Annotated in this window: 38 protein-coding genes; 13 read left to right on the top strand and 25 right to left on the bottom strand. The window is 72.2% G+C overall.

The window, feature by feature from the left end:
- Positions 1–176: 176 nt before the first annotated feature.
- The 22 genes from ACGFMK_RS14015 to ACGFMK_RS13910 form a co-directional block, all read right to left on the bottom strand.
- The gene (locus tag ACGFMK_RS14015; RefSeq protein ID WP_392761967.1) at positions 177–1,421 is read right to left on the bottom strand and encodes a nucleotide disphospho-sugar-binding domain-containing protein; all 1,245 of its coding nucleotides are present in this window, start codon (positions 1,419–1,421) and stop codon (positions 177–179) included.
- Positions 1,418–2,635, bottom strand: coding sequence for a nucleotide disphospho-sugar-binding domain-containing protein (locus tag ACGFMK_RS14010; protein ID WP_392761964.1), 1,218 nt, complete (start codon positions 2,633–2,635; stop codon positions 1,418–1,420). The genes ACGFMK_RS14015 and ACGFMK_RS14010 overlap by 4 nt, the downstream gene beginning before the upstream one ends.
- Positions 2,632–3,894 carry an activator-dependent family glycosyltransferase gene (locus tag ACGFMK_RS14005; RefSeq protein ID WP_392761962.1) on the bottom strand — a complete coding sequence of 421 codons (1,263 nt, stop codon included), beginning with the start codon at positions 3,892–3,894 and terminating at the stop codon, positions 2,632–2,634. The genes ACGFMK_RS14010 and ACGFMK_RS14005 overlap by 4 nt, the downstream gene beginning before the upstream one ends.
- Before the next feature lie 8 nt (positions 3,895–3,902).
- The gene (locus tag ACGFMK_RS14000) at positions 3,903–5,111 is read right to left on the bottom strand and encodes a nucleotide disphospho-sugar-binding domain-containing protein (protein WP_392761959.1); all 1,209 of its coding nucleotides are present in this window, start codon (positions 5,109–5,111) and stop codon (positions 3,903–3,905) included.
- A gap of 5 nt (positions 5,112–5,116) precedes the next feature.
- Entirely contained in the window at positions 5,117–6,352 is a 1,236-nt protein-coding gene (locus tag ACGFMK_RS13995) for a nucleotide disphospho-sugar-binding domain-containing protein (RefSeq protein ID WP_392761956.1), read from the bottom strand.
- Entirely contained in the window at positions 6,352–7,686 is a 1,335-nt protein-coding gene (locus tag ACGFMK_RS13990) for an activator-dependent family glycosyltransferase (protein WP_392761953.1), read from the bottom strand. Before ACGFMK_RS13990 ends, ACGFMK_RS13995 begins: the two co-directional genes overlap by 1 nt.
- Positions 7,687–7,707: 21 nt before the next feature.
- Complete coding sequence (locus ACGFMK_RS13985) at positions 7,708–8,943, bottom strand: activator-dependent family glycosyltransferase (RefSeq protein ID WP_392761950.1); 1,236 nt, start codon at positions 8,941–8,943, stop codon at positions 7,708–7,710.
- Between the two features lie 9 nt (positions 8,944–8,952).
- Positions 8,953–10,212 (bottom strand): activator-dependent family glycosyltransferase, encoded by a 1,260-nt coding sequence (locus ACGFMK_RS13980; RefSeq protein WP_392761948.1) that lies wholly within the window; start codon positions 10,210–10,212, stop codon positions 8,953–8,955.
- The gene (locus ACGFMK_RS13975; protein ID WP_392761945.1) at positions 10,212–11,453 is read right to left on the bottom strand and encodes a nucleotide disphospho-sugar-binding domain-containing protein; all 1,242 of its coding nucleotides are present in this window, start codon (positions 11,451–11,453) and stop codon (positions 10,212–10,214) included. Before ACGFMK_RS13975 ends, ACGFMK_RS13980 begins: the two co-directional genes overlap by 1 nt.
- Complete coding sequence (locus ACGFMK_RS13970) at positions 11,450–12,709, bottom strand: activator-dependent family glycosyltransferase (RefSeq protein WP_392761943.1); 1,260 nt, start codon at positions 12,707–12,709, stop codon at positions 11,450–11,452. The genes ACGFMK_RS13975 and ACGFMK_RS13970 overlap by 4 nt, the downstream gene beginning before the upstream one ends.
- Before the next feature lie 4 nt (positions 12,710–12,713).
- Positions 12,714–13,943, bottom strand: coding sequence for an activator-dependent family glycosyltransferase (locus tag ACGFMK_RS13965; RefSeq protein ID WP_392761941.1), 1,230 nt, complete (start codon positions 13,941–13,943; stop codon positions 12,714–12,716).
- A 1-nt stretch (position 13,944) separates the two neighbouring features.
- A complete protein-coding gene (locus ACGFMK_RS13960; RefSeq protein WP_326958670.1) occupies positions 13,945–15,210 on the bottom strand; it encodes an activator-dependent family glycosyltransferase in 1,266 nt (421 codons plus the stop codon).
- Positions 15,211–15,223: 13 nt separating this feature from the next.
- Complete coding sequence (locus tag ACGFMK_RS13955; RefSeq protein WP_392761939.1) at positions 15,224–15,382, bottom strand: hypothetical protein; 159 nt, start codon at positions 15,380–15,382, stop codon at positions 15,224–15,226.
- A complete protein-coding gene (locus ACGFMK_RS13950) occupies positions 15,379–16,629 on the bottom strand; it encodes an activator-dependent family glycosyltransferase (RefSeq protein WP_392761938.1) in 1,251 nt (416 codons plus the stop codon). Before ACGFMK_RS13950 ends, ACGFMK_RS13955 begins: the two co-directional genes overlap by 4 nt.
- A 14-nt stretch (positions 16,630–16,643) precedes the next feature.
- On the bottom strand, positions 16,644–17,876 hold the full coding sequence (locus tag ACGFMK_RS13945) for an activator-dependent family glycosyltransferase (protein WP_392761936.1): 1,233 nt from the start codon (positions 17,874–17,876) through the stop codon (positions 16,644–16,646).
- Positions 17,873–19,111 (bottom strand): activator-dependent family glycosyltransferase, encoded by a 1,239-nt coding sequence (locus ACGFMK_RS13940; protein ID WP_392761935.1) that lies wholly within the window; start codon positions 19,109–19,111, stop codon positions 17,873–17,875. The genes ACGFMK_RS13945 and ACGFMK_RS13940 overlap by 4 nt, the downstream gene beginning before the upstream one ends.
- Before the next feature lie 19 nt (positions 19,112–19,130).
- Complete coding sequence (locus ACGFMK_RS13935) at positions 19,131–20,399, bottom strand: activator-dependent family glycosyltransferase (protein ID WP_392761934.1); 1,269 nt, start codon at positions 20,397–20,399, stop codon at positions 19,131–19,133.
- Between the two features lie 10 nt (positions 20,400–20,409).
- Positions 20,410–21,414, bottom strand: a complete 1,005-nt coding sequence (locus ACGFMK_RS13930) for an NAD-dependent epimerase/dehydratase family protein (protein ID WP_392761932.1) — start codon at positions 21,412–21,414, stop codon at positions 20,410–20,412.
- A 130-nt stretch (positions 21,415–21,544) separates the two neighbouring features.
- Positions 21,545–22,528, bottom strand: coding sequence for an aldo/keto reductase (locus tag ACGFMK_RS13925; protein WP_392761930.1), 984 nt, complete (start codon positions 22,526–22,528; stop codon positions 21,545–21,547).
- A gap of 28 nt (positions 22,529–22,556) precedes the next feature.
- Complete coding sequence (locus tag ACGFMK_RS13920) at positions 22,557–24,113, bottom strand: PH domain-containing protein (RefSeq protein WP_392761929.1); 1,557 nt, start codon at positions 24,111–24,113, stop codon at positions 22,557–22,559.
- Positions 24,110–24,649, bottom strand: coding sequence for a PH domain-containing protein (locus ACGFMK_RS13915; protein ID WP_392761927.1), 540 nt, complete (start codon positions 24,647–24,649; stop codon positions 24,110–24,112). The genes ACGFMK_RS13920 and ACGFMK_RS13915 overlap by 4 nt, the downstream gene beginning before the upstream one ends.
- 88 nt (positions 24,650–24,737) lie before the next feature.
- A complete protein-coding gene (locus ACGFMK_RS13910) occupies positions 24,738–25,106 on the bottom strand; it encodes a hypothetical protein (RefSeq protein ID WP_392761925.1) in 369 nt (122 codons plus the stop codon).
- Between the two features lie 398 nt (positions 25,107–25,504).
- Here ACGFMK_RS13910 and ACGFMK_RS13905 point away from each other — a divergent pair, with 398 nt between their 5' ends.
- The 10 genes from ACGFMK_RS13905 (at position 25,505) to ACGFMK_RS13860 (ending at position 36,658) form a co-directional block, all read left to right on the top strand.
- Entirely contained in the window at positions 25,505–26,614 is a 1,110-nt protein-coding gene (locus tag ACGFMK_RS13905; RefSeq protein ID WP_392761924.1) for a DegT/DnrJ/EryC1/StrS family aminotransferase, read from the top strand.
- Positions 26,615–26,660: 46 nt separating this feature from the next.
- Positions 26,661–28,067 (top strand): NDP-hexose 2,3-dehydratase family protein, encoded by a 1,407-nt coding sequence (locus tag ACGFMK_RS13900; RefSeq protein WP_392761921.1) that lies wholly within the window; start codon positions 26,661–26,663, stop codon positions 28,065–28,067.
- Between the two features lie 55 nt (positions 28,068–28,122).
- Positions 28,123–29,235: a nucleotide disphospho-sugar-binding domain-containing protein gene (locus ACGFMK_RS13895; RefSeq protein ID WP_392761919.1), complete on the top strand. Its 1,113-nt coding sequence runs from the start codon at positions 28,123–28,125 to the stop codon at positions 29,233–29,235.
- Between the two features lie 49 nt (positions 29,236–29,284).
- Positions 29,285–29,908 carry a dTDP-4-dehydrorhamnose 3,5-epimerase family protein gene (locus ACGFMK_RS13890; RefSeq protein WP_392761916.1) on the top strand — a complete coding sequence of 208 codons (624 nt, stop codon included), beginning with the start codon at positions 29,285–29,287 and terminating at the stop codon, positions 29,906–29,908.
- Positions 29,909–29,956: 48 nt separating this feature from the next.
- Positions 29,957–30,952 (top strand): Gfo/Idh/MocA family protein, encoded by a 996-nt coding sequence (locus ACGFMK_RS13885; RefSeq protein WP_392761914.1) that lies wholly within the window; start codon positions 29,957–29,959, stop codon positions 30,950–30,952.
- A 33-nt stretch (positions 30,953–30,985) separates the two neighbouring features.
- Complete coding sequence (locus ACGFMK_RS13880) at positions 30,986–32,215, top strand: methyltransferase domain-containing protein (RefSeq protein WP_392761911.1); 1,230 nt, start codon at positions 30,986–30,988, stop codon at positions 32,213–32,215.
- Positions 32,215–33,243, top strand: a complete 1,029-nt coding sequence (locus tag ACGFMK_RS13875) for a class I SAM-dependent methyltransferase (RefSeq protein WP_392761909.1) — start codon at positions 32,215–32,217, stop codon at positions 33,241–33,243. Before ACGFMK_RS13880 ends, ACGFMK_RS13875 begins: the two co-directional genes overlap by 1 nt.
- A 12-nt stretch (positions 33,244–33,255) precedes the next feature.
- Positions 33,256–34,242: a dTDP-glucose 4,6-dehydratase gene (gene rfbB, locus ACGFMK_RS13870; RefSeq protein ID WP_392761907.1), complete on the top strand. Its 987-nt coding sequence runs from the start codon at positions 33,256–33,258 to the stop codon at positions 34,240–34,242.
- 65 nt (positions 34,243–34,307) lie between these two features.
- A complete protein-coding gene (locus tag ACGFMK_RS13865) occupies positions 34,308–35,597 on the top strand; it encodes a protein kinase (RefSeq protein WP_392761904.1) in 1,290 nt (429 codons plus the stop codon).
- A 101-nt stretch (positions 35,598–35,698) separates the two neighbouring features.
- The gene (locus tag ACGFMK_RS13860; protein WP_392761901.1) at positions 35,699–36,658 is read left to right on the top strand and encodes a hypothetical protein; all 960 of its coding nucleotides are present in this window, start codon (positions 35,699–35,701) and stop codon (positions 36,656–36,658) included.
- Positions 36,659–36,703: 45 nt separating this feature from the next.
- Here the strand turns inward: ACGFMK_RS13860 and ACGFMK_RS13855 are convergent, their stop codons facing one another.
- Positions 36,704–37,156 carry a YybH family protein gene (locus ACGFMK_RS13855; protein WP_392761899.1) on the bottom strand — a complete coding sequence of 151 codons (453 nt, stop codon included), beginning with the start codon at positions 37,154–37,156 and terminating at the stop codon, positions 36,704–36,706.
- Between the two features lie 110 nt (positions 37,157–37,266).
- Between ACGFMK_RS13855 and ACGFMK_RS13850 the strand changes: the two genes are divergently transcribed.
- Entirely contained in the window at positions 37,267–37,917 is a 651-nt protein-coding gene (locus ACGFMK_RS13850) for a TetR/AcrR family transcriptional regulator (protein ID WP_392761993.1), read from the top strand.
- A gap of 36 nt (positions 37,918–37,953) precedes the next feature.
- A complete protein-coding gene (locus ACGFMK_RS13845) occupies positions 37,954–38,247 on the top strand; it encodes a DUF1330 domain-containing protein (RefSeq protein WP_392761897.1) in 294 nt (97 codons plus the stop codon).
- 205 nt (positions 38,248–38,452) lie between these two features.
- Here the strand turns inward: ACGFMK_RS13845 and ACGFMK_RS13840 are convergent, their stop codons facing one another.
- On the bottom strand, positions 38,453–39,436 hold the full coding sequence (locus ACGFMK_RS13840) for a DUF5937 family protein (RefSeq protein WP_392761894.1): 984 nt from the start codon (positions 39,434–39,436) through the stop codon (positions 38,453–38,455).
- A gap of 263 nt (positions 39,437–39,699) precedes the next feature.
- Between ACGFMK_RS13840 and ACGFMK_RS13835 the strand changes: the two genes are divergently transcribed.
- Positions 39,700–43,311, top strand: coding sequence for a helix-turn-helix domain-containing protein (locus ACGFMK_RS13835; RefSeq protein WP_392761892.1), 3,612 nt, complete (start codon positions 39,700–39,702; stop codon positions 43,309–43,311).
- 20 nt (positions 43,312–43,331) lie between these two features.
- Here the strand turns inward: ACGFMK_RS13835 and ACGFMK_RS13830 are convergent, their stop codons facing one another.
- Positions 43,332–43,805: a hypothetical protein gene (locus ACGFMK_RS13830; protein WP_392761889.1), complete on the bottom strand. Its 474-nt coding sequence runs from the start codon at positions 43,803–43,805 to the stop codon at positions 43,332–43,334.
- Positions 43,806–43,982: the final 177 nt, after the last annotated feature.

The raw sequence follows: 43,982 nt of genomic DNA, 5'->3' as shown, positions 1-43,982 counted from the left end.
ACGCCTTGGGTGCACCGGAAGCAGCGGTTCCAGCCGCTCCCACAGCTGATCGGTCAGGACCTCCTCACGCATACCAACATTCTGGAAAGCTCTGCTTGTCAGGCAAGACGACACGCCGACTCATTCTGAACTGCCCCCTTAGAGTCCCTCAATGCGACATTCACGGCTTTCCGGGGTCAGGTGAGCTGGTGTTTGCGGGTGAGCTGCTTCAGCTGGGCGACGAGGTCGTTCGGGCCCGGCTGGGCTTCGATTTCGGCGCGTAGCGCCTGAGCTCGGGTGCGGAAGGTCGGTTCGGTGAGGAGCCGTCGGAGTGCGTCGTGGACGGCTGGGCCGGTGGCGTCGTCCGAGTGGACCGTGAGGCCCGCGCCCTGCTCCTCCAGCTTGCGGGCCAGCAGGGGTGCGTCGAAGTCGTACGGGAGGGTCAGCTGGGGGACGCCGTGGCGGGAGAACGTCGCCAGGGTGCCGAAACCGCCGTGGTGGATGGCCGCCGTACACGTCGCCGCCAGGGCGTCCAAGGGGACGTACGGGACCACTCGCGCGTTCGACGGGATCGGGCCCAGCGACTCGGGGTCGGCGATCGTCGCCACCACCTCGACGTCCATTGTGGACAGAGTGGCCAGGATGTCGCGGACGTTCACCGTGTAGCCCGAGTACTCCGTCGCCGAGGTGCCCAGCGTCAGGGCCACTCGCGGCCGGTCGAGCGGCTGGGTCACCCAGGGCGGGACCACCGCCGCGCCGCCGTACGGCGTGTAGCGGACCGGGAGCGCGTCCAAGGAGACGGCGAGGCTCGGCGGGAGCGGGTCGAGGGTGAAGTGCCCGGCACGCAAGTGATCCTCGTACGGGAGGCCGTGGCGGGACGCGGTTTCGGTGAGCCATTCGGTGAGGCGGTCGGTGGCGGTGAAACGACGGATCCAGTCGTGCGTGACGCCCAGGAAGTCCGTGCCGAACAGCACCCGGCCGTGCGCGGCGCCGCACGCGTGGGCCGCGAGGGCGCCGCTGTAGGTGAACGGCTCCCACAGCACCAGGTCCGGCCGCCACGCGCGGGCGAACTCGACCGCGCCGTCCAGCAGTGGCTCGTTGTCCTCGCCGAACGCGTACGTCACCATCATCTCGAACGCCTCGGCGCGCTCCTCGGTCCAATCGGCCGGCGACGGCGTGAACTCCGCGAGGTCGTACGGCTTCGGCAAGCCGCGCCGCAGCGCGTCGCGCGCCTCCTGCGCCTCCGGCGTGTCGTCCTCGGGGTCGGGTTCCGGGTCGTGGCCGAGCGGGACGGCGGTGAGGCCGGCGCGGGTGATCGCGTCGGTGAACCCCGGCGTGCTCGCCACCCGGACCTCGTGCCCGGCGGTGCGCAGCGCCCACGCGAGCGGCGCCAGCGCGTAGAAGTGCGTCAGCTGGGGCAGGACGCAGCACAGGACCTTCACGGCCGGCCTCCGCGGTGTTTCGTGGTCAGTTCCTCGAGCCGCGCGACGACGGCGTTGGGGCTCGGCATCGCGGCGATCTCCCCGGCCAGCCCGGCCGCGGCGGCCTGGATACCGTCGTTGCGCAGCAGCTGTTCGACGCTCCACCGGATCCGCCGGCCGCTGGCCTGCGCCGGGGTTACCGTCAGGCCGGCGCCTCGGGCGGCGAGCTTGCGGCCGAGCAGCGGCGCGTCGAAGTCGTGCGGCAGGGTCAGCTGGGGGACGCCGTGGCGGGCGAACGTCAGCATCGTGCCGAACCCGCCGTGGTGGATCGCCGCCGCGCACGTCGGGGCCAGGGCGTCGAGCGGCACGTACGGCACCGCCCGCACGTTGTCCGGCACCGGCCCGTCGACCGTCGCCACCACCTCGACGTCCATTGTGGACAATGCGGCGAGCAGGTCGGGCACCTGCACGCTGTAGCCGCCGTACTCGAGCGTCGCCGAGGTGCCCAAGGTGAGCGCGATCCGGGGCCGTGACGGCGTTTCCCGCAGCCAGGCCGGGACTTCCGCCGGGCCACCGTAGGCGACGTACCGCGCCGGGACGTATTCCAGCTCCGGCGAAGCCAGCCGCAGCGGCGACGGCAGCTGGTCGACGGTGAAGTGCCCGGACCGCAGGTCATCGGTGTAGGGGATACCCAGCGAAGCGGCAGTGGTGCGGAGCCACGCGGTGAGCCGGTCGTCCGGCACGTGCGTGTGGATCCACTCGTGCGTGACGCCCAGGAAGTCCGTGCCGAACAGCACCCGGCCGTGCGCCGCGCCGCAGGCCGCCGCGGCGAACGCGCCCGCGTAGGTGAACGGCTCCCACAGCACCAGGTCCGGCTGCCAGGACCGGGCGAACGCGACGACGTCGTCGAGGATCGGCGCGTTGAACTCGCCGAAGGCGTAGGTGACCATCGCGTCGAACGCCTCGGCGTGCCCGTCGGTCCAGTCCGCCGGCGTTTCCGCCAGGTCGTACGGCGCGGGCAGCCCGGCGGGGGCCTCCTCGGCGATCTCCTCGTCGTCCTCGGCGTCAAGGGGTCCGACCGGGACGGCGGTGAGCCCGGCGTCGGTGACGGCTTCGGCGAAGCCGGGCGAGGTCGCGTACCGGACCTCGTGCCCGGCCGTGCGCAGTGCCCAGGCGAGCGGGACCGTCGCGTAGAAGTGTGTCAGCTGCGGCAACGCGCAGACCAGGACCTTCACGAGGCACCGCCGCGGTGCTTGACGGTCAATGCTTCCAGCTCGCCGACCAGCTGGTTCGGCGTCGGCAGCGCGTGCATCTCGTCGCGCAGCCGCGCCGCCCCCTCGGTGAACGACGGCTCTTCCAGCAGCCGCAGCACGTTCGTGCGGATCGTGTCCGCGTCGATCGGGATGCCGTGCATGTTCAGCCCGGCGCCGGTCGCGGCGAACCGGCGGCCGATCAGCGGCTCGTCGAAGTGGTACGGCAGGGTCAGCTGCGGGACGCCGTGCAGCGCGAACGTCGAGAGCGTGCCGACGCCGGCGTGGTTGATCGCCACCGAGCACGTCGACGCGAGCGCGTGCAGCGGGATGTACGGCATCAGCAGCGCGTTCTCCGGGATGCTGCGCAGCTTCTCCTGCTCGTCCTCCGGCACCGTCGCGTACAGCTCGACGTCGAGGTCGGCGAGCGCGTCGAGGACGTCCTGGATGTCGATCGTGTACCCGGCGAAGTGCCCGGTCGCGGTGAGGCCCATGGTGAGCGCGACGCGCGGCTTCTCGGGCTTGATCTCCAGCCACCACGGCGCGATCGCGACGCCGCCGTACGGGACGTTGCGCATGTGCAGGTAGTTGAGGTCGGCTTCGCACTGCAGGCTCGCCGGCATCGGGTCGATCGTGAAGTCGCCGGTGATCAGGTCTTCGGTGAAGTCGAAGCCGTACTTGCGGCCGTAGGAGGCGAACCACTTCGCGAGGGGGTCCTCGGTCTGGCCGAAGCCGCGGAAGATCTCGCGGGCGCGGCCGTAGACGTCGGCGCCGAACAGGAGCCGCGCGTGCGCCGCGCCACACGCCTTGGCCGCGATCGCGCCCGCGTAGGTGAACGGCTCCCAGATCACCAGGTCCGGCTGCCAGGACCGGGCGAACTCGACCAGGCCGCCGATCATCGAGAAGATCTCGTAGCGGCAGCGCTCGACGTCGTCGACGTACCCGGTGAGCATGCTCTCCCAGTCGGCGCTCGACGGGTCTTCGACGGCGTCGTACGGCGGGTGCAGGCCCTCGCGGGCCTCTTCGAGCATGTCCTCGGTGACCTGCATGGCCACGAGCAGCCGGCGCGGGTCGACCTGGCGGCCGGCCGGGACGGCGGTCAGCCCGGCTTGTGTCACCTCCTCGACGAAGTCGGGCTGCGTGGCGACGACGACCTCGTGCCCGGCCGTGCGCAGGGCCCAGGCCAGCGGCACCATCGGCTGGAACATGCTGCCCTGGTTGGCGGTGGTGAACAGGATGCGCATGGTGCTCCTCAGCGGGCGAGTTCGTGGGCGAGTTCGTTGGGCGTGGGCAGAGCCCGGATCTCCTTGCGCAGCGCGGCGGCGCGCTCGCGGAACTCCGGTTCGGACAGCAGCCGCACGACGTGCTCCCGGACGGCCGCGGGGGTGGCCTGGTCGCCGGGCAAGGTGAGCGAGCCGCCCTGGTCGGCCGCGCGGCCGGCGAGCGCGGGCTCGTCGAACGTCCAGGGCACGGTCAGCTGCGGGACGCCGTGCCGGGCGACGGTCAGGAAGGTCCCCGGTCCGGCGTGGTTGATGACGACGTCGCAGGTCGGGGTGAGGACGTCGAGTGGCACGAAGGGGACCACCCGGGCGTCGACCGGGCCCAGGTCTTCGCCGACGGTGGCGACCACCTCGGCGTCCACAGTGGACAACTCGGCCAGGATGTCCTTGACGCTCACGGTGTAACCCGCGAACTGCTCGGTGGCCGACGTCCCGAGCGTGAGGCCGATGCGCGGGCGGTCGCGGGGGCGTTGCAGCCAGTCCGGGACCGTCGACGGGCCGTTGTAGGGGACGTACTGCATCGAGCGGTAGTCGAGGTCGGCGTCGAGGCGCAGGGACGCGGGCAGCGCGTCGATCGTGAACTCGCCGGTGATCAGGTCTTCGTCGAAGTCGAAGCCGTACTTGCGGGCGTACCCGCCGAGCCAGTCCTTGAGAGGATCGGACTCCGGGGCGAGGGCGAGGAACCGTTCGCGCGTCACGCCGAAGACGTCGAGGCTCCACAGGAACCGCGCGTGGGCCGCGCCGCACGCCTTCGCCGCGATCGCGCCCGCGTACGTCGTGGCCTCCCAGATCACCAGGTCCGGCTGCCAGGCGCGGGCGAACTCGACGAGCCCGGGGACGAGCGCGAAGTTGTTCAGCTTGTGGCCGTGCTCGATCATCCGCGCGTACCCGGCCCGCATCTCCTCGGCGCCCACCGGCCGCAAAGCGGCGTCGTACGGCGACGGCAGGCCCGCCCGGTCCGCCTCGGCTTCGGCGGGATCCAGGGACAGCAGCCGCCGCCAGGTGTTCGTGCGCTCCCGCCCGACGGGCACCGCGGTGAGCCCGGCCGCGGTGATCGTGTCGGCGAAAACCGGGGGCGCGGCGACGCGGACCTCGTGCCCGGCCGTGCGCAACGCCCAGGCCAAGGGCACCATCGGCTGGAAGACCGTGGACTCGGGGTAGGTGGCGAACAGGACGCGCATCGGCCTCACCGGTTCTTCTCGACGAGGGCTTCGATCTCCTCGGCGACGTCGTTGGGGGACGGCAGGCCGCGCAGCTCGTCCCGCAGGTCTGCGGCGCGGGCCTTGAACGAGGGTTCGGCCAGCAGCCGTTCGACGCCCTCGCGGATCCGGACGCCGGTCGCCCGGTCGCCGCGGATGGTCAGCGACCCGCCCTGCGCGGCCGCGCGGCGGGCCAGCTCGGGCTCGTCGAAGTCCCAGGGGACCGTCAGCTGCGGGACGCCGTGGCGGGCCACGGTCAGGAACGTGCCCGGCCCGGCGTGGTCGATGACGACGTCGCAGGTCGGGGCCAGCGCGTCCAGGGGGACGAAGGGCACCACGCGCGCGTTGTCCGGGATCGGGAACGCGGGATCCTTGACCGTCGCCACCACCTCGACGTCCAAAGTGGACAGCTCGGTCAGGGTGTCCGCGACATCGACGACGTAGCCGCCGAACTGCTCGGTCGCGGTGGTGCCCAGGGTGAGGCCGATGCGCGGGCGCTGGGTGGGCAGCCAGTCCGGGGTGGCGGCCGGGCCGCCGTAGGGGACGTACTGCATCGGCCGGTAGTCGAGGTTGCTCGCACGCAGGCCGATCGACGGCGGCACCTGGTCGATGCTGAACTGCCCGGTCGTCATGTCCTCGGTGAACTCGAAGCCGTACTTGCGGCCGTAACCGCCGAGCCAGTCCGCGAGCGGGTCCTCGGGGGCGCCGTTCGCCGTCCGCCGGTAGATCTCGCGGGTCGCACCGAAGACGTCGAGGCTCCAGAGCAGCCGGGCGTGCGCCGCGCCGCACGCCTTCGCGGCGATCGGGCCCGCGTAGGTCAGCGGCTCCCAGATCACCAGGTCGGGCTCCCACGCCCGGGCGAACTCGGCGAGGCCGCCGATCAGCGGGAAGTTCTCCAGCTTGTGGCCCTCGTCGACGGCGATGCGGTGGCCCTCGCGCAGGTCTTCCCAGTCCGCGTTGGCCGGGTCCTCGACCACCCGCCACGGGCTCGGCAGGCCGGCTCGTGCCTGCTCCAGCAGGGCCGGGTCGAGGCTCTCCATCCGCCAGATCGTCGCGTCGCGCCCGACCGGGACGGCGGTGAGCCCGGCCTGCGTCACCACGTCGGCGAACGCCGGCTGGCAGGCGACGCGCACCTCGTGGCCGGCCGTCCGCAGCGCCCAGGCCAGCGGGACCATCGAGCAGAAGATGGTCCGCTCGGCGATGACGGTGAACAGGATCTTCATCAGCGCGTCCGGAACTTCACGGTCAGCTCTTCCAGCTGCCCGGCGACGTCGTTGGGCGAGGGCAGCGCGAGCATCTCCTGCTGCAGGTCGACGGCCCGCGCGCGGAACCGCGGCTCGGCGAGCAGCCGGGCGACGCCGTCGGCGACGTCCTTGCCGGTCGCGTGGTCGCCGCGGATCATCAGCGCCGAGCCGTGCGCGGTGGCGCGGCGGGCCAGCTCCGGCTCGTCGAGGTCCCACGGCAGGGTCAGCTGCGGGACGCCGTGCAGCGCGACGGCCAGGTAGGTGCCCGCGCCGGCGTGGTTGATCACGACGTCGCAGGTCGGCGCGAGGGCGTGCAGCGGGGCGTACGGCACGATCCGGGTGTTGCGCGGCACGGCGGTGAGCCGGCCGCGGACGTTGTCGGCGACCGTGGCGATCACCTCGATGTCGAGATCACCGAGCGCGGTGAGGACGTCCTGGACGTCCACGGTGTAACCGTCGAAGCGGATGGCGGCCGTGCTGCCCAGGGTGAGCGCGACGCGCGGGCGCGTCGGGGCCGCCCACAGCCAGTGCGGCACCGACGCCGGGCCGCCGTAGGGAACGTGCTGCATCGGCACGTAGTCGACGTCGTCGGCGGCCATCCGCAGCGAACCGGGGAACTGGTCGACGGAGAACTGGCCGGTGACCATGTCCTCGCCGAACTCGAAGCCGTAGCGCTCGCAGTAACCCTCGTACCAGTCGGCGAACGGGTCGTAGCGCTGGTCTTCCGGCTGCTGCGCCAGGAGTTTCACATAGTGCGAGCGGGTGACGCCGAACGCGTCGAGCCGGCCCAGGAGCCGGCCGTGCGCCGCGCCGCAGGCCTTCGCCGCGATCGCGCCCGCGTAGGTCGACGGCTCCCACAGCACGAGGTCCGGCTCCCAGGCGCGGGCGAACTCGACGAGCCCGGCGATCAGCGGGAAGTTCTCGGGTTTGTGGTCGGTCCACACTGCGCCCGCGTAGGCCGGCAGCATCTTCTCCCAGTCGGCGCGCTCGGGGTACTCGGCGACGTCGTAGGGCGCGGGCATGCCGGACTCGAGCTTCAGCAGTTCCAGGGCGTCTTCGTCGGAGACGCCCTCGAATTCGGCCTTCAGCTCCGCGTTGTGCTCGAGGGCGCCCATCACGGCGTCGAGACGGCGGTACAGGTCGACGTCCCGGCCGACCGGGACGGCCGTCAGCCCGGCCTGGGTGATCGTCTCGGCGAAGTGGGGCGCCGCGGCGAAGCGGACCTCGTGCCCGGCCGTGCGCAACGCCCAGGCCAGCGGGGCCATCGGCATGAACGTCGTCGGCTCGGGGGTGTCGGTGAACAGAACGCGCATGGTCGTCGTCTCCTGTGCTTTCTACAAGCGGGTGCGGTGCCGGGCAGTCAGCTCTTCGAGCCGCGGCACCAGGTCGTTCGGGCTGGGGGCGGAGAGGACTTCGCCGCGCAACGCGACGGCCCGGCGGCGGAACTCCGGCTCGGTGAGCAGCCGCTGCACGGCGGCGCGGACGGTCTCGCCGGTCGCCTCGGTGGTGTGCATGGCCAGCCCGGCGCCGTGTTCGGCGAGCTTGCGGCCGAGGATCGGCTGGTCGAAGTGGTAGTGCACGGCCAGCTGCGGCACCGGGTAGCGCGACGTCGTGAGCAGCGTCGCCGCGCCCGCGTGGTGCACGATCGCCGCGCAGGTCGGCACCAGCGCGTGCCACGGGACGTAGGACACGACGCGGACGTTGTCCGGCAGCGTCCCGAGCTTCTCCTGCTCGGCCTCGGCGACGGTCGCGACCACCTCGACGTCCAAAGTGGACAGTTCGGTGAGGACGTCCCGCAGCGGGACGGTGTAGCCGGTGAAGATCTCCGTCGCGGTCAGGCCGAGGGTGAGGCCGACGCGTGGGCGTTCCGGCGGCCGCTTGAGCCAGTCGGGGATCACCGCCGGGCCGCCGTAGGGGACGTACTGCGTGCGCACGTAGTCGAGGTCGGCGTGCTCCTGCAGGCTCGCCGGGAACTGGTCGATCGTGAAGTGCCCGGTGGTCATGTCCTCGGTGAAGGCGAAGCCGTACTTGCGGCCGTACGCGCCGAGCCAGTCGGCCAGCGGGTCTTCGTCCTGCTTCGCGCGCAGGAAGTGTTCGCGGGTCAGACCGAAGACGTCGACGCTGAACAGCATCCGCGCGTGCGCCGCGCCGCACGCCTTGGCCGCGATCGGCCCGGCGAGGCAGAACGGCTCCCAGATCACCAGGTCCGGTTGCCAGGCCTGCGCGAACTTGACGAGCCCGGCCAGCATCGGCACGTTGTCCGGCCGGTGGATCGACGCGACCGCGTGCTCCTGCTTCTCGACGAGGTCGTCCTCGTTTCCGTCGAGGACGTCCCAGGGCGACGGCAGCCCGGCGCGTGACTGCTCCAGCAGCTCGGGCCGGGTGCCGCGCCACTTGTCGACGTCCCGCCCGACCGGCACGGCGGTGAGCCCGGCCTGGGTGATGACGTCGGCGAACCCGGGCTGGCTCGCCACCCGCACCTCGTGCCCGGCGGTGCGCAGCGCCCACGCCATCGGCACCAGGTACAGGAACGTGCTCTTCTCCGGGTTGACCGCGAACAGAACGCGCATGGTCGGCTCCTAGCGGGTTCGGTGCTTGCGGGTGAGGGCTTCGATTTCGGGGACCAGGTCGTTGGGGCTGGGGAGCGCGCGGATCTCGGTCTGGAGGCGGCGGGCCGCGGTGGTGAAGCTCGGCTCGTTGAGCAACCGCAGCACGCCTTCGCGGACGTTCGCGCCCGTGACCTGCGTCGGGTCGAGGTTGAGGCCGGCGCCCTGGGCGGCGAGGCGGTGGCCGAGCGTCGGCTCGTCGAAGTGGAACGGCAACGTCAGCTGCGGGACGCCGTAGGGCGCGAACGCCGTCAGCGTGCCGAACCCGGCGTGCGTGATCGCCGCGGTGCACGTCGGGGCGAGGGCGTGCAGGGCCACGTACGGGACGAGCCGCGCGTTGTCCGGGATCCGCGCCAGTTTCGCCTGCTCGGCCTCGGCGACCGTCGCCACCAGCTCGATGTCCAGGTCGGCGAGGGAGTCGAGGATGTCCTGGACGTTCACCGTGTACCCGGAGAAGTAGCCGGTGGCGCTCAAACCCATGGTGAGGGCGACGCGCGGGCGTTCCGGTGGGAGCTGCAGCCAGCGCGGGACGACCGCCGCGCCGCCGTACGGGATGTAGGGCGTGCGCAGGTAGTGCAGGTCGGACTCGGTCTGCAGGCTCGCCGGGATCTGGTCGATGGTGAACTGCCCGACCGTCATGTCCTCGGTGAACTCCGCGCCGTACTTGCGCGCGTACCCGCCGAGCCAATCGGCGAGCGGGTCGTTCCGGCCGTCGCGGATGCTCAGGAAGTGCTGTCGGGCAAAGGCGTAGACGTCGACGCCGTAGAGCAGCCGGGCGTGGGCGGCGCCGCACGCCTTGGCCGCGATCGCGCCGGCCGGGGTGAACGGCTCCCACACGACGAGGTCCGGTTCCCAGTCGCGGACGAAGCCGACGAGCGCGGACATGATGGCGAACGTCTCGAACCGCGCGCCCTCGGCGACCTCGGTGAACGCGCGGTGGGCGCGGTCCCAGTCGGTCGAGTCCGGCTCGTCCAGCACGGCGTACGGGTCCGGCAGCCCGCGGCGGGCCTCCTCCAGAGCCGCGCTGTCCATGCCCATCGCGAGCAGCAGCCGCGGGATGCCGAGGTCACGCCCGAGCGGCACGGCGGTGAGCCCGGCCTGGGTGATCTCGTCGGCGAAGGCGGGCTGGCTCGCGACGCGCACGTCGTGCCCGGCGGTGCGCAGCGCCCAGGCCAGCGGCACCATGCTGTTGAACACGGTCGTCCCCGGGCTGACGGTGAACAGGACGCGCATCACGACCTCCTGCGGTATTTCGCGGCCAGCTGGTCGGCGACCTCGTTGGGTGTGGGCATGGCTCGGATCTCTTCGCTCAGCGCTGCCGCCCGTGCGCGGAACGCGGCTTCGGAAAGCAGCCGGGCCACGGCGTCCGCCACCACTGCACCGGTGGCCTGGTCGGCGCGGACCGTGAGTGAACCGCCTTGTGCGGCGGCGCGGGCGGCGAAGACCGGGCCGTCGAAGTCCCAGGGCGTGCACAGCTGCGGAACGGCGTGGCGCGCGGTCGTCAGGAAAGTCCCGAAGCCGCCGTGGGAGACGACGGCCGAGCACGACGCCGCGAGGGCTTCGAGCGGGGCGTACGGCACGATCCGGACGCCGTCGGGGATGCTCGCCAGCTTCGCCTTCTCGACGTCCGGCAGGGTGGCGACGACCTCGACGTCCAGCTTGACCAGGTGGTCCAGCACGTCCTGCACGGCCACCGAGTAACCGGCTTCGTGGTCGGTGAGGCTGATCCCCATGCTCAACGCGACGCGCGGCTTCTCCGGCGGCTCGCGCAACCAGTCCGGAATGGACGCCGCGCCGCCGTACGGAAAGTATTGCAGCGGCACGGTTTCCAGTGACGTCGGCAGCCGCAGCGACGCCGGGAGCTGGTCGATCGTGAACTGCCCGGTGACCATCTCCTCGGTGAACTCGCCGCCGTGCTTGCGGGCGTACGCGCCGAGCCAGTCACCCAGCGGATCGCCGGCGGCGGGAAACGACCGCGTGACGCCGAAGACGTCGGTGCTCCACAGGATGCGGCCGTGCGCGGCGCCGGACGCCAGCGCGGCGATCGGGCCGGCGAAGCAGAGCGGCTCCCACAGCACCAGGTCCGGCTCCCAGGCGCGCGCGAACTCGACCAGGCCGCCGATCATCGGGAAGGACGCGGGTTTGTGCCAGTAGTGCAGGATCGCCGCGTATGACTCCTCGAGGTACTTCGGTGTCGCCTTCTCCGGGAACTCCGCGACCTCGTACGGCACCGGCAGCCCGTAGGCCGGCCGCCACTGGGTGCCGCGGTAGTCGGGGTGGCGTGGCATGAGGTCCCACAGGTCGCCGTCGCGGCCGACCGGCACCGCCGTCAGCCCGGCCTGGGTGACGACTGGCGCGAACTTCGGCTGGCACGCGACCCGCACCTCGTGCCCGGCGGTGCGCAGCGCCCAGGCCAGCGGCACCATCGGCAGGAGGTGCGCCTTCTCGGGGTTGGCGGCGAAGAGGACTTTCATGCGATGGCTGCTTTCGCGACCCGGTGGGCGAGCTGGTCGGCGACGTCGTTGGGCGTCGGCATGGCGAGGATCTCGTCGCGCAGCCGGTGGGCGCCCTCGGTGAACTTCGGTTCGGTGAGCACGCGCAGCAGCCGGTTGCGCAGCACCCCGCGCGCCGACGCCTGGTGGACGTGCAGCGCCAGCCCGGCCCCCTGCGCGGCGACGCGCTTGGCGAGCGCGGGCCCGTCGGCGTTCCACGGCACGATGACCTGCGGTTTGCCGTGCAACGCCGTCGTCGCGAGGGTGCCGTAGCCGGCGTGGTGGATCACGGCGGTACAGGTCGGGACCAGCGCGTGCAGCGGCACGAACGAGACCATCCGCACGTTGCCCGGGACCTTTCCGAGCTTCTCCTGGACGCTCTCCGGGATGGTCGCCACCAGCTCCATGTCCACATCGGACAGTTCGTCGAACAGGTCCTTGAGGTCGACCATGTCGCCGCTCGACTCGGCGATGCTGATGCCCATGGTCAGCGCCACCCGCGGCTTCTCCGGCGGTGTGCGCAGCCAGGCCGGCAGCACGGCGGGGCCGCCGTAGGGGACGTACCGCATCGGCACGTATTCCAGGTCCGCCTCCGCGCGCAGTGACGGCGGCAGCAGCGAGATCGTGAACTCGCCGGTGACCAGGCGTTCGCTCCACGGGACGCCGTACTTGCCCGCGGCCGGCGCCAGCCAGTTCTTGAGCGGGTCTTCGGCGCCTTCGGGGCTGAGGCGGGTGAAGTGGTCGCGGGTGACGCCGAAGGTGTCGAGGCTGAACAGCAGCCGCGCGTGCGCCGCGCCGACGGCCTCGGCCGCGATCGCCCCCGCGTACGTCGACGGCTCCCAGATCACCAGGTCCGGCTGCCACGCCTGGGCGAACTCGACCAGGCCGGGGAGCAGCGGGACGTTGCTCATCTTGTGCCACTTGGTGACGTGCAGCTGGTAGCCGTCCCGGAGGTACTCGTAGGAGACGTCCTCGGGGCGCCAGTCGACGGTGTCGTAGGGCACCGGCAGGCCGTTGAGGCCGACGCTGAACCAGTTCGTGTCACGCGCCATCAGCTGCCACAGGTCGCGGTCCGGCCCGACGGGCACGGCGGTGAGCCCGGCCTGCGTGACGACGTCGGCGAACTTCGGCTGGCACGCGACGCGCACCTCGTGGCCGGCGGTGCGCAGCGCCCAGGCGAGCGGCGCCATGGCGAGGAAGTGGGTCTTCTCCGGGTAGGTGGTGAACAGGACGCGCATGGCCTCATCCCTCGGTTAGCTGGTGGGCGACGTCGTTGGGTGACGGCATCGCGAGCATCTCGTCGCGCAGGCGGGCGGCGCCCTTGGTGTACGCGGGTTCGTGCAGCAGCCGGACCAGCGCGTCGCGGATGCCTTCGGTGGTCGCTTCGGTGGCGTGGATGGAGATCCCGGCGTCCTGGGCGGCCAGCCGGGCGCCGAGCGTCGGCTGGTCGACGTCCCAGGGCAGGGTCAGCTGCGGGATGCCGCGCAACGCCGTCGACGCCAGGGTGCCGACGCCGGCGTGGTGGATGGCGACCGAGCACGTCGTCAGCAGGGCCGTGAGCGGCACGAACGGGACCAGGCGTGTTCGCGAGGGGACTCTGCTCAGCCGGGTCTCGGGGGTGACCGTGGCGACCAGTTCGACGTCGAGGCCGTCGACCGCGTCGAGAACGTCCTGGAGGTCCACCGGGTAGCCGCCGGTGCGGTCGTGCGCGGTCAGGCCCATGGTGAGTGCGATGCGTGGGCGCGAGGGTGGCGTCGAGAGCCAGTCCGGGACCACCGCGGCGCCGCCGTAGTTCACGTATTGCATCGGGACGTGCTTGAGCAACGCCCGGTGCCGCAGGGACGCCGGGAGCTGGTCGATCGTGAACTGCCCGGTGATCATGTCCTCGCTGAACTCGCCGCCGTACTTGCGTGCGTACGCCCCCAGCCACTCGCCGAGCGGGTCCGGCGCGCCGTCCGGCCGCAGCCGCAGGAAGTGGTCGCGGGTCAGGCCGAAGACGTCCTCGCCGATGAGGATCCGGCCGTGTGCGGCGCCGCAGGCCTTGGCCGCGATCGCACCGGCGTACGTCGTCGGCTCCCACAGCACCAGGTCCGGCCGCCACCACCGGGCGAAGTCGACGAGGTCGGTGATCAGCGGGACGTTGCTGGTCTTGTGCCAGCGCACGGCGATGTCGCGGTAGCCGCGCAGCACGTGCTCCCAGTCCGGGGTGGACAGTGCCGCCGCGTCGTAGGGCGCAGGCCAGCCGGTCTCGACGCCGAACAGGTGCCCGGGTCCGGTGCGGCGCAGCAGGTCCCACAGGTCGCGGTCGTGCCCGACCGGGACGGCGGTGAGCCCGGCCCCGGTCACCGCCCCGGCGAGCTTGGGCTGCACCGCCACCCGGACGTCGTGCCCGGCGGTGCGCAGCGCCCACGCGAGCGGCACCATCATCAGGAAGTGGGTCCGCTCGGCGTAGGTGGTCAGCAGGACGCGCATGTCACCGCGCCCGGTGCTTCACGACGAGCTCTTCGATGCGCGGCACGGCCTGGTTCGGCGTGGGCAGCGCGAAGATCTCGTCGCGCAGGGCCACCGCCCGGTCCTGGAACACCTGCTCGGTGAGCAGCCGGTCGATCGCCGTGCGGAACTTCTCCGGCGTGACCTCGGAAACGTGGATCGACAGCCCGGCGCCCTGCTTCTCCAGCATCTTGCCGAGCGTCGGCTGGTCGTAGTGGTAGGGCAGGGCCAGCTGCGGCACCGGGTGGCGCGCGGTGGTGCCCATGGTCGCGGCGCCGGCGTGGTGGACGACGACCGAGCACGTCGGGGCCAGCGCGTGCATCGGCGCGAAGTCGACGATCCGGGCGTTGGCCGGCGTCTTGCCGAGCAGCGGCTGCTGGGACGCGGCGACCGTGGCGACCACCTCGACGTCGAGGTCGGCGACGGAGTCGAGCAGGTCGCTCAGAGGCACGTTGTAACCCCGGTAGACCTCGACGGCGCTGTTGCCCATGGTGATCGCGATCCGCGGCTTCGCCGGCGGCGTCTGCAGCCACTTCGGGACGACCGAAGCGCCGTTGTAGGCGATGTACTGCGTCCGCACGTACTCCAGGTCGGCCTCGTCCTGCCAGCTCAGCGGGAACTGGTCGAGCGTGAAGTCGCCGGTGAACATGTCCTCGGTGAAGTCGAAGCCGTACTTGCGGGCGTAGGCGCCCATCCACTCGGCGAGCGGGTCGCGGCGCTGGTCGGCCGGCTGCGCGTCCCGCAGCTTCACGAACTGCTGGCGCACCTTGCCGAAGACGTCGACGCCGAACAGCAGCCGCGCGTGGGCCGCGCCGCACGCCTTGGCCGCGATCGCGCCGGCGAAGCTCAGCGGGTCCCAGACGACGAGGTCGGGTTCCCAGTAGCGGGCGAACTCGACGAGCCCGGAGATGATCGGGAAGTTGCCGTACTTGTGCCACTCGATGCCCTCGTTGGCCATCGTCGACACCATGTGTTCCCAGGTGGCCTTCTCGGGCTCTTCGTAGACGTCGTAGGGCGCCGGAATGCCCGCGCGTTCGTTTTCGACGCCGCGGGTGCGCGCGGCGACCTTGTGCATGTCGCGGCTGTGCCCGACCGGAACGGCGGTCAGCCCGGCCTGCAGGACTTCGTCGACGAACTCGGGCTGGCTGGCGAACCGGACTTCGTGCCCGGCCGTCCGCAGCGCCCAGGCGATGGTGAACATGTACTTGTAGACGGTCCGGGGCGGGTTGGAGACGAACAGGATGCGCATGGCTTTCCTCCGGTCAGCGGGCTTCGGATGGCGAGGGAGCGGCGGCCAGCAGGCGCAGCACACTCGCGCGGACGGCGGGGCTCGACGTCCGGGAGCTGCGCCGGTACCGGGTGGCGAGGTCGCGGAGCGCCGGGAAGGCCGGGCGGCCGGGGCCGGGCCGGGTGGTCCTCATGCGTTTCTCCGGGCGGCGAGGGCTTCGAGCGCCTGGACGACGTCGTTGGGCGAGGGGGTGGCGGCCATCCGCGCGGCGAGTTCCCGCGCCCGGGCTGCGAACGACGGCTCGTCCAGCAGCCGCAGGACGCCCGCGCGGACGGCCTTGCCCGACACCTCCGCGCCGGTCAGGGTCAGGGCCGAGCCGTGGACCGTCGCGCGGCGGGCCAGTTCCGGCTCGTCGAACTCCCACGGCACGGCCAGCTGCGGGACGCCGTACCGGGCCGTCGTCAGGTAGGTGCCCGGGCCGGCGTGGTTGATCACCGCGGCGCACGTCGGGACGAGCGCGTGCAGCGGCACGTACGGCACGATCCGGGCGTTGGCCGGCACGTCCTCGACCTTGGCGGCTTCGGCGTCGGGCAGGGTGGCGACGATCTCGGCGTCCACATCGGACAGTGCGGCCAGGATGTCCGGGACGCTCACCGTGTAGCCGCCGAAGTGCTCGGTCGCCGTGGTGCCCAGGGTGAGGCCGATCCGCGGCCGGTCGGTCCTTCGCTTCAGCCAATCCGGGACGCTGGCCGCGCCGCCGTACGGGACGTACTGCACCGGCAGCGCCGGCAACCGCGTGTCGAGGCGGATCGGGTCCGGCACCGGGTCGATCGTGAACTGGCCGGTGATCAGTTCCTCGTCGAACGCGAAGCCGTACTTGCGGCCGTACCCGGCGATCCACTCGGCCAGCGGGTCGGGACCCGGGCCCAGGGCGAGGAACCGTTCGCGGGCCGCGCCGAAGACGTCGATGCTCCACAGGAGACGGCCGTGCGCCGCACCGCACGCCGCGGCCGCGATCGCGCCCGCGTACGTCGTCGGCTCCCAGATCACCAGGTCCGGCTGCCATGCCCGCGCGAACTCGACCAGGCCGGTGACCAGCGGGAAGTTGTTCTGCTTGTGCCAGAGTTCCAGGATCGACGCATAGCCGGCAGCCATCTCCTCGCGGGTACCGACGCCGGAAACCGCGGCGTCATAAGGAGACGGCAGGCCGACGCGCTCAGCTTCGGCCAGGTCGGGGTAGGCCTCGGTGAGCCGTCGCCAGTTGCCGACGCCGCGGCGCCCGACCGGCACGGCGGTCAGGCCGGCGCCGGTGATGACGTCCTCGAAGCCCGGCTGGGTCGCCACCCGCACCTCGTGCCCGGCGGTGCGCAGCGCCCACGCGAGCGCGACCATCGGCTGGAAGATGGTCTTCTCCGGGTAGGTGGTGAGCAGGACGCGCATGGTCTCTCTTCCGGTCAGCGAGCGCGGTACTTGGCGGTGATCTCTTCGAGTTCCGGCACGATCTCGTTCGGCGACGGCAGCGCGTCCATTTCGGACTGGAGGCTCGCGGCGCCGCGGCCGAAGGACGGGTCGTCGAGCAGCTGCCGGACGCTCGCGCGGATCGTCTCGGCGGTGGGTGCGCGCAGGTCGATCCCGGCGCCGGCACGGGCCAGGCCGGCGGCGAAGATCGGCTCGTCCAGGTGGTGCGGCACGCACAGCTGCGGCACGCCCGCCCGGGCGAACGTGGCCAGGGTGCCGAGCCCGCCGTGGTGGACGGCGGCCGCGCACGTCGGCGCCAGCGCGTGCAGCGGGACGTACGAGACCAGGCGGACGTTCGACGGCACCGCGCCGAGCCCCTGAGCCGTCGCCACCACCTCGATGTCCAGATCGGACAGTCCGGAAAGGACGTCCGAAAGGGACAGGTGGTACCCCCCGAAGATCTCGGTGGCGCTCAGTCCCATGGTCAGCGCGATCCGCGGGCGCTCGGGCGGACGTTGCAGCCAGTCCGGCACCGACGCCGGGCCGCCGTAGGGAACGTACTGGAAACGCAGGTACGGCAGGTCGGCTTCGAGCTGGAGGCGGCCCGGAACGTGGTCGAGGGTGAAGTCCCCGGTGACCATGTCCTCGCCGAACTCGAAGCCGTACTTGCGGCCGTACCCGGAAAACCAGTCCTCGAACGGGTCCGGCTCGTCGCCGCGCAGCCGCAGGTAGTGGTCGCGGACGCCGCCGAAGAGGTCGACGCTCCACAGCATCCGCGCGTGGGCCGCGCCGCACGCCCGCGCGGCGATCGCGCCCGCCTGGCTCAGCGGCTCCCACACGACGAGATCCGGCCGCCAGGCCCGGGCGAACTCGACCAGGTCGGCCACCATGGGGAAGTTGCTCACCCGGTGCCAGCCGCGCACCGCCTCGGTCAGCCCCGGTTGCAGGTAGCCGAGGTTCTGCTTGGCGACGTCGTCGAAGGCGTCGTACGGCGGCATGATGCCTTCGCGCATCGCCTCCGTGCCGCCGGCGCGCGTCTCGGTGATCCGCCAGAAGTTCCGGTCGGACCCGACCGGCACCGCGGTCAGCCCGGCCTGGGTGACGACCGGCGCGAACCTCGGCTGGCACGCCACGCGCACCTCGTGCCCGGCCGTCCGCAGCGCCCAGGCGAGCGGGACGAGGTGGTAGAAGAACGTCTTCTCCGGGTAGGTGGTCAGCAGGACCCTCATCGGACGCGCGCCTCGATCTCCGGCACGATCGCGTTCGGCGACGGCAGCCCGAGGATCTCGTCGCGCAGGTCCACCGCCCGGTCCTTGAAGGACTGTTCGGTCAGCAGCCGTTCGACGCTCTCGCGGATCCGCGCGCCGGTCGCACGGTGGGTCGGCAGCTCCAGCCCGGCCCCGTGCTCGGCCAGCTTGCGGCCGAGGAACGGCTGGTCGTAGTGGTGGTGCAGGGCCAGCTGCGGCACCGGGTGCCGGGACGTCGTGGCCATCGTCGCCGCGCCGGCGTGGTGGACGACGACCGAGCACGTCGGGGCGAGCGCGTGCCACGGCACGTACGAGACTATCCGCGTGTTGTCCGGGATCCGCGTCAGCTCCGCCTGGGCCTTCTCCGCGACGGTCGCGACCAGGTCGATGTCGAGGTCGGCGAGGGCGTCGAGGGCCTCCTGGACGCCGACGGTGTAGCCGTTGAAGTGCTCGGTCGCGGTCAGCCCCAGGGTCATCGCGACGCGCGGGCGCTCCGGCGGCTTCGACAGCCAGTCCGGCACCACGGCCGGGCCGCCGTACGGGATGTACTGCGTGCGCAGCACGTCCAGCTCGGTCGCGGGCTGGAAACTGGCCGGGAACTGGTCGATGGTGAACTGCCCGGTCGTCATGTCCTCGGAGAACTCGGCGCCGTACATCCGCGCGTACCGGCCGAGCCACGCGCCGAGGTGGTCGACGCGGCCGGGCTCCTCGGCCAGCCGCCGCCGGTACTGCTCGCGGGCCGCGCCGAAGACGTCCACCCCGAACAGGAGACGCGCATGTGCCGCGCCGCACGCCTTCGCGGCGATCGGCCCGGCGTAGCAGAACGGCTCCCAGACGATCAGGTCCGGCTGCCAGGCGCGGGCGAGCTCGACGAGCCCGCCGATCATCGGGTGGTTGGTCAGCCAGTGCCAGCCGCGCACCGCGTCGGCCATGCCCGGCTCGAGGTACTCCCAGGTGGCGCGCTCGTAGTCGTCGAAGACGTCGTACGGCGCGGGCAACCCGGCGCGGCCCTCTTCACGGCCGTCGTCGTCGCTGAGGCGGCGGTTGCGGGGGTGCCCGACCGGCACCGCGGTGAGGCCGGACTGCGTGATCACGTCCGTCAGCGCGGGCTGGCTCGCGAAGCGGACTTCGTGGCCGGCGGTGCGCAGCGCCCACGCCATCGGCGCCAGGTACAGGAAGACGCTCTTCTGCGGCGTGGTGGCGAACAGGACGCGCATGGTGCTCCTTTCCGGGGGCTCAGCGGGTGCGGTGCTTGGCGGTCAGCTCTTCGAGCGTCCCGGCCAGCTCGTTCGGGGTCGGCAGGGCGAGGATCTCGTCGCGCAGGTCGCCCGCCCGGTCCTTGAACGACTGCTCGGTGAGGAGCCGCGAGACGGCGTCGCGGACGTTCGGCCCGGTCGCGTCCCCGGTGTGGAACTCCAGCCCGGCCCCGTGTTCGGCGAGCTTGCGGCCCAGGTAGGGCTGGTCGAAGTGGAAGTGCAGCGCCAGCTGCGGCACCGGGTGCCGGGCGGTGGTGGCCAGGGTCGCCGCGCCCGCGTGGTGCACCACCGCGGCGCACGTCGGGGCGAGCGCGTGCCACGGCACGTACGGCACCATCCGGACGTTCTCCGGCATCGGCGGCAGCAGCTCCTGGACGTCCGCGGCGACGGTCGCCACCACCTCCGCGTCCAGTTCGGACAGTCCCAAGAGGATCTCGGACAGCGGGACGTTGTAGCCACCGAAGACCTCGGTCGCGGTGAGGCCCAGGGTCAGCGCGACCCGAGGGCGTTCCGCGGGCCGCTTCAGCCAGTCCGGCACCACCGCGGCCCCGCCGTAGGGCACGAACTGCACGCGCGCGGTGTCGAGCCCGGCGTCCAGGCTCAGCGACGCGGGCAGCTGGTCGATGGTGAAGTCGCCGACGGCGAGGTCCTCACCGGCGTCGAAACCGTACTTGCGGGCGTAACTCCCGAGCCAGCCGGCGAGCGGGTCGACGCGGTCGGCCGGCGCCTGCCGGGCCTGCGCCCGCAGGTAGTCGACGCGGGTGGCACCGAAGACGTCGATGCCGAACAGGAGCCGGCCGTGGGCCGCGCCGCACGCCTTGGCGGCGATCGCCCCGGCGTAACAAAGCGGTTCCCACAGCACGAGGTCCGGCTCCCAGAACCGGGCGTAGCCGACGAGGTCGGCGATCATCGGGAAGTTCGTCAGCCGGTGCCAGCCGTTGACCGCGGCCGTCATCCCGTCGCGCAGGTAGTCCCACGACGCACTGCCGGGCGCGTCGAACAGGTCGTACGGCGCGGCCACCCCGGCGCGCAGCGCGGCACGCTCCTCGGGCCGGTTTTCGGTGATGCGCCACGGGTCCCGGTCGTGCCCGACCGGGACCGCCGTCAGCCCGGCCTGGGTGATCGTGCTCGCGAACCGCGGCAGGCTCGCCACGTGCACCTCGTGGCCGGCGGTGCGCAGCGCCCAGGTGACCGGCACCAGGTAGTTGAAGATGCTCTTCTCGGCGGGCAGGACCAGCAGGACGCGCACTCCTACCCCCTCAGACGCTCTGCGCGACGGCGTCGCGGGCCATCACCACGGCGAGGTTCTCCAGGCCCTGCTCCAGCGTGACGCGCGGCGCCCAGCCGGTCGCGTTCTGGAAGCCCGACGGGTCGAGCACGAAGTCGAGCAGGTCGGTCGGCATCGAGTGGTCGGCCGGCTTGACCGACACCACCGGCACCGGCTCCCGCCCGGTCTGCGCGGCGACGACCTTCGCGACCCCGCCGAACAGGTCCGCGACGCTGGTCGCCAGCCCGGTACCGACCAGCCAGGGGCGGCCGTCGACGGCGTCCGGCTGGTCGAGGGCGGCCAGGAAGGCGCGGGCGACGTCGTCGACGCACACCAGGTCCCGCTTCACGGTCCCGTCGTGCCACATGGTGAGCGGCTCGCCGGCGAACGCGCGGCGCATCATCGTCGAGACGACGCCGCGGTCGAGCGCGGGGGAGTCGGAGCCCTGCGTGTAGAGCGTCGCCAGCCGCAGGGACGCCCCGCGCAGCAGCCCGGCCTCGACGGCGTCGCGGATCGCGTGCTCGGCGTCCAGCTTCTGCCGGTCGTAGGTGGTCAGCGGCTGGTCGGGTTCGGTGCCGTCGATCCGGCCCGAGATCGAGCGCCCGGCCTGCGACATCGACCCGGCCAGCAGGACCACCGGCGGGTTCGCCGGCCGCTGGTCCTTCACGGCGGCGACGAGGTCGTGCACCAGCCCGAGGTTGACGCGCTCGGCGACCGGGTCGTCCGACGACACCCGCCAGGTGCTGGCCCCGGCGATGTGCGCCACCAGGTGGATCACCGCGTCGGCGCCCTCGACGGCGTCGGCGACGGCCCCGTCGGCGGTCAGGTCGGTGGTGCGGACGTCGATGTCGGCCCGCGCCCCGGCCGGGACCGTGGTCGGCCGGCGCCCGGCGAGGCGCAGCCGGACCGGCCGGGCGGCCAGTTCGCGGGTGATGGCGGTGCCCAGGAGCCCGGACGAACCGAGCACCGTGATCAGCGGTCGTGCCTGTTCGCCCACGGCTTCTCCTCCAGTTTCGCGTCACGGTGAATGAGTGGAAAGGCTCTTCCGGGAACGGAAGGATTTCTTCGGCCGGTGAGCTGCCCGAAGTCTAAGACAGCTTTGCCGCCGTACCCAAAGAATTGCGCGGTCATTTCGACACGGTCACTTCGCGGTGTTCGTCCCAGCGCTTTTCGCCGGTCGCCACGGGCAGGGTGTCGATGTCGCGCAGGTCCTCCGCGTTCAGCCGCAGCCCGGCCGCGCCGACGTTCTCCGCCAGCCAGCGCAGCCGCCGGGTGCCCGGGATCGGCACGACGTTGTCGCCGTGCGTGGTGAGCCAGGCGATCGCCACCTGCGCCGGCGTCGCGCCGTGCCGGGCGGCGACCCGGTGCAGGCCGTCGACGATGCGCTGGTTGCCGGTGACCGCGGCGGCTTCGAACCGCGGGTCGCGCCGCCGCGAGTCGCCCGCGACGAGCTCGTCGACGGCGACCCGCCCGGACAGGTAACCCCGCCCGATCGGGCAGCAGGCGAGGAAGCCGACGTCGTTCTTCCACGTCCAGGGCAGGATCTCGTCGAGGTTCCGGCGTTCCCACACCGACAGCTCGTACTGCACCGCGGCGATCGGGAAGAGCGCGTGGATCTGCTCCAGCTCTTCCACGGTCGCGTGCGAGATGCCGAGGCCGAGGACCTTGCCCTCGGTGACGAGCTCGGCCAGCGCGCCCCACGACTCGGCCAGCGGCACGTCGGGATCGACGCGGTGCAGCTGGTAGAGGCCGATCGCGTCGACGCCCAGCCGGCGCAGCGAACCTTCGCAGGCCTCGCGGAGGTATTCGGGGCGCCCGTTGCGTTCCAGGGTGCCGTCGGGCCGCAGGACCAGCCCGACCTTGGTGGCGATCGTGGTCCGGGCGCGGAACGGGGCGAGCACCTCGCCGAGCAGCTGCTCGTTCGTGAACGGGCCGTAGACGTCGGCCGTGTCGAACACGGTGACGCCCAGGTCGACCGCGTGCCGGAGCACCCGGGCCGACTCTTCGTGGTCCCGCGCGGTCCGGGCGGGCCCGTAACCGTAGGACATCGAACTGCAGCCGAGCCCGATCTCGCCGACGGAAAGCGTTTCGGTGAGCCGTGTGTGCCGCATATTCACCTCCGATAGCCACAAGGGCGATTCATGGAGCGTCCGATCGCGGAGCGAAATGCGAATCGGCCGGGGGAGTCCCGGTGCCGGAAAGGAATTCGTGCGCGAGTTCCGGGTCGGCGCCGGCGACGAACGCGAGGGCCTGCCCGGTCCCGGCGTCGATCGCGCGGTAGTAGCGGTCGCCGGCCGCGGTCGGGACGCCGATCGTCATCCGCGAGCCCAGGCGCTGGAAGATCGTCTGCCGCAGCCGCCAGCCGAGCACCGCGCGGGTGCGCAGCACGGTCGTCGAGCGGCCCGCCGCGCCGCTGCGCACGACCAGGTAGGGGCCGACCAGCGCGTGGCCCAGCGTCCGGTAGGCGACCCAGGCCAGCGCCCAGGTCAGCGGCAGGAGCAGCAGGGGCAGCGGCCACCACGACGGCGGCACGACGCCGGTCGTGCCGAGCCAGGCGAGCAGGCCCGCGACGGCCGCCGGGCCGTAGGTCGCCCAGTACAGCCGCCGCCGGAACGCGCCGACGGGGTGGCGCAGCAGCGGTGCTTCGAGGGGCTGGTGGCCGTCCGGGAAGACGAAGCTCGCCGCGTGCCGGGCGTCGCGCAGCGGGGTGCGCGGCAGGATGTTGGCCGACTCGTTGAGCGACGCGTTGAGCCCGGTCGTGATCACCTTGGTCTCGGCCAGCCGCATCCACCGCCACAGCAGCGGTTCGTGCAGGTGCAGGCCCCGGATGCGGCGGTCCTCCCGGTGCACGGTCTTGGTGGTGAACAGGCCCTGCCGCGTGCGCAGCTCGGTACCGTCCTCGCCGCTGGTCGTGCGGACCAGCTCGAAGTTCCAGTGCTTCGCGGCGAAGTCCAGGCCGAGGGAGAAGTACCCGAGGACGAACGTGATCACGACGGACGCGCCGATCGTGCGCCACACGCCGAGGTTCGCCCAGCGGATCAGGCCGGCGACGACGTCGATCAGGTCGACGGCGAACGTCTGCATCGTGAAGTACAGCGAGACGAGGAAGAGGACCCCGGCGAGGATCGCCCAGACGTGGAAAACGTTGTACCACAACCAGATCCAGCGCAGCCGGGCGATGACGACTTCGCGTTCCTCGGGCGCCTCGGCGTCGCGGGGGATCAGGTCGTGCCGCAGCTGCGCGGCCATCTCCTTCGAGAGCGCGTCGAGCTTGAACGCGGCCGAGAAGTGCTTGCCCTCACCCGATCCGACGTGGACGACCCGCAGTTTCACCAGGCGGTGCCGCAGTTTCGCGCTGCTGCTGACGCTGCGGATGCGGTCGCGTTGCACGTGCCGCTCTTCGCGGACCAGCAGGCCGGTGCGGCGCTCGACGCGTTCGGGTGTCACGCGGTAGCGGGTGAACAGCCAGCGCCACAGGTCCCGCAGGGTCATCAGCGCACTGATGCCGCTGACCACCAGCAGCGGCCAGACCGGGCCCGAGTCGTAGAGGAAGTAGCTCGTGATGCTGATGGCGAAGGAGATCGTGAACTTGGCCGCGTTGACGTAGAAGAGCTTGATGTCCAGGCGCAGCCAGGGAAGCTCGCTCTCGCCGGCGGGCGCGGGGGTCACGGGCTCGGTCGTCGCTTCCGCCGTCACGTCGCGTCCCCGGGCGTGGCCTGGGCGATCTCGTTGAGCCGGCGGACCGCCTCCTCGGCGATCGGCGTCTCCAGACCCTCGATCTTCACGTGCCCCTCGTGCGAGGCCGTGGTGACCTTGATGGTCGAGAGGCCGAGCAGCTGCTCGATCGGGCCCTGCACGGTGTCGATGCTCTGGATCCGGGACACCGGGACGATCCGCCACTCCCGGGTGATCCAGCCGCTGAGCGAGTAGACGGCCGCGTCGGTCGTTTCCCAGCGGTGCACCAGGTACCGGTAGGTCGGCATGAACAGCAGGTTCACCAGGAAAAGCCCGGCGACGCCCCAGGTGATCGGGTCGAGCCAGGTGCGGATGCCGGCGAAGACGATGTGGAGCGTGACGAGCACGCCGAGCACGCCGAGGCCCCAGAAGAGCGTGTTCAGGGTGCGCCACAGGATGAACCGGCGCGCGAGCCGGTGCCGCGGCGGCCGGACGGCGAGGGGTTCCTGCCGGACCGGGAGCACGGGCCGTGAAGAATCCTTGGTGGAGTGGTCCATCGGCTGAGGCGTCCGATCTGTGAGGAGAACCGTGTCTCGCCGGCGGGACCCGGTGTGCGGGCCCGGGGCGCCCGCACACCGGCGCCCCCTAGGCCTCGGTGGCCGGAGCGGCGGCGTCGGGGGCCGCCGTTCCGGTTGCCGGGGCCGGGGTTTCGGCGGCGGCGTCGGCGTCGGCCGGGGCCGCGTCCTCTTCGGCGACGATCTTCACGATGTAGGCGGCCAGGTCGCGGAACTCCTCGCCCTCGGTGAAGTCCTCGAACTTCTCCAGCAGCTTCCGGTCCGTCGTGTTCTCGACCTCCAGCAGGACCTGCACCACGGAAAACGAGTCGAGGTCGCGCAGGCTCTCCGGTTCGGGCATGTCGGGCTGCTCGGCGCAGATCATCCGGGCGATCTCCCGGACCATCTCCTCGACGTCGTCGACATTGGTGAGGTCGACTTTCGTGGCGTTCTCTGACATGACAATTCAGCCCTTCCGCTTAATCGTCCGTGTGGCCGCGCGGCGAATCCTTCCCCGGATGCGGGGTGACGCGCTCCGGGCGAATGCCCCCAGTCGGCAGCCGGAACCCGGCCGAGGTTAGCCAGCCCTCCGGCCCCGGTCAACAACACCGTGACGGTCGTTGTCCCGCCGGCGGGACGCGCCGGTAATGCGCGTCGAATGATGGCCGGCAAGGCTGTGACAGCCGAGCGGAAGTGTGCTTCCATGACTCCGGCGGCGCGATGCGGTAAACCGAATAATCGTCGCGCCGAATAGCCCATGTGTTGCGGCGACCCGGAAGTTCACCGGGAATTTCGCCCGCGTCGTACGAGCCCTGTCCGGTCGTGCCACGGCCGATCCCCTGGAGGTGACCCGCCCTGATGGCTCAATATGTCTGGGGTTATTTGCCGGAGTACGAGAAAGAACGGGACGACATTCTCGACGCCGTCGACACGGTCTTCCGTTCCGGCAAGCTCGTGCTCGGCCCGAGTGTGAAGGCGTTCGAAGAGGAGTTCGCCGCCTACCACGGTGTCGAGCACTGCGTCGGCGTCGACAACGGCACCAACGCCATCGTCCTCGGCCTGCGCGCCCTCGGCGTCGAAGCCGGCGACGAGGTGATCACGGTGTCCAACACCGCGGCGCCGACCGTGCTGGCGATCGACCAGATCGGTGCCGTGCCGGTGTTCGTCGACGTCCACCCCGGCACGTATCTGATGAACGTCGAGCAGGTCGAAGCGGCGATCACCGAGCGCACGCGCTGCCTGCTGCCGGTGCACCTGTACGGCCAGTGCGTCGACATGGCGCCGCTGGAAGCGATCGCGGCCAAGCACGGCCTGCCGATCCTGGAAGACTGCGCGCAGGCGCACGGCGCCCGGCACCACGGGAAGATCGCCGGGTCGATGGGCCAGGCCGCGGCCTTCTCCTTCTACCCGACCAAGGTGCTCGGCGCCTACGGTGACGGCGGCGCGACGATCACGTCCGACGCCGAGACCGAGGCGAACCTGCGGCGGTTGCGCTACTACGGCATGGAGAAGGTCTACTACGTCGTCTCCACGCCGGGGTACAACAGCCGGCTCGACGAGGTGCAGGCGGAGATCCTGCGCCGCAAGCTGACCCGGCTCGACGACTACATCGCCCGCCGCCGGCTCATCGCCGAGCGCTACGCCGAGGCCTTCGCCGGCACCGACCTCGTGACGCCGGCACTGGCCCCGGGCAACGACCACGTCTACTACGTCTACGTGGCTCGGCACCCGTTGCGGGACAAGATCATCGAGCGGCTCAAGCCCGAGGGCATCGAGCTGAACATCAGCTACCCGTGGCCGGTGCACACGCAGTCCGGCTTCGCGAAGCTCGGCTACCGCGAAGGTGCGCTGCCCGAGACCGAGGCGGCGGCCCACGAGATCTTCTCGCTGCCGATGTACGCGTCGCTGTCCGACGTGGACCAGGAACGGGTCGTGGAAAAGGTGCAGGCGGTGCTGGCGAAGCTCTGACCGCGGCGCGGTCGGGGTTACCGACGAGACAGGAGAGCTCACGAGCATGAAGCGACTCGCGGTGCTGCACCGGGAACTCAACCCCGGGCCCGAAACCACCGGCGGCAGCATGATGTCCATGGTGGAGTTCCATGACTGGTGGGCGCAGCGGACGGCGGCCGGGCGCTTCGCCGTCGACCGGATCCCGTTCGCCGAACTCGGCGACTGGCAGTTCGAGCCCGGCACCGGGAACCTCGGGCACAAGAGCGGGCGCTTCTTCACCATCGAAGGCCTGCAGGTGCGCGAGGGCGGCGTCCCGACGTGGTCCCAGCCCATCATCAACCAGCCCGAGATCGGCATCCTCGGCATCGTCGTCAAGGAGTTCGACGGCGTGCTGCACTGCCTGATGCAGGCCAAGATGGAGCCGGGCAACGTCAACACGCTCCAGCTGTCGCCGACGGTGCAGGCCACGCGCAGCAACTACACGCAGGTGCACCGGGGCGCGACCACGCGCTACCTGGAGTACTTCGTCGGCGCCGGCCGCGGCCAGGTACTGGTGGACGTGCTGCAGTCGGAGCAGGGCGCGTGGTTCTGGCGCAAGCGCAACCGCAACATGGTCGTGCTGGTCACCGGCGACGTCGAGCTGCACGAGGACTACTGCTGGCTGAGCCTGGCCCAGATCGGCGAGCTCTCCCACCGGGACAACCTGGTGAACATGGACGCCCGCACGGTGCTCTCGTGCATCCCGTTCGCCCTCCCCGACGGCGACGGCGCGACCGGCGAGGACTTCCGGGACGCGCTCGTGCGCTCCTACCAGTACGCCGGCGAGGACGCGCCCGGCCCGGCCCTGCACACCGCGGGGGACATCCTCAGCTGGTTCACCGAGGCCAAGACGCGCTGCGACTGGTCGGCCCGGCTGACGCCGCTGTCGGCGACGACGGGCTGGCACCGCGACGAGGACGAGATCACCGACGACGCGGGGGCGAACTTCCGCATCATCGGCGTGCGGGTCGAGGCGGGCACCCGGGAGGTCAAGGCCTGGCGGCAGCCCCTCCTCCACCCCAGGGGGGAGGGGCACGCCGCCTTCCTCGCCCGGCGCGTCCGCGGCGTGCTGCACCTGCTGGTGCAGGCCCGCCCGGAGTACGGGCTGATGGACATGGTCGAGATGGCGCCCACCGTGCACCTGCTGCCCGGCCAGGACGCGTCGTCGATCAAGGAGCCCTTCCTGCGGGACGTGCTCGAGGTCGGCGGGGTCAAGACGCACTACGACCAGAAGCTCTCGGAAGAGGGCGGCCGGTTCTACCACGCGCTGACCCGCTACCAGCTGATCGAGGTGGGCGACGAGTTCCCGGTCGAGGTGCCGCCGAACTACTGCTGGATGACCGTGCGCCAGCTGATCGACCTGCTGCGCCACGGGCACTACCTCAACATCGAGGCCCGCAGCCTGCTGGCCTGCATCCACAGCCTCTGCTGAAGCCCGCCCCCGCCATTGCCGCCGGAGGAAAACCGCACCGGGAAAGGAAGTTCGCGTGCGATTGCTGTTCACGACCGCGCCGTTGCGCGGCCATCTGTTCCCCCTCGTGCCGCTCGCCTGGGCGGCCCGGGCGGCCGGCCACGAGGTCCTGGTCGCCACGACCGAGGCGTTCGCGCCGGTCGTGCTGCGGTGCGGGCTGCCGGTCACGTCCTGGGGTGCCGCGCCCGACTTCGTCGAGCTGGTCGGCGGCGAACCGCCGGTGACCGCCGGCGGGGCCGGGATCCGCCGCGCCGAGCACGGCCACGCGTTCGGGCAGATCGCCCGGGCCTGCCTGCCCGGCGCGCGGAAGCTGGTCGGCGCGTGGCGGCCCGACCTCGTCGTCGGCGAGCGGGCGGAGTTCGCCGGCCCGCTGGCGGCCGCCGCCCACGACGTCCCGGTCGTCGAGTACCACTGGGGGGTCGCGCCGCTGACCGAGTACGGCCGGGCGGCGGCGATCGAGCTCGCCGCGGCGCCGCCGGACCCGGTCGCCACGCTCGATCCGTGGCCGCCCGGCATGCGGCTGCCGCACGCGTCCGGCCACGAAGGCGTCCAGGGCGGGTCGTTCAACGGCGACGTCCGGCTGCCGGACTGGGTGCTCGAGCCGCGCGAGCGGCCGCGGGTGTGCGTCACCTTCGGCACGGTGCTGCCCGGGATGGCGGCCCTCGGGCTGCGCGAGACGGTGGCCCCGATGCTGAAGCTGCTCAAGGAGCTCGACGTCGAGCTGGTGGTGGCCGCCGCCGACGACGTGCTGGCGGACTGGCCCGAGCTGGCCGCCGCGGCCGACCGCGCCGGGCGGCTCCCGCTCGCCCAGGTGCTGCCGGCCTGCGAGGCCATGGTCAACCACGGTGGCCAGGGCACCGTGCTCACCGCGCTGGAGGCCGGCTGCCCGCAGCTGGTGCTCCCGCAGTTCGACGACCAGTTCGACAACGCCGCGGCCGTGGCCGCGAGCGGCGCGGGCCTGCAGCTTTCCCTGGACGAGATCTCGCCGGAGCGGGTGGCCGAAAGGTGCCGCGCGCTGCTGGACGAGCCCGCCTTCACCACCGGCGCGGTGCGCGCCGCCGCCGCGGTCCGGGCCCAGCGTTCGCCCGCGGAAGTCGTGGGCCTGCTGGAGAAACTGGTCGCGGCATGACGAACTCTTTCTGGGACGAATTGGGGAGCTGGTAGCTATGCCGGGCGGAATGCGGATCGAAGAGACCAAGGTCCCGAATGCCTTCAGGCTGTTCCCGGAGCAGTTCCCGGACCAGCGGGGCCGGTTCCACGAGGCGTTCCGCGCGGACGCCCTGTCGGACCTGATCGGCTACCCGTTCGTGGTCAACCAGGTGAACTACTCCACGAGCCGCCGCGACACCGTGCGCGGTATTCACGGCACGACGCTCCCGCCGGGCCAGGCGAAGCTGGTCACGTGCGTGCGCGGCGCGGTGATGGACGTCGTGGTGGACCTGCGCGTCGGCTCGCCGACGTTCGGCGTCTACGACGTCACCTACCAGGACGAGGACTCCGGCACGGCGGTCTACCTGGCCGACGGGCTGGGCCACGCCTTCCACGCCCTGACCGACGACGCGTGCATGAACTACCTGTGCTCGCAGAACTACGTGCCGGGCACCATGCTCGTGCTCAACCCGATGGACCCGGACATCGGCATCCCGTGGGAGCTGACCGGGCCGCCGATCATGTCCGAAAAGGACGCGAACGGGATCGGCCTCAAGGAGGCGGAGTCCGAAGGGCTGCTGCCGACCTACGAGGAGTGCCTCGCGCACTACGCGGCACTGGGGGCGGGCGCCCCCGCGGCGCACGCCTCCTGACGAGCCCACCGACCTCCCCCATCCCGACGAGCAGCGGAGTTTCTGCCGATGACGAGTTACCAACCGGCCCAGCGGCTGCGCTTCGGGGTGATCGGGTGCGCGGACATCGCCTGGCGGCGGACGCTGCCGGCGATGGAGACCGACCCGGCGATCGACGTCGTCGCGATCGCCAGCCGCGACGGCGAGCGGGCCCGGAAGTTCACCGACCGCTTCGGCGGCACGCCCTACGCCGGCTACCAGGCGGTGGCCGAGCACGAGGACGTCGACGCCGTCTACATCCCGCTGCCGCTGATGCTGCACGCGGAGTGGATCGAACGGTGCCTCGAAGCCGGCAAGCACGTGCTGGTGGAGAAGCCGATGACCGACGGCGGCAAGGAGTCGGCGCGGCTGCTCGACCTGGCCCGCGAGCGCGGCCTGGTGCTGCTCGAGAACTACATGTTCCTCTACCACTCCCAGCACGCGGCGGTGCGCAAGCTGCTCGCCGACGGCGCGATCGGGGACCTGCGCGGCTTCCACAGCGCGTTCACGATCCCGCCGAAGCCGCCGGGGGACATCCGCTACCAGGCGGACGTCGGCGGTGGGGCGTTCCTCGACTTCGGCGGCTACCCGATCCGCGCGGCGCAGCACCTGCTCGGCCGGGACCTGTCGGTGGAGGGCGCGGTGTTCCGCCGCGACCGCGCGCTCGACGTCGTGATGTCGGGCAGCGTGCTGCTGGCGTCACCCGAAGGCGTGCCGGCCCAGCTGACCTTCGGCATGGAGCACTCCTACCAGAACAGCTACGCCCTCTCCGGCAGCACCGGGCGGCTGTCGCTGGACTGGGCGTTCACCCTGCCGGAGACGCACCGGCCGGTGCTGCGGATCGAACGGCAGGACCACCGCGAAGAGGTGGTGCTGGCGGCCGACCACCAGTTCGCCGGGGCGATCCGGGCCTTCGTCGAAGCGGTCGTCACCCAGGCGCCGCTGCGGGAGGAACACGACGGGACGCTCGAACAGGCCGCCCTGATCGAACAGGTGCAGCGGGTCGCCCGCAACGTCTGGATCTGAAACTTTCCCATACCCAAGAGGGAGATTGTGAGCATGTCGAACACAGCCGAATGCCGGATCTGCGGCGGCACGGTCGAAGAGTTCTTCGACTTCGGGCGCCAGCCGCTCTCCGACGCCTTCGTCGCGCCGGGTGCCGACCCGGAGAAGGAGTTCTTCTTCCGCCTCGCCGTCGGCCTGTGCGGCGGCTGCACGATGGTGCAGCTGATGGAGGAGGTGCCCCGCGAGGCGATGTTCCACGAGGAGTACCCGTACTACTCCTCGGGTTCCGTGGTGATGCGCGGCCACTTCGAGGACCTCGCCAAGCACCTGATCGCCACCGAGCTCACCGGCGACGACCCGTTCGCCGTCGAGATGGGCTGCAACGACGGCATCATGCTCAAGACGCTGGCCGACTCCGGCATCCGGCACCTGGGCGTCGAGCCCTCCGGTGGCGTCGCCGACGTCGCGGCGTCGAAGGGCGTGCGCGTGCGCAAGTCGTTCTTCGAGGAGTCGACCGCGCGCGAGATCCTCGCCGAGGACGGCCCGGCCGACGTCGTCTACGCGGCCAACACCCTGTGCCACATCCCGTACATGGACTCGATCCTCGACGGCGTGAAGGCGCTGCTCAAGCCGACCGGCGTGTTCGTGTTCGAGGACCCGTACCTGGGCGAGATCGTGCGGCGCACGTCGTTCGACCAGATCTACGACGAGCACTTCTACTTCTTCACCCTGCGTTCGGTGCAGCAGATGGCGCAGCGCCACGGCCTCGAGCTCGTCGACGCGCAGCGGCTCGACGTCCACGGCGGGGAAGTGCGGTACACGCTGGCGCCGGCCGGATCCCGGACGCCGTCGGCGGCCGTCCACGAGCTGCTCGCCGAGGAAGAGGCCGCCGGGCTGCACGAGCGCGCGACGCTGGAGGCGTTCGGCGCGAAGGTGCTGCAGGTCAAGGACGACCTCGTCGCCCTGCTGCGGCAGGCGAAGGCCGACGGCAAGCGCGTCGTCGCCTACGGCGCCACGGCGAAGAGCGCGACCATCGCGAACCTGTGCGGCCTCGGCCCGGACCTCGTCGAGTTCGTCTGCGACACCACGCCGGCCAAGCAGAACCGCCTCACCCCGGGCACGCACATCCCGGTGAAGCCGGCCGCCGCGTTCTCGGACCCCTACCCGGACTACGCGCTGCTGTTCGCGTGGAACCACGCCGACGAGATCATGGCCAAGGAACAGGCGTTCCGCGACGCCGGCGGCCAATGGATCCGCTACGTGCCGACGGTCCGGCTGGTCTGATGACCGAGACCACGACGTTCCCGCTCTCCTGGATCGGCGACTGGGCGCCGGAGCCGATCCCGGGCGGCGCGGCGGGCATCTTCAACTCGGCCGTGGCGGCGTTCGCCGTCGCCACGGCCTGGGAGGCCGGCGCCCTCGACGTCCTCCACGGCGGCGCGACCCTGGACGTGCCCGGGTTCTGCGCGGACCGCGACCTGCACGAGCCGTCGATCCGGAGCACGTTCGCGGCGCTGGCTTCGGCCGGCATCGTGGTGCGCGAAGGGGACGCCGTCGTGGCCGGCCCGGAGTTCGCCGAGGTTTACCGGGCCAAGGCGTTCTTCCACTGGCTGACCATCGGCTGCGGCGAGCTGTTCGCGAACATGCCGCGGATCGTCCGCAACGCCGAGCGTACCGGCGAGTTTTTCCGGCGTGACGCGGCGGCCATCGGGTTCGCCTGCCGGGACATCAACCGGCAGGCGTTCGACCCGGTGTTCGCCGAAGCCCTGGCGGACCTGGACTTCCCGGTGACCAAGGTGGCCGACCTCGGCTGCGGCGGCGGCGGGCGCCTGGTCGACCTGGCCCGCCGGTTCCCGGGTGTGCGGGGCGTCGGCGTCGACATCGCCCCGGCGGTGCTGCGCTCGGCGGCGTCGAACGCCGAAGCCGAGGGACTGAGCTTCGAGTTCGTCGAGGCGGACGTCCGCGCTCTCGGGCCGTCGCCGCGCTTCGACGGCGTCGAACTGTTGACGTGCTTCATGATGGGGCACGACTTCTGGCCGCGGGAGCGCTGTGTGGCGACCCTGCGGATGCTGCGCGAGGCGTTCCCGGACGCCCGCCGGTTCCTGCTCGGCGACACCGCGCGCGCCGAAGGCGTGCCGGACCGCGAGAAACCCGTGTTCACGCTGGGGTTCGAGACCGCGCACGACCTGATGGGCGTCGACCTGCCGACGCTCGCGCAGTGGGACGGCGTGTTCGCCGAGAGCGGCTGGCGCCTGCTGCGCGCCCGGCCGGTCGAGGTGCCCGCCGCGTCCGTGATCTTCGAACTGGGCTGAGAGGGGACGACCATGCGGGTCCTGGTGACCGGTGGAGCGGGCTTCATCGGGTCGAACTACGTCCGGCAGGCGCTGTCCGGCGGGTACCCGGTCTTGGCCGGCGCCGAGGTGACGGTGCTCGACAAGCTGACCTACGCCGGGAACCGGGCGAACCTCGCCCCGGTCGCCGGTAGTGAACGGCTGACGTTCGTCCACGGCGACATCTGCGACGCCGCGGTGGTGGCGGACGTGATGCGCGGCGTCGACCTCGTGGTGCACTTCGCCGCGGAGTCGCATGTGGACCGCTCGATCGCCGGGTCGGGCGACTTCGTGCTGACGAACGTCCTCGGCACGCACACGCTGCTCGAAGCGGCGCTGCGGGCCGAGGTCGGCAAGTTCGTGCACGTGTCGACCGACGAGGTGTACGGCTCGATCGACGACGGCTCGTGGCCCGAGGAGCACCCGCTGGAGCCGAATTCGCCGTACTCGGCGGCGAAGGCGTCGTCGGACCTGCTGGCGCGGGCCTACTTCCGCACGCACGGCCTGCCGGTGTGCGTGACGCGGTGCTCGAACAACTACGGGCCGTACCAGTTCCCGGAGAAGGTGATCCCGCTGTTCGTCACCAACCTGCTCGACGGCGGGCAGGTGCCGCTCTACGGCGACGGCCTGAACGTGCGCGACTGGCTGCACGTGGACGACCACTGCCAGGGCATCCAGCTCGTCGCCGAAGCGGGCCGGCCCGGCGAGGTGTACAACATCGGCGGCGGGACCGAGCTGAGCAACCTGGACCTGACCGGCCGGTTGCTGGACGCGGCCGGCGCCGGCTGGGACCGCGTCCGCCGGGTCGAGGACCGCAAGGGCCACGACCGGCGGTACTCCGTGGACATCACGAAGATCGGCACCGAGCTGGGGTACGCGCCCCAGGTGAAGTTCGACGAGGGCCTGGCCGCGACGGTGGCCTGGTACACCGCGAACCGGTCCTGGTGGGAGCCGTTGAAGAAACGAGCCGCCGAAAGGTGAAGACGGCTCGGGCCGGCGTCGGCTATGTTGGCTTCTTCGGTCGGCGTGCTGGGGGGTCGGAGGCGATGGAAGGTGCGGGCCGGTACGACCTCGTGACCGAGCGGCGATTCCCGAACCCGCTGGAAACCGGGACCGACACGGGCGCCGCGCCCGCGGTGGTCGGTGACCGGTACGAGCTCGGCGAACTGCTCGGCAGCGGCGGCACCGCCCGCGTCTACCGGGCCCGCGACCGCGGCACGGACGGCGCCGAGTGCGCCGTCAAGCTGTTCCACCGCAACGCCGCCACCCTCGGCCCCCGCCGCGCCCGCGAGACGGCGATCCTGCAGGGCCTCGACCACCCGGGGGTCGTCGGCCTGCACGACGCCGGCGAGGAAGACGGCCGCGCGTACCTCGTGATGCAGCTCGTCGAGGGCGAGGACCTGGCCGAGCGCCTGCTCACCGGACCGCTCGGCCTCGACGAGATCACCGCCGTCGCCCGGCGGCTGGCCGACGCGCTGGCCCACGTGCACGAGCGCGGCGTCATCCACCGCGACCTCAAGCCGGGCAACGTACTGCTCGGCGGGGACGGCGCGATGATCACCGACTTCGGCGTCGCGTACCTGCTGGACACCACGCGCGTCACGGCGGTCGGCTCGGTCGCCGGGACGGCGGCGTACATGGCGCCGGAGCAGGTGCTCGGGGAGCCCGTGGGCCCGCCCGCCGACGTCTACGCGCTGGGGCTCGTGCTCATCGAAGCCGTGACGGCCGAGCGGGAGTACGCCGGCCCGCGCGTCGAGGCCGCGCTCGCCCGGCTGAGCCGGCAGCCGCGCATCCCGGAGGGCCTGCCGGACGAGCTTTCCCAGGTGCTGCACCTGATGACGGCCCGCGACCCGGCGTTGCGCCCGACCGCCGCCGAGGTCGTGCGGGCGCTGTCGGGGACCTCTTCGTTGCCGTCCGGCCTGGTGACACCGCCTTCGCTGCCTTCGCGTCGCAAACGCGGCGTGGTCGCGGCGGCCGTGCTCTCGCCGGTGGCCGCCGGGCTGGTGCTGGTCGCGCTGGTGACGGGCAGCGGCCGGGTGACCGACAGCCTGCACTCGCCGTCCTATCCGGACCCCGGCCGGATCCCGGCGACGTCGTTCGCCCCGCCGCCCTCCGGCCCCGTCCTCACCCCGGTCGGTTCGGACGCGGTCCTGCCGCCGGGCGAAGGGAAAGCGCCCTCCGGCGGGACCCCGGCGGCCGTCCAGGCGCCGCCGCCGTCGATGACCACGGTGACGTCGACCGCGACCCGCGGTCCGCACCGCCCGCTCCACCACCACACCCCGCAGAAGCCGCACGAGAGCGGCAAAACCTTCCCGCCGGGCCGGAGCGCCAAGTAACGCGTGGCGTGTGGCGGGGCTCACGTGGGGCGCGGAAAGTCGTGGCCGTCGGAGGCCGGGATCGCCGAGCGCGTCCGGAGGGTTACCGGGAGCATGGGGTCATGGCGCGACGTCTGGCTGCGGCCCTCCTCCTGGTGGCACTGTCCCCGTTCGTCGCCGAGTTCCTGCTCGGCGACCAGTACCTCAGCGGCACCCCGCGGCCCGGGCAGCAGTTCGGCCAGTTCGGCATGTTCGTCGCCTTCTACGGCAGCGCCGCGCTGCTCATCCGCGAGCTCGCCCGGCACCTGAACCGCGGCTGGCCGACGATCCTCACCCTGAGCCTCGCTTTCGGCCTGCTGGAAGAAGGATTGCTGACGCAGTCGCTGTTCAACCCGGACTACCTGGGCATCCGCGTGCTCGACGCCGGGCACATCCCGGCCCTGGGGATCGGCGCGCCGTGGACGGTGTACGTGCTGACACTGCACGTCGTGTGGAGCATGGGCACGCCGATCGCGATCACCGAGGCGCTGTTCGGCCGGGAACCGTGGCTGGGCAAGCTGGGCCTGGTCTTCTGGTCGGTCGTGTTCGTCCTCGGCTGCGCCGCCGAGTTCCTGATCTCCCTGCTGGTCGGGCCGGCACCGTTCATGGCGGCGCCGGCCCAGCTGATCGTGGCCGGGCTGATCGTGATCGGGCTGGTGGTGCTGGCGATCCGCGGCTTCCGCAAGCCGCCGCGCGACGCGCCGAAGGGCCACCGCTGGGCCGGGTTCGCGGTCGGCCTGGTCGCCGGCACCGGTGTGCAGCTGCTGGAACGCTGGGAGTCGATTTCGCCGTGGCTGCTGGCCGCGCTGATGCTGGTGCTGGTCGTGGTGGCCGCGGTGGTCGTCCGGGCCCTGAACCCACCGGCGTTCGCCCCGGCGGCGGGCACCCTGCTGACGTACTGCTGGGTCGGCCTCAACACCGCGATCGGCCAGGGCGTGGTGGCGATCGTCGAGCAGTCGGTGCTGGTGGCCGTCGCGGTGGCACTGCTGCTGGTCACGGCCCGCCGGACCACCGCCGGCGAGCCCCGTCTTCGCCCGGAATGACCGGGTTCTTACCCCCCGGCCGAGCACGCTCGCCGGCGCGGATGGTCAGCTTGCCCGTTCCCAAAGCGGCAGGCGGAAGGTCGCGTAGGTGAACTTGCCGCTGATCTTCCCGGCGGGGTCGAAGTGGAAGACGTCCAAGCCGTGCCACTGCACGCGGCCGCCGTAGCGGAGCCGGGCGAACCACCGCAGCGGCGGTATCGCGCGCCGGCCGTGCGCGCCGGTCAGGTCCAGCCGGCACACCCAGCGGATCGTCGCCCGGCCGCGGGGTTCGTCGATCACCTGGTCGTAGACGTCGAAGGTCATCGCGCCGTAGCGGCCGGCGAACTGCGGCGCGAACGCCGCCCGGATCGCGGGAAGGCCGCGCAGTTCGGGGCCGCGGCCGGGCAGGTAGCGGGCGTCCTCGGCGAAGAAGGACATGACCCGGTCGAGGTCGGGGTCGTTGAAGGAGGCCACGAAGGCGTCGATGGTCTGGCCGAGATCGGTGCTGCGGGCGGTCATGTGCATGCCGTTTCGGAGTGGGGAGCGGGTCGGGCCGAGGTTATAAGAACAGCGTCTCGTTAACAAGAGAACATCGTTCTGCTAGATGACGGGCTAGGCTGGTGACCGCCATGGAAGCGTCGTTCCAGCGGGCCCGGCGCCCGGAGCAGAAGAACCAGCGGCGCGAGACGATCCTCGCCGCCGCCGACGACCTCGCCCGGGCTTCGGGTGTGGCCCGGGTCAGCCTGGGCGACATCGCCGCGGCGGTCGGGCTGGCCAAGTCCAACGTCCTGCGCTACTTCGGCACGCGCGAAGAGATCTACCTCCAGCTGACGATGCGGGAAGGCACGGACTGGGCCGCTGCCGCCGGCGCCGCGCTGGCCGAGGCGAACGGCTTTTCCGCGGCGGCGGCCGCCCTCGCCGACGCTTACGCCGACCGGCCGTTGTACTGCGACCTCACCACCCATGCCGAGACGATGCTGGAGCACAACGTGTCGGTGGCCGCCCTGCGGATCTACAAACGGTGGGCCATCGACACCTACTTCACCGTCGGCCGGCAGCTCACCACCGCCTGCCCCGAGCTGACCGGCGCCGACGGGGCGTCCCTGGTCATGGCGGCCGGCGCGTTCGTCGCGAAGCTGTTCCCGTTGACCCGTCCCTCGGCCGAACTGCGGGAGCTGTACGACCTCGAACCGGAGATCGCCCGGGTGTTCCCCCCGTTCCGGCCGACGCTGCAGCGCATGATCGCCGCGACCGCGGCCGGGCTGCCGGCCACCCATTGACGCGGCGCAAGTACTCGTCCCCCCACTGGAGGTTCCGTGCCCAAGGGCTACTGGGTCAGCGTCTACCGCTCCATTTCGGATCCCGGGAAGCTGGCTGCCTACAACAAACTGGCCGGTCCGGCCGTCAGGGCCGCGGGCGGGCGGACCTTCGCCCGCGACGGCCGGGTCGTCGCCCACGACGCCGGAATCGCCGAGCGCACCGTCCTGGTCGAGTTCGACAGCTTCGAACAGGCGGTCGCCGCACGGGCGAGTGCGGCCTACCAGGAGGCGCTGGCCGCACTTGACGACGGCGTCGAACGCGACTTCCGCATCGTCGAAGGCCTCGACTGACGATCGAACAACGCCTTGTGCGAGCAGGTCCCCGACAGGCGGCTGTTCGAGGAGAATCGAATACCTTGCGGCCCCTTCCCGGTCTGTCCCATCCTCGTGCCGGGAAGGCCGGTTCTGGGGGTGCCGGTTTTCCGAGCGGACCCGCGGCGAACGCGGACGAGGGCACACCGGTCCGCCGAGGGGGCGGAACCGGCGTGCGGCTCGTTCAGGAGCCGGCCCGGCGGTGCCCGAGGAGGTCGGCGCCCAGGACCGTCAAGCGGTGAACGACCGCCGTGCCGGTCCGTTCGCTGGTGACCAGGCCGGACGAGCGGAGGATCGAGGCGTGGTAGCTCGCGGCCGAGGTGGTGATCCCGACCCGGCGGCCCAGCTCGGTCGTCGTGCAGCCGTCGGCGAGCACGCGCAACGCGCTCGCCCGGGTGGCGCCCAGCAGGTCGGCCAGCGGTGCCGGGTCACCTGACGCGCCGGCCGGCCGGCTCCGGCGATCCGGGCGGGGCTCGGCCGGGTAGACGAGGACCGGCGGCAGCCCGGGATCGGCCAGGAGCGTCGGGGCCTGCCGGCAGAAGTAGGCCGGGACCAGCCGCAGTCCGCGGCCGGCGAGGTCGAGCTCGCCCGAGACGTGGTCGCCGGCCAGCTCGAGGACCTGGCCGCGCCAGGTGAGCGCGGGATGCAGCGCCGTCAGCAGGCCGTCGATTCCCCCGGTGGCGAGGAGCCGGGTGCGGGCGGCGACCTCGTCGTCGACGACCTTCTCGATCCGGGTCCAGTACGGGCCGAGCGTCCGCCGGTGGTAGTCGGCCAGCCCGTGGCGCAGGTCGTCGAGTTCCCGGCGGTCACCGGCGGCCAGCCGGGCGCCCCAGCGCGGTGGCACCGACCCGCCGGAGAGCACGGCCAGTTCGGCGGCGAGCCGGCTCGCCGGGGTTCGCGTCAGCGCGTCGAGTCCCGCTTCGAGGCTCGTCGAGGCTTCGCCCGGGGTGAGGAAGTCGGGGGAGTAGCCGCGTGCGGGCGCGAGGCGGAACAGGGCGCGGAGGCGGGCGTCGATCGTCACGCCCGCCCGCCAGCGGTCCAGCCTCGGGTCGGTGGCGCGGTCCTGCAGGGCGTGCAGGCTGAGCAGGAGCTCCCACAGGGGGTCGGGCCGCGTGGTGAAGGTGAGCCGGGTCAGGTCCGCGGTCGAGAAGCGGATGCGCAGCGGCATGGTCGGTGGGCACCTTTCGGGAATCGCCGCGAAGCGGCTGGACCGCCGGGACTTCGGTGGCGGCGTCCGATGATGTGCGGGGACCGCGTCGGCGGAGAAGACCCCGGGGGTTGCCTCTTCGGCCGTGTGGTGGGGAAACCCGGTCGGACCAGCGGAAAGACCGGTGTGACACGTGCTTCACGGATGTCTTGATCACGGTTTCCGCTAGCCTGTGCCGTCGGCCGCGTCGCGCCGGCGTTTCACCGAGACCGGGACAGGAAGCCGTGGCTGGACAGGAGCCCGCACCGTTCGGCCGCGAGCTGCGCCGCGTCCGCACCGCACGCGGGCTCTCGCTCGCCCGGCTCGCCGAGAGGACCCACTACAGCAAGGGTTACCTCAGCAAGATCGAGACCGGGGCGAAGCCGGCGTCCGCGGAGCTCGCCCGGCGCCTCGACGAGGTCCTCGACGCCGGCGGCCACCTCGCCCGTCTGCTCGCGCCGGGTCCGGTCCCCGCCGACGTCTGCCCGTACCGCGGGCTGGCCGCCTTCGAGGAGACCGACGCGCAGTGGTTCTTCGGGCGGGAGGAGACGACCGGGGAGATCCTGCGCACGGTCGCCGGCGCGCTCGGCAACGGCCGGCCGGCCGTGCTGGTCGGGCCGTCGGGGGTCGGCAAGTCGTCGCTGGTGCACGCGGCCCTGCTGCCGGCCCTGGCGCGCGACGCCCTGCCCGAGTCGGCCGGCTGGCCGGTGCTGACGATGACCCCGACCGCGGACCCCGGTGCCGAGCTCGCCCGCCGCGCCCGGCACGTGCCCGTCACGGCGGCCGAGCGGATCGTGCTGGTCGTCGACCAGTTCGAAGAGCTGTTCACGCTCTGCGCGGACGAAGGCGAGCGGGTCGCGTTCGTCCACGCGCTCGGCGGGATCGCGGCGACCGGCCGGGCGCTGGTCGTGCTGGCGGTGCGCGCCGACTTCTACGACCGGTGCCTGACCTACCCGCACCTGCTGGAAGCGTTGCGCCGCAACCAGGTCACGGTCGGCCCGATGACCGGGACCGAGCTGCGGGCGGCCATCTCCCGGCCGGCCGGGCTGGCCGGGCTGACGCTGGAGCCGGGCCTGGTCGACGTCCTGCTCGCCGAAGTCGGGCCGGGTTCGCTGCCGCTGCTCTCGCACGCTCTCGTCGCGACGTGGCAGGAACGCGAGGGGACCACCCTCACCGTGGCGGGGTACCGCCGGACCGGGGGGATCGCCAACGCCGTCGCGGAGACCGCCGAACGCGCCTACGCCGCATTGCCCGAGCACGCCCGGGACGCGGCGCGCGCGTTGCTGCTGCACCTGGTGCGCGTCGGCGAGCAGGAGCAGGACTCCCGTCGTCCGTCCGGCCGGGCCGCGCTGCGCCGTCAGCTGCCCGATCCCGGCCACGTCGAGACCGCCGTCGAGGTGCTGGCCACCGCGCGCCTGCTCACCGTCGACGCCGAAACCGTGACGATCGCGCACGAAGCCCTGCTGCACGCGTGGCCGCGGCTGCACGACTGGATCGAGTCGGACCGGTCCGGACTCCGGTTGCACCAGCAGCTGCGCGAGGCCGCCGAAGCGTGGGACCGCGAGCAGCGCGACCCGGGCCTGCTCTCCCGCGGGGCCCGGCTGGAGCTGACGTCCGGCTGGGCGGCCGGGCACCCGGGGCGGCTCGGCGAGGTCGAACGCGACTTCCTGACGGCGTCCCGCGCCGAAGAGGAATCCGGCAGGCTCGCCGCCCGGCGGCGGACCCGGCGGCTGCGCCGGCTCGTCGCCGGGCTCACGGTGATGACGCTGCTCGCGGTGACCGCCACGGTCGTCGCCGTCGAACAGAGCCGTGCGGCGACCGGCCAGCGCGACCTCGCGATCTCGCGTGCCGTCGCCGGACAGGCCAACGACCTGCGGCCCACCGACCCGGCGCTCGCGACCCGGCTCAGCCTGGCCGCCTACCGGGTCGCGGACACGCCGGAGGCACGCAGTGCCGTGCTCGCGTCGTCCGGGTCGACCCCGGTCCGGCAGCTGGCCGGGCAGCCGGGGTCCGTCACGAAGATCGTCGCGAGCGCGGACGGGCGCACGGTCGTCACGTCGGGGCAGGACGGTTCGACCCGCATCTGGTCGGTGACCGCCGACCACTCCCTCGCCCCGGTCGCGACCCTGCCGGGCCCGGCGCAGGTCACGACGCTCGCGCTCGCCGGATCGCTGCTGGCGATCGCCGGGGAGTCCGGGAGCACCCGGCTGTGGCGGCTGGACGCGCGGCCGGTGCCGCTGGGGCCGGTCCCGGACGGGCCGCCGGTCGAAGCCGCCGCGTTCGGCGACGGCGGGAAGCTGCTCGCGCTGGGCCGCGCCGACGGCACCATCGCGGTGTGGGACACCACCGATCCCGCCGAGCCGGCCGCGCTCGGCGTCCTCAGCGGACACACCGGCAAGGTGGTGAGCCTGGCGTTCGCGCCGCACGCGCGGCTGCTGCTCAGCGGCGGCGAGGACTTCACCGCCCGGCTGTGGGACCTCACCGGCCCCGTCCGCACCGGGACCGTCCTGGACACCAAGGGCGCCGCGGTCCGCTCGGTCGCGTTCGGCCCGGACGGTCGCGCCGTCGTCGGCAGCGACGACCACACCGCCGACCTGTGGGCGCCCGGCGGGCCGGCCCGGCTCGTCCGCGCCGGACCGCTGGACCGGGACACCATGGCCGTGCACCACTTCGCCTTCGGCCCGGACGGGCGGACCGTCGCCGCGGTCGGCGACGACCAGACCGTCCGGCTGTGGGACACCGGGGGCACGGTGATCACCACCCTGCACGTCCCGGCACCGGCCCGCGGCGCGGCGTTCGCCGACGGCGGGCGCCTGCTGGTGACCGGCGACGACATCGGCGGGCTGTGGCTCTGGCGCCTGCCGCCGCCGGCGTTCTCCCGCACCGCCGGCGTCGACGCCCTCGCGTTCCGGCCGGGCACCGGGACCCTGGCCATCGGCGAGGAGGACGGCACGGTGGAGCTGCGTGACGGAGACGCGTTCACCCGGCTCCCCGCCGGAGACGCACCGGTCCACGCCCTGGAGTTCAGCCCCGACGGCACGCTGCTCGCCGCCGCGGGCGAGGACGGCGCCGTCCGGCTCTGGCGCACGGCCGGGTGGGTGCCGCTGGCGACGTTCAGGCCCGGCGACAAGCAGCTCGAGGCGCTCGCCTTCGCGCCGTCGGGCCGCCTGCTCGCCGTCGCCGGCGACAGCCGGGTGATCGGCCTCTGGTCGCTCGCCGACCCCGGCGCCCCGGCGCCGGTGGCCAGGCTGGCCGGGCACGAGAACGTCGTCCGCGGGCTCGCGTTCGCCCCGGACGGGCGGACGCTGGCCAGTGCGAGCGACGACTACAGCGCGCGGCTGTGGGACGTCCACGCCCCGGCCCACCCCGGCCGGGGCGTGGCCGTGCCCTGGCAGGCCAACGCGATCAACACGGTCGCGTTCACCCCGGACGGGCACGTGCTCGCGACCGGCGGCGACGACCACACCGTGCGCCTGTGGGACGTCACCGGGCCGCAGCCGCGGGCCCTGGCGGTGCTCACCCAGGCGGGCTCGGTGCAGAAGGTGGCGTTCGGCCCGGACGGCCACCAGGTCGCGACGGTGGCGGTGGACGGCACGGCCCGGCTCTGGGACCTCACCGACCCCCGCGACCCGGTGCCGACGGCGACGTTCGCCGGCCACACCGACCTCGCCGCGGCGCTCGCGTTCGCCCCCGGCGGAGGGTGGCTGGCGACGGGCAGCCAGGATCGGTCCGTCCGGTTCTGGCAGACGAGCCCGTCCGAGGCCGCCGCGCGGATCTGCGACCTGTCCGGGCCGGTCCTGACCCGGCAGGAGTGGGACGAATACCTCGGCGGCGCGCCGTACCGGACGCTCTGCTGACGCGCCGCCGGTTGCGAAAGCTACGGGACGATCTTCCAGGTCTGGGCGCCCGAGCAGCCGCCTTGCTGACCGGACACCGCGGTGAAGTTGACCAGTACCCCGGCGTCGCCGGTGTGGACGTTCACCGGTTCGGTGACGTCGACGCCGACCGTGACAGCCACGTCGTTGCCGTGCCACAGCACGTTTCCGTGCAGGTCCAGGACCTTCAGGTACAGCACCGCCATGCCGTTGTTGGGGTTCAGCTGGCTGGAGATCTCGATGCTGTCGACATGCGATCCGCCGGGGGTCCAGCCGCCCCTGATCAGGAAGTTGGTGCCGCCGCCGGTCGGGTTTCCGCAGGCCTGGCCCGTGCTGACGTTCTGCGAGATGGTGGCGCCGCCGAACTGTGCGGCGCTGAGCACACGGACGTTCATCGGGGCCGCGCTCGCAACCGTGGGCAGAAGCACGGCGACTCCGGCCGCGGCTGCCGCTCCGGCGAGGGTTTTCCTGAGCATGCCGCAAATCCCTTCAGATTGGTTATTTTCCACAATTGAAGGTATTTGGTTCTCTGCTGAGCGACAACCTATTCGATCTTGCTCGAAAAGCTCATGCGTCGGGAGCCGGCCGGCCGTGCCCGGTGATGAGGTGTTCGGCAGAGGGCTGGCGCTGCTGCTGACGACCAACGCCGGCGA

It is taken from the genome of Amycolatopsis sp. NPDC049252, from assembly GCF_043197175.1.
Lineage (GTDB): Bacteria > Actinomycetota > Actinomycetes > Mycobacteriales > Pseudonocardiaceae > Amycolatopsis.
This window is presented reverse-complemented; position numbering and strand designations above follow the sequence as displayed.

Coding starts and splice junctions, on each gene's coding strand:
- ACGFMK_RS14005 (WP_392761962.1), bottom strand. CDS start 3,894: ATGCGCATCCTGTTCACCACCGCCAACCAGGGCAGCATGTTCCAGCCG.
- ACGFMK_RS14000 (WP_392761959.1), bottom strand. CDS start 5,111: ATGCGCGTCCTGTTCGCCACCTACCCCGAGTCCACGGTCTTCCAGCCG.
- ACGFMK_RS13995 (WP_392761956.1), bottom strand. CDS start 6,352: ATGAAGATCCTGTTCACCGTCATCGCCGAGCGGACCATCTTCTGCTCG.
- ACGFMK_RS13990 (WP_392761953.1), bottom strand. CDS start 7,686: ATGCGCGTTCTGTTCACCGACACCCCCGAGCCGACGACGTTCATGCCG.
- ACGFMK_RS13985 (WP_392761950.1), bottom strand. CDS start 8,943: ATGCGCGTTCTGTTCGCGGTCAACCCGGAGAAGAGCACGTTCCTGTAC.
- ACGFMK_RS13980 (WP_392761948.1), bottom strand. CDS start 10,212: ATGCGCGTCCTGTTCACCGTCAGCCCGGGGACGACCGTGTTCAACAGC.
- ACGFMK_RS13975 (WP_392761945.1), bottom strand. CDS start 11,453: ATGAAAGTCCTCTTCGCCGCCAACCCCGAGAAGGCGCACCTCCTGCCG.
- ACGFMK_RS13970 (WP_392761943.1), bottom strand. CDS start 12,709: ATGCGCGTCCTGTTCACCACCTACCCGGAGAAGACCCACTTCCTCGCC.
- ACGFMK_RS13965 (WP_392761941.1), bottom strand. CDS start 13,943: ATGCGCGTCCTGCTGACCACCTACGCCGAGCGGACCCACTTCCTGATG.
- ACGFMK_RS13960 (WP_326958670.1), bottom strand. CDS start 15,210: ATGCGCATCCTGTTCGTCTCCAACCCGCCCCGGACCGTCTACAAGTAC.
- ACGFMK_RS13955 (WP_392761939.1), bottom strand. CDS start 15,382: ATGAGGACCACCCGGCCCGGCCCCGGCCGCCCGGCCTTCCCGGCGCTC.
- ACGFMK_RS13950 (WP_392761938.1), bottom strand. CDS start 16,629: ATGCGCGTCCTGCTCACCACCTACCCGGAGAAGACCATCTTCCAGCCG.
- ACGFMK_RS13945 (WP_392761936.1), bottom strand. CDS start 17,876: ATGAGGGTCCTGCTGACCACCTACCCGGAGAAGACGTTCTTCTACCAC.
- ACGFMK_RS13940 (WP_392761935.1), bottom strand. CDS start 19,111: ATGCGCGTCCTGTTCGCCACCACGCCGCAGAAGAGCGTCTTCCTGTAC.
- ACGFMK_RS13925 (WP_392761930.1), bottom strand. CDS start 22,528: ATGCGGCACACACGGCTCACCGAAACGCTTTCCGTCGGCGAGATCGGG.
- ACGFMK_RS13915 (WP_392761927.1), bottom strand. CDS start 24,649: ATGGACCACTCCACCAAGGATTCTTCACGGCCCGTGCTCCCGGTCCGG.
- ACGFMK_RS13910 (WP_392761925.1), bottom strand. CDS start 25,106: ATGTCAGAGAACGCCACGAAAGTCGACCTCACCAATGTCGACGACGTC.
- ACGFMK_RS13905 (WP_392761924.1), top strand. CDS start 25,505: ATGGCTCAATATGTCTGGGGTTATTTGCCGGAGTACGAGAAAGAACGG.
- ACGFMK_RS13900 (WP_392761921.1), top strand. CDS start 26,661: ATGAAGCGACTCGCGGTGCTGCACCGGGAACTCAACCCCGGGCCCGAA.
- ACGFMK_RS13890 (WP_392761916.1), top strand. CDS start 29,285: ATGCGGATCGAAGAGACCAAGGTCCCGAATGCCTTCAGGCTGTTCCCG.
- ACGFMK_RS13885 (WP_392761914.1), top strand. CDS start 29,957: ATGACGAGTTACCAACCGGCCCAGCGGCTGCGCTTCGGGGTGATCGGG.
- ACGFMK_RS13880 (WP_392761911.1), top strand. CDS start 30,986: ATGTCGAACACAGCCGAATGCCGGATCTGCGGCGGCACGGTCGAAGAG.
- ACGFMK_RS13875 (WP_392761909.1), top strand. CDS start 32,215: ATGACCGAGACCACGACGTTCCCGCTCTCCTGGATCGGCGACTGGGCG.
- rfbB (WP_392761907.1), top strand. CDS start 33,256: ATGCGGGTCCTGGTGACCGGTGGAGCGGGCTTCATCGGGTCGAACTAC.
- ACGFMK_RS13865 (WP_392761904.1), top strand. CDS start 34,308: ATGGAAGGTGCGGGCCGGTACGACCTCGTGACCGAGCGGCGATTCCCG.
- ACGFMK_RS13860 (WP_392761901.1), top strand. CDS start 35,699: ATGGCGCGACGTCTGGCTGCGGCCCTCCTCCTGGTGGCACTGTCCCCG.
- ACGFMK_RS13855 (WP_392761899.1), bottom strand. CDS start 37,156: ATGACCGCCCGCAGCACCGATCTCGGCCAGACCATCGACGCCTTCGTG.
- ACGFMK_RS13850 (WP_392761993.1), top strand. CDS start 37,267: ATGGAAGCGTCGTTCCAGCGGGCCCGGCGCCCGGAGCAGAAGAACCAG.
- ACGFMK_RS13840 (WP_392761894.1), bottom strand. CDS start 39,436: ATGCCGCTGCGCATCCGCTTCTCGACCGCGGACCTGACCCGGCTCACC.
- ACGFMK_RS13830 (WP_392761889.1), bottom strand. CDS start 43,805: ATGCTCAGGAAAACCCTCGCCGGAGCGGCAGCCGCGGCCGGAGTCGCC.